40 protein-coding genes and 1 riboswitch are annotated in these 48005 nt (G+C 55.8%); of the genes, 27 read left to right on the top strand and 13 right to left on the bottom strand.

The annotated features are described in order from the left end of the window. A partial coding sequence (locus AB1724_19180) for a C4-dicarboxylate ABC transporter substrate-binding protein (protein MEW6079939.1) occupies nt 1-562 on the bottom strand: 562 nt, incomplete at its 3' end. Between the two features lie 352 nt (nt 563-914). Between AB1724_19180 and AB1724_19185 the strand changes: the two genes are divergently transcribed. From AB1724_19185 to AB1724_19255, 15 genes are all read left to right on the top strand, one after another. Then, a complete protein-coding gene (locus tag AB1724_19185; protein MEW6079940.1) occupies nt 915-2924 on the top strand; it encodes a U32 family peptidase in 2010 nt (669 codons plus the stop codon). Nucleotides 2925-3103: 179 nt separating this feature from the next. Then, nucleotides 3104-3388 (top strand): integration host factor subunit alpha, encoded by a 285-nt coding sequence (locus AB1724_19190; protein ID MEW6079941.1) that lies wholly within the window; start codon nt 3104-3106, stop codon nt 3386-3388. A gap of 91 nt (nt 3389-3479) precedes the next feature. Beyond that, complete coding sequence (gene gspG, locus AB1724_19195) at nt 3480-3944, top strand: type II secretion system major pseudopilin GspG (GenBank protein ID MEW6079942.1); 465 nt, start codon at nt 3480-3482, stop codon at nt 3942-3944. A gap of 87 nt (nt 3945-4031) precedes the next feature. After that, a complete protein-coding gene (locus AB1724_19200; protein MEW6079943.1) occupies nt 4032-4658 on the top strand; it encodes a prepilin-type N-terminal cleavage/methylation domain-containing protein in 627 nt (208 codons plus the stop codon). After that, on the top strand, nt 4655-5056 hold the full coding sequence (gspI, locus tag AB1724_19205; protein ID MEW6079944.1) for a type II secretion system minor pseudopilin GspI: 402 nt from the start codon (nt 4655-4657) through the stop codon (nt 5054-5056). Before AB1724_19200 ends, gspI begins: the two co-directional genes overlap by 4 nt. Then, nucleotides 5037-5771, top strand: coding sequence for a prepilin-type N-terminal cleavage/methylation domain-containing protein (locus AB1724_19210; GenBank protein MEW6079945.1), 735 nt, complete (start codon nt 5037-5039; stop codon nt 5769-5771). Before gspI ends, AB1724_19210 begins: the two co-directional genes overlap by 20 nt. Continuing rightward, a complete protein-coding gene (locus AB1724_19215) occupies nt 5761-6843 on the top strand; it encodes a hypothetical protein (protein MEW6079946.1) in 1083 nt (360 codons plus the stop codon). The genes AB1724_19210 and AB1724_19215 overlap by 11 nt, the downstream gene beginning before the upstream one ends. 83 nt (nt 6844-6926) lie before the next feature. Next, nucleotides 6927-8375 carry a pilus assembly protein PilM gene (gene pilM, locus AB1724_19220; protein MEW6079947.1) on the top strand — a complete coding sequence of 483 codons (1449 nt, stop codon included), beginning with the start codon at nt 6927-6929 and terminating at the stop codon, nt 8373-8375. A 26-nt stretch (nt 8376-8401) separates the two neighbouring features. Further along, nucleotides 8402-8968 carry a type II secretion system protein GspM gene (gspM, locus tag AB1724_19225; protein MEW6079948.1) on the top strand — a complete coding sequence of 189 codons (567 nt, stop codon included), beginning with the start codon at nt 8402-8404 and terminating at the stop codon, nt 8966-8968. 23 nt (nt 8969-8991) lie between these two features. Further along, complete coding sequence (gene gspN / locus AB1724_19230) at nt 8992-9876, top strand: type II secretion system protein GspN (protein ID MEW6079949.1); 885 nt, start codon at nt 8992-8994, stop codon at nt 9874-9876. 58 nt (nt 9877-9934) lie between these two features. Beyond that, a complete protein-coding gene (gene gspC, locus AB1724_19235) occupies nt 9935-10816 on the top strand; it encodes a type II secretion system protein GspC (GenBank protein ID MEW6079950.1) in 882 nt (293 codons plus the stop codon). A 65-nt stretch (nt 10817-10881) separates the two neighbouring features. After that, the gene (gene gspD, locus AB1724_19240) at nt 10882-13293 is read left to right on the top strand and encodes a type II secretion system secretin GspD (protein ID MEW6079951.1); all 2412 of its coding nucleotides are present in this window, start codon (nt 10882-10884) and stop codon (nt 13291-13293) included. Nucleotides 13294-13304: 11 nt separating this feature from the next. Then, on the top strand, nt 13305-15011 hold the full coding sequence (gene gspE, locus AB1724_19245) for a type II secretion system ATPase GspE (protein MEW6079952.1): 1707 nt from the start codon (nt 13305-13307) through the stop codon (nt 15009-15011). A 62-nt stretch (nt 15012-15073) separates the two neighbouring features. Beyond that, on the top strand, nt 15074-15484 hold the full coding sequence (gene yidD, locus AB1724_19250) for a membrane protein insertion efficiency factor YidD (protein MEW6079953.1): 411 nt from the start codon (nt 15074-15076) through the stop codon (nt 15482-15484). Beyond that, nucleotides 15462-16445, top strand: coding sequence for a tetratricopeptide repeat protein (locus AB1724_19255; GenBank protein MEW6079954.1), 984 nt, complete (start codon nt 15462-15464; stop codon nt 16443-16445). Before yidD ends, AB1724_19255 begins: the two co-directional genes overlap by 23 nt. Nucleotides 16446-16459: 14 nt before the next feature. Here AB1724_19255 and AB1724_19260 read toward each other — a convergent pair whose 3' ends face one another. Together AB1724_19260 and AB1724_19265 are read right to left on the bottom strand one after the other, a co-directional pair. Beyond that, a complete protein-coding gene (locus AB1724_19260) occupies nt 16460-17689 on the bottom strand; it encodes a type II secretion system F family protein (GenBank protein ID MEW6079955.1) in 1230 nt (409 codons plus the stop codon). 53 nt (nt 17690-17742) lie between these two features. Next, nucleotides 17743-20154: a DUF4388 domain-containing protein gene (locus AB1724_19265; GenBank protein ID MEW6079956.1), complete on the bottom strand. Its 2412-nt coding sequence runs from the start codon at nt 20152-20154 to the stop codon at nt 17743-17745. Nucleotides 20155-20430: 276 nt separating this feature from the next. Here AB1724_19265 and AB1724_19270 point away from each other — a divergent pair, with 276 nt between their 5' ends. After that, nucleotides 20431-21423: a DUF2804 domain-containing protein gene (locus AB1724_19270; protein ID MEW6079957.1), complete on the top strand. Its 993-nt coding sequence runs from the start codon at nt 20431-20433 to the stop codon at nt 21421-21423. 79 nt (nt 21424-21502) lie between these two features. Further along, the gene (dfsP, locus tag AB1724_19275; GenBank protein ID MEW6079958.1) at nt 21503-22120 is read left to right on the top strand and encodes a DUF166 family (seleno)protein DfsP; all 618 of its coding nucleotides are present in this window, start codon (nt 21503-21505) and stop codon (nt 22118-22120) included. 11 nt (nt 22121-22131) lie between these two features. Here the strand turns inward: dfsP and AB1724_19280 are convergent, their stop codons facing one another. Next, the gene (locus AB1724_19280; GenBank protein ID MEW6079959.1) at nt 22132-22485 is read right to left on the bottom strand and encodes a PilZ domain-containing protein; all 354 of its coding nucleotides are present in this window, start codon (nt 22483-22485) and stop codon (nt 22132-22134) included. Between the two features lie 233 nt (nt 22486-22718). On the opposite strand from AB1724_19280, the gene AB1724_19285 reads away from it, so the two are divergent. After that, entirely contained in the window at nt 22719-23288 is a 570-nt protein-coding gene (locus AB1724_19285; GenBank protein ID MEW6079960.1) for a carboxymuconolactone decarboxylase family protein, read from the top strand. A 55-nt stretch (nt 23289-23343) separates the two neighbouring features. Beyond that, nucleotides 23344-23793, top strand: a complete 450-nt coding sequence (gene rpiB, locus AB1724_19290) for a ribose 5-phosphate isomerase B (GenBank protein ID MEW6079961.1) — start codon at nt 23344-23346, stop codon at nt 23791-23793. Between the two features lie 6 nt (nt 23794-23799). On the opposite strand, the gene AB1724_19295 is transcribed toward rpiB, so the two are convergent. The 3 genes from AB1724_19295 to AB1724_19305 all read right to left on the bottom strand — a co-directional run bounded on the left by AB1724_19295 (nt 23800) and on the right by AB1724_19305 (nt 25996). Beyond that, nucleotides 23800-24468 carry a chemotaxis protein CheC gene (locus AB1724_19295; protein MEW6079962.1) on the bottom strand — a complete coding sequence of 223 codons (669 nt, stop codon included), beginning with the start codon at nt 24466-24468 and terminating at the stop codon, nt 23800-23802. Continuing rightward, a complete protein-coding gene (locus tag AB1724_19300) occupies nt 24461-24844 on the bottom strand; it encodes a response regulator (GenBank protein MEW6079963.1) in 384 nt (127 codons plus the stop codon). The genes AB1724_19295 and AB1724_19300 overlap by 8 nt, the downstream gene beginning before the upstream one ends. Before the next feature lie 189 nt (nt 24845-25033). Further along, entirely contained in the window at nt 25034-25996 is a 963-nt protein-coding gene (locus tag AB1724_19305) for a M23 family metallopeptidase (protein MEW6079964.1), read from the bottom strand. A 344-nt stretch (nt 25997-26340) separates the two neighbouring features. Between AB1724_19305 and AB1724_19310 the strand changes: the two genes are divergently transcribed. Beyond that, on the top strand, nt 26341-28656 hold the full coding sequence (locus AB1724_19310) for a hypothetical protein (GenBank protein MEW6079965.1): 2316 nt from the start codon (nt 26341-26343) through the stop codon (nt 28654-28656). 25 nt (nt 28657-28681) lie between these two features. Here the strand turns inward: AB1724_19310 and AB1724_19315 are convergent, their stop codons facing one another. Both AB1724_19315 and AB1724_19320 read right to left on the bottom strand, forming a co-directional pair. Further along, nucleotides 28682-29965, bottom strand: coding sequence for a DUF401 family protein (locus AB1724_19315; GenBank protein MEW6079966.1), 1284 nt, complete (start codon nt 29963-29965; stop codon nt 28682-28684). Nucleotides 29966-30004: 39 nt separating this feature from the next. After that, entirely contained in the window at nt 30005-31456 is a 1452-nt protein-coding gene (locus tag AB1724_19320; protein ID MEW6079967.1) for a dynamin family protein, read from the bottom strand. Nucleotides 31457-31665: 209 nt separating this feature from the next. Here AB1724_19320 and AB1724_19325 point away from each other — a divergent pair, with 209 nt between their 5' ends. From AB1724_19325 to AB1724_19345, 5 genes are all read left to right on the top strand, one after another. Then, nucleotides 31666-32763 (top strand): AI-2E family transporter, encoded by a 1098-nt coding sequence (locus AB1724_19325; protein MEW6079968.1) that lies wholly within the window; start codon nt 31666-31668, stop codon nt 32761-32763. Nucleotides 32764-32941: 178 nt separating this feature from the next. Then, a complete protein-coding gene (locus tag AB1724_19330; protein ID MEW6079969.1) occupies nt 32942-33583 on the top strand; it encodes a paraquat-inducible protein A in 642 nt (213 codons plus the stop codon). Continuing rightward, nucleotides 33580-34221 (top strand): paraquat-inducible protein A, encoded by a 642-nt coding sequence (locus AB1724_19335; GenBank protein ID MEW6079970.1) that lies wholly within the window; start codon nt 33580-33582, stop codon nt 34219-34221. Before AB1724_19330 ends, AB1724_19335 begins: the two co-directional genes overlap by 4 nt. Further along, entirely contained in the window at nt 34214-35836 is a 1623-nt protein-coding gene (locus tag AB1724_19340; GenBank protein ID MEW6079971.1) for an MlaD family protein, read from the top strand. The genes AB1724_19335 and AB1724_19340 overlap by 8 nt, the downstream gene beginning before the upstream one ends. After that, nucleotides 35833-36435, top strand: coding sequence for a PqiC family protein (locus AB1724_19345; protein ID MEW6079972.1), 603 nt, complete (start codon nt 35833-35835; stop codon nt 36433-36435). Before AB1724_19340 ends, AB1724_19345 begins: the two co-directional genes overlap by 4 nt. 148 nt (nt 36436-36583) lie before the next feature. Here AB1724_19345 and AB1724_19350 read toward each other — a convergent pair whose 3' ends face one another. The 3 genes from AB1724_19350 to AB1724_19360 are packed head-to-tail and all read right to left on the bottom strand — an operon-like array spanning nt 36584 to nt 39455. Continuing rightward, nucleotides 36584-37201 (bottom strand): hemolysin III family protein, encoded by a 618-nt coding sequence (locus tag AB1724_19350; GenBank protein ID MEW6079973.1) that lies wholly within the window; start codon nt 37199-37201, stop codon nt 36584-36586. 14 nt (nt 37202-37215) lie between these two features. After that, nucleotides 37216-38058, bottom strand: a complete 843-nt coding sequence (ccsB, locus tag AB1724_19355; protein MEW6079974.1) for a c-type cytochrome biogenesis protein CcsB — start codon at nt 38056-38058, stop codon at nt 37216-37218. Between the two features lie 17 nt (nt 38059-38075). Further along, on the bottom strand, nt 38076-39455 hold the full coding sequence (locus AB1724_19360; protein ID MEW6079975.1) for a cytochrome c biogenesis protein ResB: 1380 nt from the start codon (nt 39453-39455) through the stop codon (nt 38076-38078). Nucleotides 39456-39575: 120 nt separating this feature from the next. On the opposite strand from AB1724_19360, the gene rsmI reads away from it, so the two are divergent. Next, nucleotides 39576-40415, top strand: a complete 840-nt coding sequence (gene rsmI / locus AB1724_19365; GenBank protein ID MEW6079976.1) for a 16S rRNA (cytidine(1402)-2'-O)-methyltransferase — start codon at nt 39576-39578, stop codon at nt 40413-40415. Nucleotides 40416-40417: 2 nt separating this feature from the next. Here rsmI and AB1724_19370 read toward each other — a convergent pair whose 3' ends face one another. Next, nucleotides 40418-40972, bottom strand: coding sequence for a YbhB/YbcL family Raf kinase inhibitor-like protein (locus AB1724_19370; GenBank protein MEW6079977.1), 555 nt, complete (start codon nt 40970-40972; stop codon nt 40418-40420). Between the two features lie 126 nt (nt 40973-41098). Then, nucleotides 41099-41178: riboswitch (cyclic di-GMP riboswitch) on the top strand. A 292-nt stretch (nt 41179-41470) separates the two neighbouring features. Here AB1724_19370 and AB1724_19375 point away from each other — a divergent pair. Continuing rightward, nucleotides 41471-48005 (top strand): PASTA domain-containing protein (locus AB1724_19375; GenBank protein ID MEW6079978.1); only part of this gene is annotated, 6535 nt, incomplete at its 3' end.

The raw sequence follows: 48005 nt of genomic DNA on the forward strand, positions 1-48005 counted from the left end.
CCACGGGAACGCCGCCGAGGGCTTCCACCACCTTGGCGCTTAATCCCGTGGAACGGATTTTGAGCCCTTTCATTTCTTCTAAAGCGGCGACTTTTTTCTTGGTGTGCAGCAGGCCCGGGCCATGGGCGTGGAGATAAAGGACCTTGACGTCCTTGAGCTCATCGGGCTGGGTTTTCCGGTAAAACGCGTCCACGGCTTTCGTGGCCACCATGCCGCTGGCATAACCCAGGGGAAGATCCGCGGCCTCCATTATCGGGAACCGGCCCCGGGTGTAGGCGAAACAGGACATGCCCAGATCCGATATGCCGTTGACCACGCCGTCATAGCAGGCTTCGGCCTTGGTCAGGGTGCCGCCGGGGAAAACATTGATCTTGACGGCGCCGTCGGTGCGCTTTTCGATTTCCCGGGCCCAGGCTTCCCCGGCCTTGCACTGCTCGTGGGTGGGCGGGAAGAAAATGCTGTAGGAAAGCGCGATGACTTTTTTCTCCGCCGCGACGGCCGAACCGCTGAACGCCATCGCCGCCAGCATCAGCAACATAATACGCCAGGTCCATTTTTCCATGATTCCATACTCCTTAATTTTTTCTAAGATCGTTACGATGAACAACCGATAAACAAAGGGAAAGAACCGTTTTTCAAACTTGGATCAATAGCAAGGTTCACCCCGGGTGTCAATGGTTTTAGGGCCGCCGCGCGGGGGAACAAGGTTTAAGGTTCAAGGTACAGGGTTCAAGGTGTAAGGTGGAATAAGTTGAGGGGGACTTTTGTGTTATGCTTTACTGCTTTGAAAAACATGAAAAATCCTTGTACCCGTACCCCGTACCCTGTACCCTGTTCCTTGAACCTTGAACCTTAAATTTTAAACCGTATACCCTACACCTTGAACCTTAAACCTTTTTTTAGAATACAACGCCTTGGCACCTGACCAGAAAACCTCTACTCCTCAAAAGATTCCGACCGCCAAACCGTCAATCCTGGCCCCGGCCGGGAACCGGGCTTCCTTTTTCGCGGCTCTGGCCGCCGGGGCCGATGCCGTTTACTGCGGGCTGAAGCAGTTTTCCGCCCGCATGACCGCGGAAAATTTCACGCCGGAGGAACTGGCTCGCCTGGTGGCCATGGCCCATGACCGGGGCACGGCCGTTTATGTGGCCATGAATGCTCTGGTCAAGCCCGATGAGCTGGATCAGGCCGGGTCTCTGGCCGCGACCCTGGCCGGATATGTGCGGCCCGATGCCGTTATCATCCAGGACCTGGCTTTTGTGGAACTCCTGCGCCGGGCCGGTTTCGGCGGACAGATCCATTTATCCACCCTGGCGGCGGTGACCTTCGCGTCAGGCCTGAAGACGGCGGCGGCGCTGCCCGGGGTCAGCCGGGTGGTCCTGCCCCGGGAACTGACCATCGATGAAATCAGGCAGATGGCCGCCGCCTGCCCTTCGGGCCTGGACCTGGAGATCTTTATCCACGGGGCCCTCTGCTATGGCGTGTCGGGAAGATGTTACTGGAGCAGTTATCTGGGAGGGAAAAGCGGGCTTCGGGGGCAATGCGTTCAGCCCTGCCGCAGGATGTATTCCCAGGGCAACAAATCCGGACGGTTTTTCTCCTGCCTGGATTTGTCCCTGGACGTGCTGGTCAAACCGCTTCTCGGCATTCCGGAAATCGCCGCCTGGAAAATCGAGGGCCGGAAAAAGGGCCCCCATTACGTTTATTATACCGTCACCGCATACAAGATTCTGCGGGACGAGGGCACCGACCCGGTCATGAAGAAGAACGCCCTGCAGTACCTGGAGCAGGCCCTTGGCCGGCCGCCCACGCACTATTATTTTCTGCCCCAGCGCCGTTTTTCGCCGACCAGCCAGGGGGAGGAGACCGCCTCCGGCTGTTTTATCGGCAATGTCATGGCCGGCGGGCAAAACAGCCATGTATCGCCGCGGTTCGATCTGCTGGGCGGCGACCTGCTGCGGATCGGTTATGAGGACCGGCCCGGTCACTATATATATAAGGTAGGAAGATCGGTTCCCCGGCATGGCCGGCTTCATCTGAAAATCCCTCCGGCCAAGATGCCCGCCAAAGGCACGCCGGTGTTTCTGATCGACCGCATGGAGCCGTCGCTTTCCCAACGCATCCGCGAAATGGAAAACGGTTTCGGGCAACAGCCGGAACCGTCCTCTCGCCCCGTCAAGTCCAAGCCGTTTGCGCCTTTCCGGAAAAAAGCCGTTATGTCACCCCGGGAGTTGGACGTGTACCGATTCTGGCCCCGGTCCCGGAGACCCCGGACCGATATCGGCCTCTGGCTTTCCGAGGAGAACCTGCGGCAGGCGGCCGGGAAAAAGGATCTGGCTTCCTGCTGGTTATGGCTGCCGCCGGTGATATGGCAGGAGGACGCCGATAAGATCCAGGGATGGGTGGATCAGGCCCTTCGCGGCCGGGCCCGCCGGTTTGTGGTCAATGCTCCCTGGCAGCTTTCTCTTTTCAAGCATCCGGAGCCCCTGGAGATCTGGGTGGGACCGTTCTGTAACCTGACCAACCCCCTTTCCCTGGCCATGGTCGCCGGGATGGGGTGCGCCGGCGCCATTGTCAGCCCGGAACTGGCCGGCGCCGATTTCTTTCTGCTGGGCAACCGGAGCCCCCTGCCTCTGGGCATTGTCGTGGCCGGGGCCTGGCCCCTATGCCTGGCGCGGACCGCCCCCGCTGATCTTGAAGAGGCGAAACCATTTTTAAGCCCGCGCAAGGAACCCGCCCGGATCGTTAACAATGGCGGCTGTTTCTGGATCTATCCCGACTGGCTTCTGGATATTCAAAAGCAGCGCGACCGGCTGGAAAAGAACGGATATTCTCTGTTTGTCCGGCTGGTTGAACCCCTTCCCGAGGGCCTGTCGGTAAAGAAACGCCCGGGAGATTGGAACTGGGAGACGGGCCTGACGTAAATGGCAGAGAAATCGAATCAAATTTCTTGACAAAGGAAATATTTAAGCTTATCTATATCAAACAGTTGGAGAGCCTGGATCTTTCCGGACAGTTGGTCGCGTCAGTCAGGAGCGCAATAAGACAACATTTCAGCACAAGTGACCGTAAGACACGTAATGCTTGCCAAAAGGAGTATGGTATGACTTTGACGAAGAGCGAGATTATTGATTCTGTTCAGGAAGAAACCGGTCTTCCGAGGAAACGATGCGACGAACTGGTTGAAGATCTTCTGGAGTTGATCAAAGGCACCCTGGAAAGCGGTGAAGACTTGATGATCAGCGGATTCGGGAAGTTCTGCGTAAAGCAAAAGAACCAGAGAAAAGGACGGAATCCGGCCACGGGCGAAGACCTGATGTTAAACAGCCGGAGGGTCATTACTTTCAAATGCTCCCAGAGCCTGCGGGAAAGAATCAACAGCCATTAGTCGTCACGGAAGATGATCTCGGGAACGATAAACAATCCGGAATCGTTCCCGTTTTTTTTTAATCCCAACGGGTTGAGGCGCCTTTTTTAACATGTTTGCAGACAACGGAAAACGCTTTTTCCCCGGTAACCCGCGTGCCGGGTTTACCCTTATCGAGTTGATGGTCGTTCTGGTCATCCTGGGTATCCTGGCGGTATCGGTGGCACCGAGAATCCTGAACCGTCCGGGTGAAGCCAGGCAGCTCAAAGCCAAGATGACCATTGAAACCCTGCAGACGGCGCTTGATCTTTATAAGATCGACATGGGCAGTTATCCCACTACCTCCCAGGGACTGGACGCCCTTGTCACCAAACCCGAGACGGGACCGGGGGTTGACCGGTGGCGGGAGGGCGGTTATCTGCAAAAAGGCAAGGTTCCCAAAGACCCCTGGGGAAACGATTATATTTACCTCAGTCCCGGCGTTCACCATGATTGTGATATTGTCTCCTACGGCGGCGACGGCGTAGCCGGAGGCGAAGGGGAGAACGCGGATGTCAAAAGCTGGGAACTGGAATAGCCATTGTGCCCTGCCGGGCAATGAATCATGGTGGCCGCTGCTTTCCCTTAAAATCCCGCGTACATATTTTAATGCGTAATTTTGCCATTGGTTCATCCATCCAACACGGTCGGACAGACGATATCGATACCTTCCCCCCGCCCGGCCGGGAGTAATTCACGTGGATTCACGCTTATTGAAATTTCGGTAGTTGTCTCCCTGATCGCGTTTATGCTGGTTTTTTCCTTTCCGCGGCTGTCCGGTTTTTTCACGTTCAACAATAAAAACAAAATGATCCGCTGGCTGATGGCGCAACGAACCGTGATGAGGACAAGAGCGGTAACGGATCAGGTTCCCTATGTCCTGCGGGTGGATGTGGACGGCAATCGCTTCATCCCCATAGCGCTGGCGCCGCCGCCGGTCGAGCAACCGTCTTTAGCGGACGCCGAGGCGATTCCGGACACGGTCAAGCCATCCGACCGACGGAAACCGCTGGCCCCGTTTTCCTGCGGCGGCTCTCTTGACATTACCGGCGTTCTTTTTCCGGAGGGGGAAGCGATCACCGACCAGAGTGTCGATATCCTCTTTTCAGAAAAAGGGTATTGTGAACGCGCGATTATCCACGCGCGGAACGGAGATGACCGTTTTTCCCTGTATCTGGAACCCTTTCTGCCCGGTGTCACCGTGTATGACGGATACATCCGTTTCGGTCAGCCCTGGGAGCAGGAGATATGAACCACGGCCGGGACAAAAGCCGCCTCCGGGCGAACGGGTTTACGCTGATGGAGATCATGGTGGCCGTGGCGGTGGTGGCCACGGTTTTTGTCGCCGCCTACAAGCTTTTCTCCCAGGCCATCGCGGCGGAAAGCGTTGCCCGGTTTTATACAGTCGCGCCCCTGCTGGCGCAGCAGAAAATGGCCGAAATCAGCGGCGGGATCATCCCGGCTGAAACCGGCGGATCGGGATCTTTTGAAAATTTTCCGGGCTACAGCTGGCAGGTCAGCACCCTGGATGTTTCCTCTGAAACCCTCAAAAACGCGGTGACCGATTTGAAACAGGTCAACGTCACCATATCCGCCGCCGATGATGGCCGTAAATTTTCCATGAGGAGCTATGTTTTTCTGCGCAAGTGACATTCAGCCCGGCGGAAGGCGATGGCCCCGACCTGGTGCTGGTCCTACTTCCGGATTTACCCTCATCGAGATCATGGTGGCGCTCTCGATTTTTGCCGTGCTGGTTTCCGTTCTGATGGGATCATTGTCGTTTCTGCTGACCCGGACGGATGCGATGCAGGAAGACACCGTCCTGTTCGAGGAGGCGCGGATATGCCTGGACCGGATGGCCACGGATTTAACGTGCGTTTTTGTGCCAGTGGCGCCGGCTTATAAAATCCCGGACATTGATGATGATCCGGACCCGGACCGGTTTTTATGCGAGGAGTCCCGGCTGGAATTTACCGCTTTTTCTCATCTGCCCATGGGCGGCGGAATCCCGGCCAGAACCGGGCGCATTGCCTATTCCCTGAGAAAAACCGGTGAGGACGATCAGGTCCTCATGCGCCGGGACGAGGCGTTACAGGGAGGTGACCGGCCGGATCGTTTTTCCCAAAGGGATGAGGAAAAAATGGAACCGGTTTTATGCCGACACGTCAAGTCTTTCCGCGTCGCCTGTTTTGACGAAGAAGGCCGGGAATATGACGCCTGGGATTCCGACTCCGGCGACTTCTCGTATGCCACGCCGGTCGCCGTCCGCATCAGCCTTGAACTGGAAGGAATTAATGGAATCCTTCCCTTTGAAACCATGGTCGTGCTGCCCGTTCACAGAAAGAAGATCGCCCATGCGCTGTAAAAGGATCGCCACCGGTTCCGGCAACGACGGCATGGCCCTGATTATTACCCTGATGATCGTGGCCCTGCTGACGGCGGCTGTCGTGGAAATGAATCGGAATATACGGGAAACCGTGGCTTCAGCGGCGCTTTTCCGTGACCGCGTGACCATGTCGCATATGATCCAGTCCGGATTCAGTATCGGTGAGGCGGTTCTGATCGACGACCGGAACAATACCGAAACCGACTCGCTCCAGGAACAGTGGGCCGACGCCACGGCCCTGGCGGAAATCGTCGGAGAGTTTCCCTTTGAAGAGGGCCGGGTGCGACTTCAGATCACCGATTTGAGGAGCCGGCTGCAGGTGAACGCCCTGGTGGATTTTCCCGGAGGCCGGGAGTTTAACGAGAATCAGCGGATGCTGTGGCTCCGCTTTTTTGAACTGATCAGCATCAGCCAGGCCCAGGACAGTAACATCGAACCCATACCCATTGTCAACGCCGTCAAGGACTGGCTCGATTCCGGCGATGATGACGCCACCACCGGCCTGGACGGCGCCGAATCGGATTATTATCTGGATCAGACGCCCCCTTACGCGTGTCGCAACGGTCCCGTCATGGATATCAGCGAGCTGGCCCTGGTCAAAGGGATTCCTCCCGAGGTTTTCAGCACCCCCCATGCCGGGTACAGTCTGGTCGACTGCGTGACCGTTTTCGGCCGGACGGAAGCGGCCGGCCGCGACGGGTTTACCTTTGACGGCCGGATTAACATCAACACCGCGCCTTTTTTCGTGCTGTCCGCGCTGCTGCCTCTGGAGGACGCGCACCTGGGAGCGGAACTGGCCGAGTACCGAACGGAAATGTCCGATGAAAAATACGTTCATGACTTGAGCCGTCCGGACTGGTATAAAAATGTTCCCGGGTGCGAGGAGGTTACCATGAACGCCAATCTTGTCACCAACCGGAGCGATTTTTTCGAAATAGCGGTGACGGCTTCTCTGCATGACCTTCAAATGACGAGAACCGCCGCGGTCCGCCGGCTGAAGGATCCGGAGTCTGGTAAAATCGTCTGTCAGGTATTGAGTTATTCCGAATGATAATATATACCTGTCTTATTAGGTAGCCGGGTTAAGGCTCATGAACGGCAACAACGGGATATTTTAGGCGACGGCGCTGCAATATGGATGTAAAAATCATCGGGGTAGACTTCTCCGTCCAGGCCATATCCATGGCGGTGGTGACCTTCGGCCGCGGAGAACAACGGGTCGCGGCCTGTGAACGGGTGCCCCTTGACGGCAACGGTGAATGGCCCGGTCTGGCCGAAGCCCTGGCCCGGATTCAGGAGACGGTGGATTTCCGGGACGCGCTGTGCGTCGTTTCTTTTCCTGATGACGACATTTTTTATCGTATCATCAGCATGCCGTTTTCGGACCGGAAAAAAATCGCCAAGGTGATCGCCTATGAACTGGAACCGCTGCTGCCGTTCGCGCTTGAAGACGCGATCATCGATTTCCAGCCGGCGGCCGCTTCACGGCTGTCCGATAGCGGCACCGACTTTTTTGTCGCGGCAGCATTCAAGCCCCGGTTGCGGGAGTTCATCGGGAAACTCAACGCCCTGGGGCTCGAACCGGAAATCATCACCTCCCGGGCCTTTGCGGCCGTTTCCGTTCTATCGGCGTATAAAGACAACGGGATTTTCGCCGATGGAGACCCCCGGCGGTTGACGGTCGGGGGTTTTGCCGGAGGGGGGGTCAGATTCGTTCATACGATGATGACGGGAAACGCGGATCAGATCCGGCCAAAAGCGGTGGCCGACACCCTCAATCATATCCTTATCGCTGACGAAGAACGACAGGCGTCTGACTTTCATCCGGGCACGGTTTTCCTGACGGACATTCTGTACCGGATTCCAGGGATGAAGGAGACGGTTGCCCCCGCCCCGGGTATCAGCGTCGGTCCCCTGGATATGGCCGGCCTGGCCGGACTGGCCCCGGCCGGAAGTGCCGCCGCTGTCAACGGGGAAGCCGGTGGCTGTGAGATCGCTCTCTGCCTGGCCCTGCTCAAGCGGGTCAGCCGGCCGGTCATCAATTTTCGCAAAGACGAACTGGCGGTTACCGGGAAGTGGCGTCAATACAGTAATGTCATGGTCCGTACCGGGCTGATCGCGGCGCTGGTGATGGCGATCGGTTTATTCGGTTTTTACTATGATCTGAAAACGGGGCGCGACCGGATCGCGGCGGTAGATGCCCGGATGGCGGCGATTTTCAGGGAAAGCTTTCCCGACGTCCCCCTGGTGGACGAACCGCTGGTTCAGATGCGGATGGAGTTCGACCGGCTCAAGGGCAAAAGCGGCCTGCCGGCGGAAATGAGCCGGAAGGCCTACTGTATCGATATTTTGAACGACATCAGCCGGTTTGTTCCTCCCGACAATGACGTGATCATAGAAAAGCTGTCGATCGGTCCGGACGATGTGATCCTTTCCGGAAGCACGGATTCGTTTAATGCCGTGGACGCGTTAAAAAGCGAGTTCGGCAAGAGCGTTTTTTTAAGTAAAATCGACATCAGTTCCGCCACCATGAGCAAGGTGGACAAGCGTGTCAGCTTCAAGCTGCGTCTGGAGTTGCAGTAAAGGCAGACGGGGCGGGTGAGAAAAACATGAAAAATCTTAAGGACTGGTGGCAGCGTTTTTCCGCAATGATGGCCGGGTTGAACCGGCGGGAACGGATCCTGGTCAATTGCGGGGCCGTTTTTGTCGTGGTCTTCCTGCTGGTCCGGTTTGTGATCGTCCCCCTGTCCGGCCAGCAGGCCCGCCTGGAGAAAAAACTGGCCGAGAAAAAAGAAATGCTTCAACAGATGTTGACTGTCCAGAAAGAGGTCGTTTCCGTCAGCCGCAGGGTCAATGATTCCCTGTCCGGGACGCAGGGACGTGAGGAAAATTTCACGCTGTTTTCGTTTCTTGACCAGCTGGCCGGAGAAGCCGGCGTAAAAGAGAATATTACTTATATGAAGCCGTCCACCGAGGAAACCGGACAGGGGGAAAGCCGGTTATCGCTGGTGGAACTGAAAATGGAAGCCGTCAGCCTGGAGAATCTGGTGTCCTATATGTATAAAATCGAGACGTCCCGCAGCATGGTATTCGTGAAGCGGGTTTCCATTTCGCGGCAGGAGAAGGATATCGGCGGCGTTGACGCGGTCATGCAGGTGGTCACGATAGCGGGATGAAAATGGAAGGCCCGGAAACACTGATGATGTGGCGAGATAAAGACATGCCCTTATTCGGCCGGCGCAAAAAAATCGCTTACGGGTTTTATCTGACGGCGGTCGCGCTGCTGTTGCTTTTCTGGCGTTTCCCCGGGGATTCCGCGCGGGATTTCGCCCAGAGAGCGGTCAAGCGTCTTCATCCCCAGCTGGGTGCCGGCATCGGCCGGGTCGGCCTGGTGTTTCCTCCGGGGGTAAACTTCAGGGACGTGGCCTGGTCTTATAACAAGGAGCCGATAACCCGCACGGATTATATCCGGTTGCGGCCGGGGTTGTGGTCGCTTTTCGGATCGTCTTCGGTCTGTTACATTAAAGCCGGGGCTTATGGCGGTGTCATCAGCGGCAAGTGCCGGATCACGAAAGACAGGGAGGCCGAGGCCGACCTCCAGGCCGGGAACCTGACGCTTGAGAATGTCGACTGGTTAAGGCGACTGACGACGCACCGTTTTTCCGGCCGGATGAACGGGACCCTGAAAGCGAAATTCGAAAAGGATGACGTCCAGGCGGAATCGCACCTCGTGTTTTCCGATATCACCGTGACGCTGGCCGCGCCGGTGCTGGACTTTCAGTCCCTGCGATTGAGTGTTGTGGATGCGGATGTGTCGGCCACAAGGCGGCGGATGGAGATCAAGGCCTGTACCGTCAAGGGACCGGAGATAGAGGGTGAGTTCTCCGGCGACATTCTGGTCCGTCAACCCTATCAGATGAGCGTGCTGAATCTGAAGGGGTTTTTAAGACCGCAGGCGTCGTTTTTAAAACAGGCCGGCAAGACCCTGCCCATCGATCTTTTAATGAAAAAGGAACAGGGCGGAAAGGGGATCCCGGTCAAACTGACCGGGACGATTCAGTCTCCCCAGTTCGGGTTTCAATAAACGTAAACCGCAGTGGCCGGGGGGGATACCCGTTGCGGCCGGATGGTGTGTTGAAATAATGGTCAAAAAAATCGCGCCGGTTGTTAATTTTTTGCTGCTGACCCTGGCCGTCTACCTGGGGGTGGGCCTTTTTTACAAGGTTGTCCTCAACCGGATGGAAGCGATCCTGCCCGCGGAAGGTTCATCCGCCAGGGAGGATCGCCCCCGGGAAACAGCGGTCAATCGCCAGCCGGGGGAATATTCCGTTATCGCGCAACGCAATATTTTCAAGGCCCGGGAAAAAACCGGAGGAACGGCCGGCACCCTGGACCTTGATAACATGAAAAGAACCGACCTGGATTTGAGGCTGCTGGGCACCATATCCGGTTCGGACAGGGATTCGTTCGCGGTCATCGAACAGGTCAAGGACCGCAGCCAGAAGCTTTACCGGGTGGGCGATGCCATTGACCAGGCCCGGATCAAAATGATTGTGAGAAAGAAGGTTGTCCTGACGATTGACGGTCGGGATGAAGTGCTGGAAATACCCGAGGAACGGACGGCCGCGACATCGGAAACCGGAAAGTCGACGGAAGGCAAACTCGGGGACAGAGATAATCTTCGTGCCAGCGAGAGGGGGGACGTGACCAGTGTTACCCTCAACCGGGCCGATGTGGAGAAGTCGTTTAATAACGTCAATGAACTGATGAGAAGCGTTCGCGTCCGCCCTCATTTTTCCGACGGCAAGCCGGACGGCCTGCGCCTGGATAATGTAACATCGGGGTCGATTTTCAAGGATATGGGGCTTCAGGACAAGGATATCATCGTCGGCGTCAACAGCCGGCGAATTAATACGGTGGATGACTGCATGGAAGTCTATCGGAACTTGAGCTCCGCTTCCGAACTGATGCTGGAAATCAAGCGGGGGGAACGAAGTCGCTTCATCAAATACACCATCCGGTGATGGACAGACGTGCAGCCGGAATGCGGTCCGGTAAAACCGGGCATACAAGGCGGGAGGTTATCTTGTTGACAGATAGAATAAAACGAATGGGGAAGATGGCCGGATGCGTTCTGGCCCTGCTGATCTGTCTGCTGCTTCCGGCAGCCGGTGAACAGCCGGTGGAAGCCGACCGGTCGGTGGAAACAGTGCCGCCTTCTCCGGCCGGGAACGAGGCCGATCGACTGGTGTCCGTTGACTTTAACGATGTGGATCTGGCCGTTTTCATTAAATTCATCAGTGAACTTACCGGCAGGAATTTTGTGGTGGACGAGCAGGTCAAGGGAAAAATCACGATCATCTCGCCGGCCAAGATATCCGTGGAAGAGGCTTACCAGGTCTTTGAGTCGGTCCTGGAGGTCCACGGGTACACCACCGTCCAGTCCGGTTCGATTATCAAGGTCGTCAAGGATATGGACGCGCGCAGCAAAAGCGTCGAAACCGGCCTGGCCGGCATCGAGCCGGAAAGCGCGGAAGACAAGGTGGTGACCCAGATCATACCGCTGAAGTTCGGGGACCCCAACGAGGTCAAACAGCTTTTCGTGCCCCTGGTTTCCAAAGCCGGTATCATTCTGGCTTATCCATCCACCAACATGCTTATCGTCACGGATTATCATTCCAATATTAAACGCCTGATGAACATCCTCCACGTCATCGACGTGACCGGTATCGGGCGGCAGGTTTCGGTGACCCCCCTGGAGTATTCCGATGCCACCAAGCTGGTGACCATTCTGGAAAGCATGTTTCAGAGCAAACAGGCTAAAGCAAAAGGCGCGGATGAAGGCGTCCGGATGGTGGCCGATGACCGCTCCAATTCCATCGTGCTCCTGGCCAGTGAAACGGAAACCCGGCAGATCAAGCAGCTGATTACCATTCTGGACAAGAAAGTTCCTTCCGGCAAGGAAAGCATTCACGTGGTTTTCCTGAAAAACGCCGATGCCGAGGAGATGACGGAGGTTCTGCTGAATCTACCCAAGGGCGGCGAGGGGGAGAAGAAAGAAGCCGGTCCCAAGAAGACGCCGGTGATATCAAAAGAAGTGAGTATTACCGCCGATCCGGCCACCAACAGCCTGATCATTATGGCGGAACGGGATGATTTCCTGGTGCTCAAGGAGATTATTGAAAAACTGGATATCCCCCGGTCCATGGTTTATATCGAGTGCCTGATCGTCGAAGTCAATGTCAACAAGGACTTTATCCTGGGCGTGGAGTGGATGGCCGGGGGCGAGACCCATTACAATGACCGGGACGGCGCCTACGTCGGGGGATTCGGCGGCGCCGGCACCGCCTATTCGAATATCTACGGAATGGTCAACGATGCCGGCGTGGCCACCTTGCCGGCCGGTCTTTCTCTGGGCGCTTTCAGCGAAGCGATTAACATCGGCGGCGTCATGTTCCCCAGCGTGGCCGCCATTGCCCAGGCGTATAAGCGGGATAAGGATGTTCATATTTTGTCCACCCCGCAGATCATGACCACTGACAATACGGAAGCATCCATCACCGTCGGGAAAAACATCCCTTATCTGACCAAGACCGGCACCACGGACGCTTCGGAAACTTACAATAATTACGAGTATAATGATATCGGCATCAAGCTGAAGATAAAACCGCAGATCAATGAAAACCGGCTGATCCGGATGGACATTTCCCAGGAAGTAACCCGGCTGGACCAGGTGTCGGCGGTCACTTACTCCGATAAGCCTTCAACCCTGAAGCGCACCATCGAAACCAACGTGATTGTTCATGACAATCATACCATTGTTATCGGCGGACTGATTGACGATACCATGACAAGGTCGGAATACCGGGTGCCCTGCCTCGGGGACATCCCCATTTTTGGCTACCTGTTCCAGAGTCTCAACGACGCCACAGACCGCACCAACCTGTTCGTTTTCTTGACGCCTCATGTTATTAAGGACCGCAGTGAGGCGGACAGGATCATGCAGGATAAAGAGACGGAAATGGAAGCGGTTACCGGTGGTGAGTTCAACCTTTTCCCCTCCCCGGATAAATCCCCCGCGGGCGGGGAGAAAAGTATCGGTGACGGGGCGGGCGCTTCCGACGCAACCGGCGACACGAGCGGAATGCTACCGCCGGAAAGCGGCCGCGGAGAAGAATCAGATGATCACGCGGTAAACGACGGTAGCGCCTCCGCCGGGGCACCGTCTGATGCCGGAACCGTTACGGAAGAGAATAGCGGAGCCGGAGATGCCCCGGAAGAGGCCGCGGCCGAGGAAACGGATGAAGAAGGGAACGTTATCAAAAATATATTTCTGGATCGTCGATCCACTGCATCCCCGACGGCTTTCGAGTCCGGAGCCGAAACCGGCCGGGGGCGAATGGAAGAATCGGGCGGCGGAGACGCGGTAGTCTCTAACGGCGAAGAACCGGCGGGACAAGGGCAATCTCAGGAAAGCCCTCCCCCGGCAGAAACGCCTTAAGCGGAAAACTGATGAGCCATCGTTTATTACGGATAATACAGGACCGGCTGGATTTGCCGCCTCAACAGCTGGAAAAGGTGAACCGGCTGTTTGAGGGAGAACGGGCGGATTTTGCCGGGCAGTTGATCAAGCGGAAACTTCTCACGGAGCACCAGCTTCTGGCCGCCAGAAGCCTGCTTTACGGCATTCCGTTTCTGGAACATCTGCCGGCCGCGGAAAATCATAACGATGTTGTCGAGAAGGTGCCGGCCCAGTTTTTAAAACGCCATATGCTGGTTCCTGTCGAAAGGGCGCTGGATGATTTATCGCAGGGGCGGGGATGCCGTATCGCCATCAATGACCCTTCCAGTCTGGAACCCATTGCCGATTTCGTCCGCATCCTTGGCGTGGAGGAATATACGCTGGTGCTGTCGACCCGGGACGCCATCCGTCTGGCCATCAGCAGCTTATATGACAAGGGCGGGGAAGCGGCCGAAGACCTGGTCCGTGACATGGAGAGCGCCGGCGATATTTTCGACGAAATCGACCGGACGGCTGACCTGCTGGACGACGCCAGTTCGGCGCCGATCATCCGGCTGGTCAACCATATCGTTTCCGAGGCGGTCAAGGCTCAGGCCAGCGATATCCATCTGGAAGCCTACCAGGACAGTTTCAAGATCCGTTACCGCGTGGACGGGATTTTGTATGATTTTCTGACGCCGCCCAAAAGAATTCAGCCGGCCCTGGTCTCCCGCATCAAGGTCATGGCCAATATGAACATCGCGGAAAAGCGGCTGCCCCAGGACGGCCGCCTGCAGGTGAGGACGGGTAATCAGGAAATCGATATCCGGGTGTCGTCCATTCCCATTACCGCCGGAGAGCGGCTGGTGCTGCGACTGCTGAACAAGTCGGGCACCCTGCTTCATCTTCAGGAAATCGGGCTGCCGGAAAAGGAATACAATCTGCTGTATCGTCTGATCCGGTATGCCAACGGAATTATTCTGGTCACCGGTCCCACCGGCAGCGGCAAGACAACCACTCTCTATGCGGCCCTTTCTTCCATCAATACGCCGGATATCAATATCATCACCATTGAAGATCCGGTGGAGTACCAGATCAGCGGCATCAACCAGATCCAGGTGAACCAGAAAATCGGTCTGACCTTTGCCCGCGGACTGCGCTCCATCGTCCGGCAGGATCCGGACGTCATTCTGGTCGGAGAAATCCGGGACAAGGAAACCTCGGAGATCGCCGTCCAGTCGGCGCTGACCGGACACCTGGTGTTTTCCACCCTGCACACCAATGATTCGGCCAGCGCCATCACCCGCCTGGTGGATATCGGCGTGGAGCCATTTCTGATCTCCTCCTCCGTGATCGCCGTACTGGCCCAGCGGCTGGTGCGGGTGCTGTGCCCGAACTGCAAAGAATCGTATATCCCGGACGAGCAAACCATCCGGAGTATCGGCGGAGAGCCCCGGGCGTTTGTTGGTGTTCCTGTTTACCGGAAAAAAGGGTGCGCCCAGTGCCTGAATACCGGCTACAGCGGGAGGGTGCCCATTTTCGAGATCATGGTGCTGGATGACCTGATCAAAACCCTGATACTGACCACGCATGATTCCGGCCGCATTGAGGCGGAGGCCGTGCGGCAGGGCATGAAGACCCTGCGGGACAGCGGCATCGACAAGGTGGTGGAAGGGGTGACCAGTATCGAAGAGGTCTTGCGCGTCACCCAGCGGTGATGCCCGGTACAGGACCTGTCAATGAAGTCTTCTCGATGCAGCGGGGCAAGAGGCCATCAATTATGAATAAGACAGGCGGCAGGTGGTACTTGTGGCTGGTGCTGGTGGTGGTGATTTCCCTGCCGTTGTCGCCTTTACCCTTGGCGGCAGGAGAGGAAAGAATTATGTTGCCGCCAGCGCCATCCGATGCGGCCACCCCGGCCGATGGCGGGTTTGTTCCCGCGGCGATTGGCTTTTTCCGCCGGCACGTTTCTCCCATTGACGGCGACCGGTGCTCCATGTATCCCTCCTGTTCGCAATACAGCCAGGATGTTGTCTGCAAGCACGGGCTGATGATGGGATGGATCATGGCCTGCGACCGGCTGCTGCGCTGCGGCAGGGACGAGGTGTCAGCGGCCCCGCGGATAATGACCGATAACGGATGGCGGTGTTATGATCCGGTGGAAAACAATGATTTCTGGCGGGGCCGGTAAAACCGGTTGCGGCGCCCGGATGATGAGCCCGGCAATGGTCCTGATGGGCATTCTGTTCTGCGCTGCCATTCTGCCGCCGAACGGCTCATCACAGGAGCTGACCATTTCGGCGCAGCAGCAGCTCGATCTGGCCGACAGCCTTTTCGACCAGGCTGAATACGAATCCGCCATAACCGAATACCGCCGGTTTCTCTTTTTTTTCCCGGATCATTTTCAGACCGATGATGCCGCCTTCCGGCTCGCCCTGGCTTTTTTCCGGTCCCGGGAATTTGAGAAGGCCCTGCCGCTTTTCCAAGCCATATATAAAAAAGAGCCCGGCAACCGGTATGCCGTTGAAGCGCGCTTCATGGCCAGCAGCTGCCATCAGACACTGGGCCGGATGGAACTGGCTGAAGCTGTGTTGCGGGAACTGGCGGAATCGACCGATAACGCTGACATCCGCGATCGGGTCTGGTACCATATCGGCTGGCTATGCCTCGAGTCCGGGGCATTGCTGAATCCCGCGGCTGTCAACCGGGCCGGGGAGTTTTTTGCCCGGATCAGCGATCGCCATCAGGCCCTTTACCGGGTGGGTGAATTGACCGGGCGGCTGAAGGAGCAGGTTCCGTTGGCCGGGCGGAAGCGTCCGGGCCTGGCGGGAGCGCTGGCCGTATTCCCCGGCGGCGGGTATGTGTACTGCGGCCGGTATCATGACGCCCTGATGAGTTGTCTGTTTATCGGCGGCATGGCGTATGCCGCCGGCGAGGCCTTTCATAATGACCTGGAAGGACTGGGCGCTTTGATCGGCCTGGTGGGCAGCGGCTTTTACGCGGGCAGTATTTACGGATCGGTAACGGCGGCGCATAAGTGGAACCGGGCCCTTTCCCGGGAGTTCCTACTCAATCTGCGGGACATTCAGGTTGATATGACGCCCGCAGGTCGGGAAGGCGGCGCCATGGTCCGTGTGCGGGTTCCGTTCTGAAGCCTTTGTCCAGGCTATCCGACCATCTGGTTCATTTCAAAAATCGGCAGAATGATGGCCAGAACGATAAACATGATGATCACGCCCATAAACACCACCAGCAGCGGCTGAAGGATGGAGGTCAGGCCGACCAGCGTGGATTCGACCTCATTCTCAAAAACATCCGCTGTTTTCAACAGCATTTTCTCCAGATCTCCGCTCTGCTCCCCGACCTTGATCATCTGCACGGACAGGGGCGGAAAGACGCCGGCTTCTTCCAGGCTGATGCCGAGGCCCATTCCTTTTTCCACCTGCTGACCGGCGCTCTGGACCGCCTCGGCGATGATCGTGTTGCCGACGATATTCTTGACAATGTCCAGGGCCGTCAGCATGGGAATGCCGTTTTCCAGAAGCGATCCGAGCGTGCGGGAGAACCGGGCTACGGCGATTTTCGTGGCCAGAATGCTGATGCCGGGCAGGCGCAGAACGGTTTTGTCGATGAGATAGCCCCCCCGGGCCGTCTTTCTTAAGCGATTAAAACCGGCATAAATGGCAATCAGAACGACCAGCAGGATCCACCAGTAAGACGCCAGCTGGGTGCTGATGAACTGGATGATGCGCGTCGGCAGCGGCAGGGCATGCTTCATGTCGGAAAAAATGGAGATGAATTCCGGGACGATTGATACCAGTAAGAACGTCAGAATACCAAAGCCCAGCACGGTCATGACGGCGGGATACGCCAGGATGGAGATAATCCGGTTTTTCTGGACCTGCCGGTTTTCGTTGATTTCGGCCAGGCGTTCCAGAACGATTTCCAGCGTTCCGGATGCCTCTCCCGCCCGGACCATATTGACGAACAGGGACGGGAAGATATCCGGAAACTCCGTCAGCGCTTCAGCGAAACTGTTGCCTTCTTCGATGGAATCCTTGATCCGTGACAGAACTCGTTTGAGGGGGAGTGCGGTTGTCTGGGGAATCAGCGCGTAAATGGCGGAAACCAGAGGGAACCCGGCGCCGACCAGTGTGGCCAGCTGGCGGGTTGTCGATGTCAGGTCCCGGGCGCGAACCCCGGAAAAAAAATCGAAGTTCAAAAATTGTTTTTGTTTCCGGGGAGACCGGCGGGTATCGTAGGCTTCGGTGATAGCCGTGGGAAAAAGGCTGGTGGCCCGCAGCTTCTCTCGCGCTTCATAGAGGTTGTCCGCGTCGATAATACCGTTTACGTTCTTACCGCCGGCATTGATCGCTGTGTATTCGAAAACAGGCATTGCTCAACTTGAATTTCAAGAGGATTGGCGGGAAGGTGTCTCCGGGGGGCGTATCATGGCCGTACCGCCCGGACGGCGCCGCATTTTTTCAGATCGGTTTCGTGCTTTTCCCAGATGCCCGTGTCTTTCTGGATAACCGTATTGACCTTTTCCTGCCAGGCCGCCGAGAACACCTCCGACGTCCAGTATGACTTGGCGCTACTGGTTACGGGAAAACGGGGATTGCCGTTGTATAAAACGAGAAGTTCGCTGGGGTCGGGGAGACGCCAGTCACGATACCCACCGGTGGCGAGCCCGCGAACGTAGCCTTCCGCGTTTTTATAATCGATACAGTGACTGGTCAGAACCGAGGAATCGAACATGCACCACGTCAGGCCGGTCTGATTGTCGGTGATGGTGTCCTCCGTGACGATTGAAAACCTGCCGCCCGACTGTTTAAGAAGATTGCGTATCCGGATTCTTTCCTGTCCGATGAAAGCCTCCCGTTGCCGGCGTATCTGTTCGTTTTCGGCCTGCTGATTGATCTGCTGCTGCTTTTTGTTTTTCTCCTTTATCAGCCAGGCATGGAGGGCTTTTGCTTCGGCGGCATGTTTTTCGGGGCACACCTGCAGGTAGCTCTCCATGCGTTGCACCCGGTCAAAAATATCGTTCCGGTCGTTCTTGGCATATTCGACCAGCTGCTGCCAGCTTTTTTCCAGGTTTTTCTTTTGGCCGATTCTGTCCAGCTGGGCTTCCACGGTATCCCTGACCGGCGAGTCTGGATATGCCTTAAGGTAATCCGTCAGCAGTGCTTCCGCCGTCTGGGAAAAAGGATCCGCTTTTTCCAGTTCCCCGGCGATTTTGAGATAGGCGGCCTGGGCGGTCATGGCGCGCTGCAGGGCGGCGATGTCCTCCCTGCGCGCATGGCCCTGCGTGCAATTATCCAAAAAATACTGGCAGAGCTGGATGCATCGCTGCCAGTTTTTTTCCTGATCGCAGACCGTTTTTTCGGCATGGATATGTTCATAGAAGGCTTCTCCCAGGTTGTTCATCATGGCTTGCACACTGGCCGCGTTGGTGCTGTCCGGGTGGTTGGTCAGATAGGACTGATACGCCAGAAGCCTTTCACTGTAATGATTCCCCGGTATGCTTTTCAGCCGGGCGTATTCGGCGTCATCCACCATGGCCGGAATTTCGCTGATGCGGCGGTTGACCTCTTCTTTGAACCGGCTGTCCGGAAACTGCTTGAGAAACTGCCGATACTGGTTTTCGGCCGCTTTGATAAACTTTTCATCAAGTGGCAGCTGGCTGACGGCCTGCGCGACTTTCTCAAGCTCCTCAACCTCCTTTTGCCCGGAGAGCGTCTGTTTGAGCGTCTGTGCCTGAAGCGCATACGGCGCATCCGGCCCGGATTGCAGGTAGGCGTCCAGGATGGCGATAGATTCCTCCGCCGACGGGGCGGCTTTGGCCGCGGCCATGGCTTTGTTGAGTTTTCTTTTGGCCAGACCCGGGCTGGCGGCATATTGCCACAGGCCGGCCACCATGACGATAATGGCCACGGCGGCACCGGCTTTGAGAGCCTGTGAAAGCAGCCGTTTGCGTTTTAGTATTTTACTGGCGTCCGTAAATTTGCCTTCGGCCAGAAGTTCTTCTTCCGTTTCAGGAACGGCTTCCGCTTCAGGGACCTGCGGTTCAATTGCCGCCGTGGCAACCGGTTCGGTTTTCGGCGTTTCCGCCGCGAGTTGAACATCGGGCGCCTTTTTTATCTTTTTTCTGGGCGCGTCAGCGGCAGGGTGGGCCGGTTTTTTCGCTTTGCTTTTCTTTTCGTCCTTTCGTCTGGCGCTTTCCATCAGCAGGGATATCAGCGGCGACTCGATCTCTTTTTTCCGGTTGACCGGGGAGTCATCGATCTCGATCGTCGGGTTTTTCCAGGAAAGGATGTCAAAGACCGCCTCCTCGCCCGTCAGTTCACCGGATTCGGCGGCGATCAGAGCGCCTTTGACCAGGAACAAAGAACCTGTTTTCTGGTCGGCGTTGATTTTCAGCGTGCAGGAGGTTTTCTCCATTTCCGACATCTGCAGAAAGGAGGTCAGGCTGATGCCGTGAATTTCACCCCCGACGTTGCGTTTAATTTTCTCTCCGACCAGCTCGGCCAGTTTGTTAAAATCAACCGGTTTTAGAAAATACCGGGCCGTTCCGATGGATTTGACGGCTGATTCAATTTCTCCCGTTTCAAAGGCGGTCATGAGGATCAGCGGAAGTTTTGGGTGGTTTCTGGAGATGATGCCGAGCGTTTTCAGATCCTGGGGCGAGGGGTTTTCCAGATCGACGACAATGACATCCGACGCCAGTTTTTTGATAATGGCGTCTATTTCCCCGATTTTTTTTGAAGTGAGGATTTCAAAATCAGGGGTCTGTTCCATCAACAGGGAGGAAAGAATATTCAGGTTTACGGCATCAATGTTCACTGCCAGGATTTTTTTCATGCAACCCTCTTTTATCGGTTTCGATCGGGACGACCGCCCAAGGATTTAATTTTAAAAAGTTATTATACAATAATATTGAGAATAATCAAGGTTAAATTCAAGCCCGGATATTTGCCTGGTTATGCCAACCCCCCTTGGGAAAAAATATCGCCCGCGCCGGAAAGTGTCCGCCAACCGCTGTTTACCCCGGTCCGGCGGCTTGCTTTTTCCCTTGCCATGAGGATAAGGCCGTTGTAGATGTAAAGAAGATATAAGCGGATAAGGAGCAGGTCAATAATGGAAAAACTGGTGGACCCGTATGGCCGGATCGACTTCGGGCTGATTGATGAGCCCGTCGATTTGATTAACCATATGGATTTTCCCCTGGCAACGCCGTCAGGCAGACGCCGTCCGGTTTTTTTACGGAAAATGCTGTTCAAGCAGTTCTCTTTTGCCGGTATAAATTGCCCGGAACTGATGATCGGGGTGGCGGTCGTTGACTTGAAGTACGCCGCCAACGCTTTTTTTTATGTATTTGATAAAGCCGACGGCTCTCTTAAGGAAAGAAAATCAACCACCCTGCCTTTTGCGGCCTCCATTTCCCCCCGCCCGGACAAGGGCCAGGAGGCAATTTTTCAATCCTCCGGTCTGCGTATCCGTATCGCGTGTGATCGCGTCCAGGTAAAATGCCGGGAGGCCGAACTGGATGCCGTTTTGAACCGTGACCAGACCAGCCCCCTGCGGATCTGTACCCGCACGGGATACAACGGCTGGACCTATACTCAGAAGACGGCCCCGATTTCTGTTTCAGGGGCGCTCGCCATCAACGGCAAGACCTTTCATCTGTCTGCCGCGGACAGTACGGCCATTACGGACTGGTCGGCGGGTTATTTCAGGAGACAGACCTTCTGGAACTGGGCGGCCGCAACCGCAATTCTTCCGGGAGGACGGCGGTTCGGAATGAATTTCTCCTGCGGGGTGAATGAAACCGAAGCCACGGAAAATGTTTTCTGGATAGACGGCAGGCGAATCAAGGTCGATAATGTCAAATTCCGCCGGAACCCCCGGAGCTGGGATGATCCGTGGCGCATAACATCCGCCGACGGCAGGGTTTCGCTGTCCTTTGCCCCTGCTTCATTCCGGCAAGAACATCTCAATGCGTGGCTTGTGGCCTCACGGTTTACCCAATTCCTGGGTTTTTTTTCAGGTCGGCTGACCGATCCGGAAACCGGCGACATCCGGTTGGAAAAATGCCCCGGCTGGGCGGAGGATCATTATGCCAGGTGGTGAAACGATGACGGAAAGTCAGGACATAGGCCGAACGGCGTGCCTCGCGGCCGGTTGCGGCAAAGGCGAGGGCCAGCGGATCATGGTGTTTCAGCAGCGGGGAAGGGGAGAGAGCAAGATCGCCGGGATTCGTGAATATGGCCGGGGACGGTTTCTCCTGGATGTGGTTTCCATCCGCGATGATCTGCCGACGGTCATCGAGGACAGCCGCAGCCTTTTCCCCAGGGAAATCTGCGCCGACCTGGTTCTGGATTATCTGATTCATCCGGACCTGTCTCAGGACCTGGCCGGTATCTGTCGGGAGCTGGGTATTCCCGTCGTCGCTTCCGGAAAGAAATCGGCCGGCAAAGGCGTCCACACACCGCCGATCTGCTGCGCGCTCCCCCGGCAGGTCAAGCTGGGAGAGTACGGCCGTTGTTTCGGCGCGCCGGTTTTTGAAGTGACCATCGAAGACGGTGTTATTCAGGAAGTCATCGTCAAGCGCGGAGCGCCCTGCGGCGCTACCTGGAAAGCGGCGGAGCGGATCAGGGGCCTTTCTCCGGACGAAGCCCTCGTCCGGATGGGGCTGGAAACCCAGTTTTTCTGCACGGCCAATCCCGCCGGGTGGGATCCGCTCATCGGCAAGAGCCCGGTTCATCTTGCCGCCGACGTCCATTCCCAGGCGCTGGAAAAGGCCTTAGGAAAAACGCCGGAGGCGTAAGGCGGCCCCCCTTAATCCCCGGCTTTCATCCGGTCCTTCATGAAGAGCGCGATGTATTTATCAAGAAGGATCAACCCCCTGTCGTCAACGGACAGAAATTCCACTCCGGTCTTGTGACAATGCTCGTCTTCGCATCGCGTATGCACAACCCGGCCGCTGATATAGACAAATTCCTTCTCCAGGGTCATGACCAGAGCCAGACTCTGGCCCATTTCAATCGCGAAAGGCGTCTCCAGCAGGACGCCGCCTCTGGAAATATTCAGCGTTCTGCCTTTTCCTTCACCGGCCATGATATTGTCGTTGTACATCCGTACTTCGGATGGATTGATCATGTCAATCCGGACATGTTTTCTTTTTTCAATCATTATTATCCGCCCCGTCCGTTATTGTTTAAAATGATGATATCATGAGCGTCGTTCGTAAACAAGCCTTCACATCATCCCCGGCATGACGGGACAACCGGCGATTGAATTTGGCCGCCGGGATAAAAACCTTTGACAGTCGCAGGGCTTATTGCCTATAAACTTTGAAGTCGGGCATATTCGAGGCGGAAATTTTTCCAGGTCAGGGGCGTGCAGCCCCCCAGGCGAGGTGCGTCATGAGGTTATCGGAACCGAGGGTCCATCCGGCGGAATTTGAAGGGCTGGATGAAGAGACCCGAACCCTGCTGGGCTTTTCAAAAGCAAAGGACGGAAAACGGCCGGACAACGTGTTTACCACCTTTGCCCGGAATCCCGCCCTGTTCAGACATTTTATTGTTTTCGGCAGTTATATTCTCACCGGATCGACACTGCCGGCCCGGGATCGGGAAATCGTCATCTTGAGAATCGGGTGGCTCTGCCGGTCCGAATACGAGTGGGGTCAGCATGCCCGGATCGGCCGGCGGTGCGGCCTGACGGAAGAGGATATCATCAGGATTACCCGGGGGGATCAGGCGGAAGGTTGGACGGAGCTGGAGTCGGCGCTGATCCGGGCGGTGGACGAATTGCATGGGGACGCCTTTATCAGCGATCAGACCTGGAGCCGCCTGTCCGCTTACTACGATACGAAACAACTGATCGACCTGGTGTTTACCGTGGGCCAGTATAATATGGTTTCGATGGCGTTGAATACATTCGGCGTTCAGCTGGATGAACGCCTGTCCGGTTTCCCGGAAGCGGAAGATTGAAAATCAGTCCCGGCGGTAAAAATAAAAAGCCGTTTATAAAAAACAGGAGGACGTAATGAATATTTGGATTGCGAGTGATCATGCCGGCTTTCCCATGAAACAGGATATCATCGATTACCTGGGGCGAAAATACCCGGAATGGACCGTTGACGATATGGGGCCGGAAGATGAAAGCCCGGTCGATTATCCCGTTTACGCCCACCGGGTAGGGGCCGGGGTGTCCTGCGGCGACTGCCGGCGGGGAATCCTGATCTGCGGGACCGGACTGGGAATGTCCATGATGGCCAACCGTTTTCTGGGGGTGCGCGCCGCTCTCTGTACCACCGTGGAAATGGCGGAACTCAGCCGGCAGCACAATGACGCCAATATCCTCTGCCTGTCCGGCCGGAAAGTCTCGCTGCAGGACAACATGGCCATTATCGACACGTGGCTGGGAACTGAATTCACGGACGAACCGCGGCACCTCAGAAGAATTGATTTAATGGATATCCTTCAGAGCAGATGAGCCGGATCAGTCCTCGTAGGCGCTGATAAACGCGTGTAACGCCTTTTTCAGCCAGTCAATGGATTGATCATTGGTCATGATCAGCAACAGACCATTGATGTCCTGCTCATCAAACTGGAAAAGCGTTTTCATCACGATGGCCCGTTGTTCATTGTTAAAATGTTTCAGCAGGAAGGAATAATCGGTTTTTTCCAGACTCAATAATTCCGGCGGAGTGTATGACACCATGGTGTTGAGCAGGTCGGAGATTTTACCGACGCAGGCGCCGATTAGAATATTGCTGATTTCCAGCAGCAGACCACTTTTAATATTGTCGTCAAGGGCGCGACAATCGTCGTCATCCTGATCTGACCGGGACTGGCTGAAATACTGGCTTAAAACCCGTTCGGAACCGCTGGGCAGAAACAGCAACCCGGAACCGTTGAAATCCCCCCAGAATTTCTGACCGGCGACACTGTTGGTCTGATTTTGAGGAATGGACTCGCCCAGGTAGTCCGTCAATTTGTCAATGTCGATCAGCCGCACGTCCGGAACGCTTAAAACCGTGTGAATATCGATTAACTCGGCAAGATCCGCGGTGGCATTTCCAAAGGCGATATTCATTACTTCCTGGAGGATGTCTTTTTCCTCACCGGAGAAAAGGGGGACAGCGCTGTTGCCGGAACGATTATCCATTATTTTCCTTTATCGCTAACTCTGCTTTATTCAGTGCGTCTTCAATAATGTTCGCCTTGGCCGGCTTTTTTAAAAGAGTAAAGGCGCCTCTTTCCATCACGCTCGATATGGATTTCGGCTGGACATCAGCGGTCGTGACGATCACCATGGCCTTGCTGTCAAAACTCCGGATTTCCTCGAGCGCCTGGTAACCGTCGACCCCGGGCATCGTCAGGTCCATAAAGACGACATCCGGTTTCAACATCTGAAATTTTTTTATGCCGTCCTGCCCGTCCGTGGCTTCGAAAATTTCGTATCCCTTGTTTTTGGGAATAGAATTTTTCAGCATTTTGCGGGCAACCGGAGAATCGTCGACAATCAGAATTTTTCGAATCATATGCAGTCTTCCTTTTGCGTCACACCGGTGCTCATACAAATTCCGGTCTGTTTATCATGCGGTCAGCCTTTTCATGTAGCAGGCTACTATCGCAATTTTATTCTTTTTTACGTGATCCGGGAAAACCTGTCAAGTTGAAATTGTGCTTAAGTGCCGGCCTGAAGGAAGAAGCGATGACCAAACGGAAAGTTAAGGCAGGAAGGCAGTATGGGCGATCAGTTTTTCCGGATGAACCGGCAGCCCATCGACCATAATTTCGTAATAAAACCGTGATGATTTTTCCGAAAGGCTCTTTTCCGCAAGGCCGATGACTTCTCCTTTCAGGACAAGAGATCCCGTCTCCCTGGCGGCACTCGTCAGACCGGTGTACCGGGCGATGATCCCATGGCCGTGATCAATAACGATGGTATTTCCGTTACTGTTGTTGTCATCGACAAAGGAAACAATACCATTGGCGGGAGCCAGGATTTCATCTCCCTGGACGGTCTCCAGCATGATGCCGCGATGGAGCCCGCCTCCGGCAGCGACCGGTTGCCGGGGTGAGCGCGGTGTTTTGGATACGGCGCCATTCAGGGGCAGGGAGGAGGGAATACAGGCAATGGGGTTGATATGAAAATCAGACGGACTCAAAAGAAAAGCCGATTCGGAAGTGGCCGGGGGATCGGAGAGAAGGACGTCCAAAGCGACTGGTTCCACTGTGGACTCCGGTCCGCCGCCTTTGGCCGGGGGGCCGGCCGGCTGTTCTTCACCTGCCGCGGAAGATGTATCATCAATCCGGGATCCCCCAACCCCGAAAAGATTTTCATTGTCGATAGCCTGTTCGATCCGTCCTATCCGGCATATTTCCATCTTCAGTGAACGCAAATGTTCGATTTTTTCCGTCAGGCCGGCTATTTTTTCATTCAGCAGGTCAATCTGGCGACCCTGCAAGGCAGCGCGTTGCCGCTGGTCCCGACTGGCCTCTTCCATTAGTGCGGCAGCCGTTATCGTCTGGCGCAGGTCATTACAACGGACAGCGGCAAAGCCGGTCAGGCAGACCATGGCCAGGATAGACATCACCGCCAGCAACAAAACACCCCGGGAAGCGGCGAACTGTCTGGTGGAGTAGTCCGCTTCGTTGAATAAGAGAAAACTGATTTGTTTTTTTATCAAGGGTTTCAAAACTGACTGTCTCAACCCGATTTACGTCATCCGGATAAAAAGGCCCCCAGCTTTCCAGACCGCTGGATGACGGATTGTTGATCTGTCTTTTTGTATTTTTTTGAACATATGGTATGAATTTGTGCATGTCAACCCTTTAACGCAAAAAAGTGATAGGGCAGGTAATAAACGAAACCGTTCGCAAGCTGTTGACATGATTATTCCTCGATCGTTTTTTTTTGTGGCATTGATGGTTATATATCCGCTATATATATAGATATGAGAAATATCGTCGAGAATCATTCCCCGATATTTCCGGGTTTGCTCATCGACAAAAATCAATAGGCAGCGGTTTAATGGCGGCTCTGGGAACATACATTAGGCGGATTCTGGATGAGAACGGCCCGCTTCAATTTTATCAGGTTCAGTTCAGCCTGGATAAGCTCCTGCCCGGCGTTGATAATGTCCGCTATGACGTCAATATCAGTCTTTCTTTTCGCAATATTACCACTCAACTGGTCGATAGTCTGATCACGGCCGAGGTAAAGGCCCTCGGCGGCCGCCTGATTGGGCAGAAGGCGCTGAAGATCGACACGGACTGGAGCGAATTCCAGAAATTTTTTGCGGAAGTCATGTTGAGCGCGGTTAACCGGGCGAAACAGTCGCACGAGCTGCAGATCGTTTCCCTGGCTCAGGCGGCGATTACCCAGATGTGCCGGGAAATAATCCAGACGCAGTTCGGAAACCTGGTCCAGCACTATCGACAGCAAATACGGAAACACGAGGTCAGCCATTCTCATGATCTTAATTACCTGTTCCTGGCCAAGGAAGAATTGGGACTGTTGCAGCAGAACCGGCTTCGGATCAGCAGCCGCGTGGCCAGAGAACTGATGAAAAATATTCTGGAATCCTGGGAGCGGGATATCCATAAAAGTTATATCGCCAATTTCGGCGACAGCTTTTCCGTTCCCAGGGAGTTTTTTTTCAACCCCGTGCTGTTCGTCAACGGCGCCATAAATGATTTTTTCATGCTCAGGGAATATGTTCTGCTGGGCCATCGCACGGGGGACCCGCTTCGCTATGACGCGCTGCTGGCCATGCTAAAGCAGTTTCTGGCGAGGACGCTTCCACGGGAGCAGAATGCCGCGGCGCCGCCGTCGACGGGTCGGCCCGACCAGCCGTCAGATCAGACGCCAACCATCATCGGCGAACAGGAAATCAGCGCTGAAATGGATCGGGAACTGGACGCCATCCTGTGCTGTGTGACCAATATCGACTTGCTGTTCGATTATTCCGGGACCATGGAGCGCTGGGAAAAAAAGAATAGGGGAAAACCCTCTGAAGAGGACGGGGATCGGATAAGGAAAATATCAATGGCCCAGAAACAGCGGCTTATCGATTTTTATGAAAGCTGCCGCCGGGCCGGACTGCTGGATCCGATCATGGCTTTTTACGGCATGCAGCCCATCCTTTCCGGTTACTGCCCCCCCCTGCTTCCTCATGATGTTCTCAATTTTTTCGTCAGCAAGGGGGAGCGGAAAAAAATTCTGGAAAAGCTGAAGCGGTTAAAAAGCCGGTCCGGTTACAATGTGTCGATCAAACCGCTTTTGCGGGCGGCCCGGTGGTACCGGGTCGTCAGGAAGTCAAAACGGCTGGATTACCTGTTGTCGTTTCTGCGGGGCTTTGCCACTTTCCATCGGGATTTTTGTAATTTTTCGCTGATTTCTGAAAACCTGCAGTGGGTCAACCTCCTTAATGACGACAAACGGATCAATCTTTCCCGCGTTAATCGCACCCTGTATGAATTTCTCCGCCCGGAAGAGCAGGCCCCTGAAAGCCGGCCCATCCGAAACCATGTGATTATTAAAGCCGACGTTAGGGGCTCGACGGAGATTACCAGTCAGCTGACTGAAAAGAAACTGAACCCGGCCTCTTATTTCAGCCTGAATTTTTTTGACCCCATCAATGAAATTCTTCCGGACTATAACGCCACCAAGGTGTTTATCGAAGGTGACGCGCTGATCCTTTCCATTGTCGAAAAGGAGAACACGCCCGAAGGATGGTACGCCGTGGCCAGAGCCTGCGGGCTGGCGATTCGCATCCTGCGGATCGTGAAACAATATAATGAAAAGAGCCGGCAGCACCAGCTGCCGGTGCTGGAACAGGGAATCGGCATCTGTTTTCTGGACTCGCCGCCCACTTTTCTTTTTGACGGCGACAACCGGATCATGATCTCCTGGGCCATCAACCGGGCTGACCGTCTCTCCAGCTGCCATAAAGGACTTCGCAAATATCTGGAGAAGAAGACCGACATCTTCAACCTGTTTGTCTTCATGTCGTCTCTGGCGGGAGGCGCCGCTGAAGACGCCAAATATCTCCGGTATAATGTCAACGGCATCGAACTGGACGGCTTCGCCTTCAAAAAATTGTCCCGGGAAATCGACTTGAAACAACTGGTCCTGAGCATACCGGAAGTGAGCAAGGGAAAGATCAGCGTCTATACCGGTATTTTCCCCACCCAGTCCGGTCAGTATCAGCGGATTATCGTCCGGGAGGCGATGATCCCCAAAATCCATCCCGAGACGTTCCGTCTGGAAGGAATGTCTTCGGAAAAATACTATGAAGTCTGCACCAGCCAGTTGATTTACGATCACATCAAAAACCTGGTCTGACGTCCGGCCTCGATCTCCGATTGATTTATCCCAGAATTTTTATCAGGAGCGTGAAGTAACCGAAGGCGCACCCCACCAGGCACAGGCAGGGGAGCCACAGCAATCGGTATACGGAATGGAGGGTCGCCTCGAAAAAATGGTTGGACACCAGCAGACACAGATGGACCGGTGACAGGAGTACGCCCGCAAAGCCGCAGGTGAGCGCCAGCATTACACAGGGCATCATCATCTCTGTCTGCCCCCGGGCGGCGGTCAGGGTGATCAGGATGGGGAAGGAACTGCCGACAAAAGCGACGGTGATACCGGTCAGCAGACCGACCAGAAACGGCAGGATGGCCCAGACCAGTACCAGCGGAATTTGCAGGCTGATCAGTTCGGCGCAGACAGCCGCGACCGCGCCGCTGTCCTCGAGTATTTTCTTGAAAAGCAGGATGGCGGCCATCATATAAACCATCTGATAGACATTCGGATGCGTCATGATCCGCCACACTTCTCCCGGCGGCATGCGGTTGCTTCGCCAGACCAGCCAGTTTCCGGCGCACAGGGATACGATCAGGCCCGCTTCTTTTGCCGCGGCAACGTCCTGGTCCAGGCGGGAAAAGATCCAGCCCAGGAACATACCGGCCGCGACGACCAGCAGAATGGGGCTTATTTCCTTCAGAAACGGGCCGATTTTTTTCCCGTCGGCAGCCCCGGGAGCGGCTGGCGGAAGCCGGTCTTTTTCAACCGGCACCCAGCCGATAAAAACAACGACCAGGGTGAACGGGAGCATCATGGCGACGAACCGGGCCAGATGAATTTCGGCCAGCATGGTCGCCAGAATAACGCCGGGATACATAGGCCACCAGTATTCCCAGATATGGCGGAACCAGTAATTGATGTAGCTCAAATGACCGGGCGGCAGATCGGACCGGCCGCCGATGTCCTTGACCATGGGGGCGGAAAAGATCGATCCGCCGGGCATGGGCAGGAGCCCGATAATCGCCGGGAACACCGCCAGGTTCAGCTTCGGGTTTTTGATCAGACCCCGGAAGGCGAACAGCAAGCGTTTCAACTGACCGGATTGCTCCAGGCTGTTGCTTAACGTCAGAATGAGGGCTACGACCAGGCAGAGCGCCACCGTCCGGGAATCGGTGAAGCAGTCGAAGAAGGCCGCGGCCGTGCCGGTAAAAGACAGCTGGAAGAGGACGGCCAGAAGAACGGCGCCGGCCATGAAGGCGTTGGCCAGGGAGATGTTCCGGCGGATGGCGAAAATGACGACCGCGAAGGTTATCGCTGTTTTTCCCAGAGCGGGGATTTCCGGTATCATGGTCATCACGGATGGGTGGAGACGCCGGACGGAAGTGGCTCAAACATCGTCGCCGCTTTGCTGGTAAGAAGATTGCCGATAGGAGAGCGCGGAACCGGGCGACCGGTCTCTTTTGGCCGCATTGATTTCGTTCAGCGCTTCGCGGATGCCTTTGGTCTCATGGCCGGCGATGTCATTAATGGCGGCGTATTCCTGTTTGACCGTCCAGAGTGAAAACACCCCGCCGGTTTTTTTCAGATAATCCAGAACCGTCACCTTGACAAACTGCCAGGTCTCTTTCCTCTTCTGGTTTTCCAGGGAGGTGAGTTCATCCGCGTTTTTCATCTGCTGCCGGTGAAAACGTGACATATAGTACTTCCGGATGAAGGAGATCCACAGGGTAAAGAAGGCGACGCCGGTTATCCCGCCGGCCAGATAGAGCATATCGGGCGTGGCCGGCAGACCGCTGGTCGTCAAGAGCAGGGCGGCGGCGCCGGCAGCCGGCAGGCTGATCATCAGGCCGGTCATCAGAAAGCGGAAGAAGGCCCCCCGTCGTTTTTGCCGGTAGGAAAGCAGCGCTTCCAGAAGGTGGGCCAGTCGGTTGCTGTGGGTCTCCAGAAAAGTGGCCAGGTTGTCCAGGTGGTACTGGGGCGCCTGCATCAGGGCCGTTTTCAATTCTTCCCGCTGGTTGTTGAGATGATGCAGGTACTCCGAGGCCCCGGTCTGGAGGGTTTTGGCCTGTTCGGCGGCCCGTTGCGAGTAGGTCAGCCGGATGGGGGGAATGTCCTTGCGGCCGGTGATCTGGGACAGGTTCCAGCACAGGGTGCCGTAAACCCGCAGCAAATCCACCAGGGAGGAGCATTCGTCGATCCGGTTGAGGACATACAACACCCGGTTTTCAAACGTATACACCGGCAGCGTGTCGCGGAGACTGATGTGCGCTTCCCGGACCGTTCCGGCCTTGTGCGGATCGAACAGAACCAGCACCAGGTCGGCCATGTGGGCGATATCTCCGACGACCTGCAGATAATCGTATCCCCGGTCGCGCTTGGTGATGCTGTCCAGCATGCCGGGTGTGTCGATGATCGCGAAACTTTTCAGAAACGAGGCATTAATTTTTTTCAGGCAGAAATGCGAGGCGAACTGCTGGCCGTGTTTCTTCAGGGATTCAAAAGGAAATTCCGGATCGGACAGAAGGTAGTTGCCGTCTCGCTGTTCGGTGACGCGGATGTCCTTATCCGCCGGGATGGAGTCATCATAAGTGAGAACGGTAAAGGAATCGTCCGTAGGCGCCTGTCCGGTGGCCTGGATTTCGGCGCCGATGAAGTCGTTGATGAGCGTGGATTTCCCCGATGAGTAATTGCCGATGATCAGGATAAGCGGGCGCCATTTGATATTGCTTTCCAGCGGAGTGTCGCTGTAACCGTAACGGATGGCGGCGGGCGTCAGGTGATTGGCCAGCAGGTCAAGCAGATCCGTCTGGAGCGCATGGATGTCGTCTTCTTTGTTCATTGCGTCAACGTCGCCTTAATCATAATAGTTCGGGGATTGTTCCGTGATCTGTTATCTGGTATCAAAAGGTCGTTATTGTGTCAATAAATATAATGTGATATGCACACTCATCAATACTCCGTCCCGATCTCCGGGAGAAAATCGATGTGCCCGGCACCGTACCCCGGAACAGCCGGACCGTGCCGTTATTATTAAAGAGGAGGGTTTTTATGACGGATGCGCCTAACCCGATCAGGCAGTTCAACATCGGTCACTATTTTCTGGTTTTTCTTATCGTGGTGGCGCTGTTTTTCTGCTGGCAGATCATGAAACCGTATATCGACCCGGTGATCATCGCCCTGATTCTGGCGGCCTTGACCAGTCCGGTCAACACCTGGCTGCTGAAACGATTCCGGGGGAAAGAGAATCTGGCGGCGCTGGCCTCCTGCTTTCTGTTGATTATAGTGATCGTCGTGCCGGCGGTGATTCTTCTGTCTCTGGTCATCCGGCAGGGTATCCATTCCGTCAGCGCTATTCAACACTGGATCGCGGCGGGCAATCTGAACCGGGTCATGGACAGCCCGCTGATTACCCGGGTGATGGCCCTGGCCAACCAGTATCTGCCGGGCAATATTCTGGAAAACATCGATCTGGGATCCGCGGCCATGCAGGTGTCTTCGTCGGCGGGTAAATGGCTGGTCAGCAAGGGCGGTTATTTCATCGGCAATATTTCTCTGGCGGCCGGTAAATTTTTCATCATGGTGTTTGTCTTTTTTTTCGCGGTCAAGGATCGAAAGCGGATTATCGATTATGTCCTTCACCTGATCCCGCTGTCGACCGAACATGAAAAGATACTGGCCAATAAAATCAAGGACGTGGCCCGTTCGGCCTTATTGGGCAGCCTGGTGACCGCCCTGGCCCAGGGGGCCGCCGGCGGAACGGCCTTCGCGATCTGCGGGCTGCCCGGATTTTTCTGGGGAGCGGTCATGGCCTTTGCCTCGCTGATTCCGGTCGTGGGAACAGCCCTGGTCTGGGTACCGGCGGCCGGATTTCTGCTGGTTTCCGGACACTGGGGGTATGCTCTGTTCATGACCCTATGGTGCGTTCTTGTCGTCGGCATGATCGACAATCTCGTCCGCCCCCTGTTCATGAGCGGCGGTGCCGGCATGAGTACCGTGCTGATTTTTTTCTCCATCCTGGGGGGGATCAGCTATTTCGGCCTGACCGGGATCCTTTACGGACCGCTGGTGTTCGGTATCACCATGGTCCTGCTTTATATTTACGATCTTGAGTTCAAAGTGTTCCTGGCCCGCCAGGATGAGTCGTAGGCCGGGCCTTGTTTTTTTCTTATCGACGCTAACATTTAATTAACTTGTCAATATCGCCGGGAAAATGATAATAACAACACGGGAAATACGGGGTAACCGCGGCTAACGCAGTCTGAAAACCGGTTTCCTGCCAGTCACGACGGTATCCTGCAGCAACGTCAATAACGCCGGCGGCGGCATGAAAAGCATAACAGCACACAGGAACAATCATCAGATCAACCAGGGGCAGTTTCTGGCCTGTCATGAATGCGATCTGGTCAATCACGTCGGTCCCGTTCCCGAGGGCCGCTCCGCCGTGTGCCGTCGCTGCGGCAGCGTCCTGTTCAGCCGCAAGCCTGACAGCCTGAACCGCAGCCTGGCCCTGACAGTGACGGGACTGACACTGTTTGTTATCGCCAATGTCTACCCCCTGCTGGCGATAAAGAAAGAAGGCATCTATCAGGCCACCACGCTGCTGGGTGGTGTCCGCGCCCTGTATGAAGGAGGTTATGGCGCGGTCGCTTTACTGGTGCTTTTTACCACCGTTCTGTTTCCTCTTTGTGAACTGCTGGTCAAACTCCATATCCTTTTTCCGTTAACACTGAACCGTCGACCCTGGAAAATGATCCCCCTGATGCATTTCCTGGAAGTCATCAGGCCCTGGGGGATGATGGAGGTATATATGCTGGGCATCCTGGTGTCCGTGGTCAAGCTGGTGAAAATGGTGACGGTGATTCCGGGAACCTCGTTGTACGCTTTTTTCGCGCTGATTTTTGTCGTGGCTGCCGGCGCCGGAACATTTGACAGCCGGGATCTGTGGAAACGGGCGGGGGAGGGATGATGGAACAGCCGAAAACCGCCAAAAACCTGTCCATGGCCGGATGCCATCGATGCGGCCTGCTGGTCCGTCTGCCCCGCACCGCCGCGGAAGGAGTCGCCGGCTGCCCCCGGTGCGGAGCGACGATCCATCAGCGTCGGCCCGGCAGCATCCAGCGGACGTGGGCCCTGGTCATCACGGCCCTGATTCTTTATATCCCGGCCAATGTGCTGCCGATCTCCATCACCGGCGCCATGGGCAGTTCCCACGGGGACACCATTCTCAGCGGGGTGATCTATTTTATTCAGTCCGGATCATGGCACATCGCCCTGGTGATTTTTATCGCCAGCGTGCTGGTCCCGATGATGAAAATTCTGATTCTGGTCTTTTTACTGGTTTCGGTCCAGTGGAAGTGGCAGTGGCGCCCCCTGGACCGGACCCGTCTTTACCGGTTGATCGAGATGATCGGCCGCTGGTCCATGGTGGATATCTTTGTGATCGCCATCATGGCGGCGCTGATCAAACTGGAAGGGCTGGCCGATTTCAAGGCCGGCCCGGCGACCATTTATTTCGCGGCGGTGGTGGTGATCACCATCCTGGCCTCGATGAGTTTTGATCCAAGACTGATCTGGGATAATATGGAGGATGAGTCCCATGAATGAAAATTTCAGTGGTGCCGGCCTTCCGGTCGATGCGCCGGAAGCGGAGATCCGCAAAAAGAGTCCGTTTTCCATTGTCTGGGTTGTTCCCCTTATTGCTATGTTGATCGGCGGCTGGCTGGTCTTTAAAGGGCTGACGGAAAAAGGGCCGACCGTAACGATTGCTTTCAAAAGCGCCGAGGGCCTGGAGGCCGGCAAGACCAAAATCCGCTACAAGGATGTCGAGGTGGGCCTGGTCGAATCCATCGTGCTGGATGAAGACCTGTCCAGAGTGCTGGTCACGGCTGAACTGAACAAGGAGCTGAAACCGTATTTGACCCGGAAGACCCGGTTCTGGGTCGTCCGAGCCCGGGTCAGCGCCAGTGAAATTTCCGGGCTGGGAACGCTTCTGGGCGGGGCTTACATCGCCATCGATCCGGTCAAAGAAGGCGAACCGGACCGGACGTTTAAGGGCCTGGAAGCGCCGCCGGTGGTGACCATGGATCTTCCCGGCCGGCACTATGTGCTGCGGGCGGACAGGCTGGGGTCGCTGAGCGCCGGCTCCCCGATATATTACCGGCAGATCGAAGTCGGGCAGGTGGAAAGTTACGAAATGGATAAGGAGGGCCGGTACGTCGAGATCCGGATTTTCGTTAATGACCCCTATCATCAGTTTATTCGTCAGAATACCCGTTTCTGGAACGCCGGCGGTTTTGACCTGTCCGTGGATGCCAACGGGTTGACGGTTGACTCCCAGTCTCTGGCCACCATCCTGATGGGCGGCATCGCTTTTGACAGCCCGATGGCCCTGGACAGCGATGAACTGGCTGAGAACAATCACATTTTCTCCCTGTTTGACTCCCGCCAGACGGCCATGTCCCAGCAGTATCAGGCGAAACGGTACTGGATGGTGGAGTTTGGCGGATCCGTCCGGGGGCTGACCGTGGGCGCGCCGGTGGAGTTCCGGGGCCTGCAGGTCGGACGGGTTCTGGACATTGTCTGCCGGGTGGGGAAAGAAACCGGTTCGGATATTGTTATCGCCGTGCTGGTCGAGGCGGAACCGGAACGGTTGCTGGGAAAAGAGTTGATAGACAATGAAACCGAATATCGTAAATTTATCGATTCCCTGGTGGCCAAAGGTTTCCGGGCGCAACTGAAAACCGGCAATATCCTGACCGGTAAACTGTTTGTCGACCTTGAATTTCATCCCGATGCCCCCCCCGACGCCATGCGCTGGGACGGGGAATATCCCCGCCTGCCCTCTATACCCAAGTCGCTGGATGAATTGTTGGCCGTGTTGAAACAGTTGCTGGCGGGCATTGAGAAAGTGCCTTTTACGGAAATCGGGCAGGATCTCCGGGCGGTGGTGAAAAACCTGAGTGAGACCATTGAGGTTCTGGAAGAACTGACCCGGCGGGTGAACACGGAGGTCGCGCCGGAAGCCGCCGCCATGCTGCGGCAGACCACGAAAACACTGGTTGAGATCCAGACATCCTTCGGTGAGGACTCCACCTTCAATCAGAACGCGCGACAAACGCTGGAAGAACTGACCAATACGGCCCAGGCCCTGCGGATGCTGGCGGATTATCTGGAAAGACACCCGGAAGCCCTGATTTACGGGAAAGGAGAAACGAAATGAAGATACGATCGGAACTGACGTTTTTGACCGTGCTGTTAATAGCGATCGTCGGCATGATCGGTTGTGTAAGAACCCGGCCGGTTACCTACTACACCCTGTCCCCGCAGCCGGCCGGTCAGCTGTCGCCCGCGGGGAAAGATTTCACGGGTATCCGTATCGGCATCGGTCCCGTCCGGTTTTCCAAACTGATCGACCGGCCCCAGATCGTCAGCCGGACAACGCCCAACAAAGTGGCCCTGGCCGAGTTCCATCGCTGGGGAGGAGATCTGAGCGAGGACTTTCTGCTCGTCATGACGAACAACATCCGTCAGCTTTGCGGCTCGGGCCTTTTTCTACGGCACCCCTGGCCCCAGGAGTTCGCGCCCCGCTATCGCGTTGAATTTGACGTGCATCAGTTTGACGGCGCCCTGGGCGGGACGGTGGCTCTGAACGTGACCTGGATGGTCCGGACGTCCGGCAGCGATGACCTGGTCGTCAACAGTTCCGTCATCGAGGAAAAGACCAGTGGTGACGATTACCAGAGCCTGGTGGAGGCGGAGAACAGGGCGCTGGAAAAACTGAGCCGGCTGGTCGTTGAGGCGTTGCCGTCCGGGCGGTAGGGGCACGGCGCGCCGTGCCCCTGCAACATGGGATATACGTAGGGGCGACCGGCGGGTCGTCTATCGGCATGCCCTGGAAGGTTAAGTCCTTCCACTACGGCTTCCTCGTCCGCTGAGGCGTCTCCGGTTTTTCAGATTCCGAGAGGGCTCAAAGCACATAAACCAGAACCGTGAAATAGTGGCAGAGGCTGCCGGCCAGCACGAACAGGTGCCAGACGCCATGTGAATGACGCATTCTGTCTTCAAGCGCGAAAAAAATCACCCCCAGGGTATAAAACAGGCCGCCTGCCAGGAGCAGGACAAACCCCGGCCGGGGCAAGGCCAGCAGGAGCGGTTTGAAAGCCGCCAATGCCAGCCAGCCCATGACGAGGTAAATGATCACGGGCAGGATGCGCGCTCCCTTTTGAGGAAATAAATCCAGAACGATGCCCAGAACGGCAAGCCCCCAGACGACGCCGAAGAGCGACCAGCCCCAGACGCCGCGAAGGGTGATCAGGGTAAGCGGGGTATAGGTGCCCGCGATCAGCAGATAGATTGAAAGATGGTCAAGCTTGCGGAAAACGGTTTTCGCCTTTCCCCTCAGGCTGTGATACAGGGCTGAAAAAGTATACAGAATCAGCAGGGTGGCTCCGTATACGCTGAAGCTGACAATTTTCCACGGGTCGCCCAGGCGCGACGCCGCCACCACCAGCAGGACCACCCCGGCAAGCGCTACGGCCGCTCCGATCAGATGACTGATGCTGTTAAACCGCTCCCCTTTATACACGGTTGCTCCGTCTCCTACTGGTAGCTGTGCAGCCCGGGAAGCAGGTTGACGCCGAAATAGGTGAAGATGACGGCCGCGAAACCGGCAACGGATATCCAGGCGATGGTTTTGCCCTGCCAGCCCCGGATCAGCCGGGCGTGAAGGAGGGTGGCGTAAATGAACCAGGTGATCAGGGACCAGGTCTCCTTGGGGTCCCAGCCCCAGTAGCGGCCCCAGGCGGTGTTGGCCCAGACCGCGCCGGTGATGATGCCGATGGAGAGGAAGAAGAAGCCGAAGATGACGGTCTGGTAAATCAGGTCATCCAACACGTCGGCGGGCGGGATCAGGGAACCGGCCGCCGGTTCATCGCCCCGGGGTTCCCGGTTTTTTGCCAGAACGATATAGAGCAGGCTGATCCCGAAGGCCACGGCAAAGGCGGCGTATCCGAGAAAACAGCTGATAACATGGGCGGTCAGCCAGTTGCTCTGCAGGGCGGGAATCAGCGGTTTGATCTGCTGGTCCATGTCCGGCGAGAGGGAAGCGTAGGCCAGGGCGATGAATGCCGGCAGGACAGCGACGGCGCCGAAGGCCCGGGTGCGGAATTTCCTTTCCATGATCAAATAGACCAGGCCGATGGCAAAGGCGAAGAACACCAGCGACTCGTAAAGATTGGACAGGGGCGCGTGGCCGATCCCCAGGCGGTGGGATTCGACCCAGCGCATGATGATGCCAGCCAGATTGACCAGTGCCGCTGCCCCGGTAACCGCTGTTCCGGCCTTGCCGGCCGGGGGAAATTTGAAGGCAAAGCCCGCCACGTAACAGGCTACCGCCAGAGCGTAGGCAAAAGTCGCTATCGATAATAACAGTCCGCTATCCATCCTGATTGCTCCAATATCTAAACGGTGGCCTTTAATCGTGCCAGTTTTTTGGTCATCGCCTGGGCCTTTTGCCGGGCCGCCGGCTGGTTTTTGTTGGCTTTGAAAAAGACCGTCACCTCGGTTTTATCCCCCGTGGCGGTCAGCCGGACGCACCATTTCCGGTGAGACAGAAAGAAGGTGACGTAAATGCCGGCGATAATCAGCAGGAACCCGGCATAAACTAACGGGACGCCCGGGTCCTTGTTCACCTGCAGGCCGGTAAAATAAACCCGCTCAAGCCCGGTCACCGCGATAATGACGTCGCCTTGCCGCATCTTGTCAAAGGCGGCAAAACGCAGGGGCAGGGCCACCATTTCCCGGTGCTCGCCCTGTTCCAGGGTGCCGATCAGGGTTTCGCCGATGTTGTGCCCGCCCTGGAAAAGGTAGTTGCTTAAAAAGCGTTCGGCGGTGAATACGCCCAGTCCCTCGGGAATGGTTACGGGCTCCCCGATATTGATCGTGCGCTGATATTCCATGCCGGATTTGCGGCTGGTAAACGTCACGGCGATATCCCTGGCGGAGGCGGTGCCGTAGCTGGACTGAAAAATGTTGACTCCCCGGAACCGGAGCGGCTGGTTGACCCGGATGTACTTTTTTATGATTTCCCGTTCATTTTCCAGGATGGCCAGGTCGGACCGGTACTCTTTCGGTTCACCGGTTTCATAGAAAGAGACGTCAAAGGCGTCGCAGCGCAGGGTGAAACCCAGGTCATGCTTTTTATCGGAACCGCTCAGGAAGATATGATTTGTGGATTCGCCTTCGGGCAGGTTGATATAGCCGTCAAAACCGAACAGCGAGCCGATCAGCGCCCCGGCCAGCAGCAGCAGAACGCTCAAATGCACGACGTAGACCCCCAGCCGGGAAAACCGGCCGTTTTCGGCGAACAGGAAGACGCCTTCGTCGGTCTCCTGCTCGTCGATCCGGGAAAATTTCCGGTTGAAAAAGTCCCGGCAAGGGCCGCGCAGCGCGGAAACCGGGGCGTCGATGATGACCGCTTCGGCGGCGCTTGACCGGCCGAAAGCCGATGGGGACCAGGTTGGTTTTTTTTCGAAGACGATTTTCAGGACGCCCTTGATGCGGTCCAGGGAACAGGCGATAATGTTGGCGGCCAGCAGCAGGATCAGGGTCTGGAACCAGAGGGAGTGGTACATGTCCGGAAGGTCGAGTCGGGCCATGACCGGATACAGCCGCTCGCCGAAATATTCCCGGTAGTAATCCGGCGGCTGGTTTTGAGGAATCAGGGTGCCGATGACGGCGGCAGCGGCGATGGTCAGGAGGACCGCCACGGTCAGCCGCACGGATGTCAGCTGTTTCCACAAAAGGCCCGACAGGGTTTTACGCGATCGTTTTCTGCTCATTATTTGCCTGCTCCAGGTCAAAACGGACACAAGGGTCAACACAGTTCGTTTGTAAATATCAAACCGCTCTGATAAATATCAATAGAAAAGAAACATAAACAATAGGGAGCATGTCGTCAGATGGCCCTGTCCGGCCTTTATATCGTTGCCTGCCCCATCGGCAATTATGAGGATATCACCCTGCGGGCGCTGAAGATCCTGCGGGAGGCGGATGTCATCGCCTCGGAGGACACCCGGGAGACGGGCCGGTTGCTGCTCTTTCACGGCATCGAGGCCGGCGGTCGCCTGGTCTCCTGCCATGAACACAACGAGCGCCGGCGGCTGGAGGAATTGACCGGCCGGCTGTCGCGGGGCGAGTCGGTGGCGCTGGTGTCGGACGCCGGCACGCCCACGGTTTCCGATCCCGGGTACAACCTGGTCAGGCATGCCGTTGAAAAGGGGATTGCCGTGGTGCCGGTGCCGGGCGTTTCCGCCGTGACCTGCGCCCTGGCGGCGGGCGGCTTGCCCACGGACGCGTTTTTCTTTGAGGGGTTTCTGCCGAAGAAAAAAGGCAAGCGGGAAAGTCGCCTGACGGTGCTGGCGGAGCTGGCCGCCACCCTGATCTTTTTCGAATCTCCCCAGCGGATAGTCGACACCCTGCGGGAGCTGATCGCCGTACTGGGCGACCGGGACGCCGTTCTCTGCCGGGAGATGACCAAGCCCTACGAGGAATTCCTGCGCGGCCGTTTGTCCGCGATCCTGCAAAACCTGGAGCGGCGAGACGCCGTCAAGGGGGAGATGACCCTGCTGGTGGCGGGCAATGCCGGAGGAAAAGAGGAGTTGGACAGCGAGCGGCTCCGGCGGGAACTGGAACACGCTTCCTGCGGCGCGTCGGAACTGGCCGCTGCTCTGTCCGCGAAATACGGTATCCCCCGCCGGCAAATCTATGAACGGATCCTGCGGCTCAAGGAAGAAGAATAGAATTACCGCCCGTAATAAGACATCAGAGCGGCTCTGGACAGGGCATGTTTTTCCAGGGCTGATTCCACTTTCCTGGGCGAAGCGTTCTCATTCAGATCCAGTTTTTCGACAGCCAGGGCATAAACGGTGAAGATATACCGGTGCGGTATTTCGCCTATGGGAGGGCAGGCGCCGCCGAAACCCGGCTTCCCGAAGTCGGTCACGCTCTGGACGCATCCTTCCGGAACCAGGTTTTTCTCCATATTGCCCGCGTCCGCCGACAGCTCTTGAATGCCGGCCGGAATATTGAATATAAGCCAGTGCCACCAGCCCCGGCCCTTTCGGGCGTCGGGATCAAAAACGGTAATGGCGAAACTTTTCGTCTCCGTCGGCGCGCCGGCCCAGGACAGCGACGGGGAAATGTTTTTGCCGGTGCAGCCAAACCCGGAATAGACCTGGTCTTCGGTAAGCTGCTTCTTCATTTCTTTACTGCTCAGAACAAAATCCTGGGCAGAACCGTTGCCGGCAAGAAGGATCAAGATGCCGGCCGCCGCTGTCAGCAGTATGATGTTTTTCATCTTTTCTCCCTGCGGTTGAATCATTGCAATTTTTTTTAATATATCATCTCTCGTTTTTTTCTGGCAATTCATATTTTGTATTGACATTCAATAATACCCGGTGCATTTGTAAGCATTAAATCATGCTCATGCTAAAACCAAACCTCGGGTGACCGGGGGACGGAAAGCAACGGGTCTTTTGAAAGAAAGACAGCCGGGCCGCCATGAGGGGGCATAAATATTAAGCCGGATTGTCTTTTCCCGATAAGATGATCCGGCTTTTTTTGTTCGGGGAAGGGGCAGGCAGAATTTGAGAAGCATTATTATCATTCCTTTTTCGCGGTAGTTTTCTCAGCCAAATGCCTGTGTACCGGTTCTAAACCGGTCTGCAAATCTCGATAAAAAGACGTTTTAAGTAACTTTACGTTTTCAGGGAGGAAGATTTTTGCTTCCCATGACGGGGATAAATTAGCCGGTGTATGCCCTGGCATACGATGGCGATTTATTCGGGGGGACACCTTGAGAAAAATCTTCGTTTGCCTGCTGCTGTTCGCTGCCTGCCTTTGTTCCCAAAACCTGTTTGCAACGGAAGTTACCGCTTTCGGCCCGCAGGTTTGTAAACGCACGACCGGCTCCCCCAATATTTATAATGATACGTTTTCAGCCCCTGAAATCCAAGGGCGGCTAATCATTCGTAACGGCACCGATGATGGCCAGCACCGGGTAACCAGCGCTGTTATTACCGTTAACGGCGTCGAAGTGTTCGCCCCGGAAAATTTCAAGCAAGATATCTATTTGTTAGAGTGCCCGGTTGAACTTGCCGCCACCAACACCATCAAGGTTGAGCTTTCCAGCAAACCGGACACCTTCCTTGAAATCGAAGTGGTTCATGAAGTTGTTTACACTACCGCTTTTGGTCCGCAGATTTACAAACGCACGACCGGCGCTACCAATGTTTATAATGATACTTTTTCAGCCCCTAATATAGTTGGACGGCTGGTTATCCACAACGGCACGGAGGCCGACCAGAACCGGGTAACCAGCGGCGTTATTACTTTTAACGGCGTGAAAATATGCACCACAGATGATTTTAAACAGGGAAAGTATCTGATGGAGTACCCGGTAGATCTGGAGGCTTCTAATGATCTCCGGGTAGAGCTTTCCAGCAAGCCGGGCACTTTTCTTGAAATTGAAGTGCTTCATGAAGCCATTTTCCCCAGCGCCGCTTTACAGGCCGAACCGGTTGTTATCCTTCAGGGACAAGCCTCAACCCTGACCTGGACTTCGAACAATGCCGTAAGTTGCTATCTGGCCTGTTCACCGGGAACGGATATCGGGGACGTGGTTTTAAACGGCACTCTGCAAGTTACTCCCGAAACCACCACGACCTATACCCTGACAGCCACCGGTATAGGAGGCATCGAGACAGCCTCCGTCACGGTTGAGGTTATTCCCCTGCCGACTTCAACGGTAACCGCTTCGCCCTCGTCCATCATCGCCGGAGAATCGTTTACCCTCACCTGGACCACAACCAACACAGACTCCGTCATTGGTCGACAGGTCTTGGCCGACGGTTCCACCTCTGAAATGGACCTTCCTTTATCCGGTACCAATATTCTTAAACCAAAGCAAACGACTACATACACGATCATCTCCACTGGTCCGGGCGGAACAACTTCAGCCAGCGCCACGGTAACGGTTACTAACCCGCAACCGGCTGTCAACCTTATTGCTGAACCAAATATTATTTTCCAGGGTGGCGCGGCCGTCCTTTCCTGGACCTCGACCTATGCCAACGCCTGTGAAATCACGCCTGATATAGGGGTTGTCGCCCCCAACGGTTCCATAGAGGTAACGCCTTTTCAAACCACCGCCTATACGATTACCGCGACCGGAACCGGGGGAACAGCTTCGGCAAACGTGACCGTGACTGTTGATACCCTGCTGCCTTATGTCTCTTTTTCCGTGGAACCTGAAACCATTCTTCCCGGCCACTCAGCCACTCTCAAGTGGGAATCTTATCTGGCCGACTCCTGCCTGATATCTCCGGATATCGGGCCGGTGGATATGGCCGGGAACATAACCGTAAGCCCGGCCCAGACAACGACCTACACGATAACAGTCACGGGACCCGGGGGAACGGTAACGGCAACCGCTACCATAAACGTGGCGGATACGGATTTAACTCCTGTTGCGATGGACCTGTCCGGCTGTGCGGTCGACGGGCAAACGCTTTCCATCACCGGCGTCATAGCGGTGGATATCCAAAACAGGGGCAACAAAGCCGTTGAAGGCGCTTATGCCGTTACTTTATTTGAAGACATCAACAGTAATGGGCTTCTTGATCCGGCCAGTGACAATGTGATCGGTACGGAGACGATTGAGAATGAACCTTCGGGGAACGGCTCCCTTATCGTATCCGTTCCGGTTAACGGAAAAATGTTGTTTAAAGGGAATCGGATATTTGTATTTGTGGACAGCGGGAATGCCGTTCTGGAAACAATTGAAAACAATAATATCATCAATACCATGACCAACTGTGATATTCCCTTGCCGGTTGGCAGCATTAACCCAGTGCTTAAATGGTCATGGGATGGAAGCGGCGCGGTTGCCTCATCTTATAACCAAGTTACCAGCACACCAGTTATTATTAACCTGAACGATGACAATGGCGACGGGATCGTCGGCGCGAAGGATATCCCGGATATCCTTTTTCTGTCGCATCCAGCCGGATCGCCCGGAACAAATATTTTGAGGGCGGTCAGCGGCGACGGCTCCGGAAGTCTGTTTGATATTACCAATTACAGCTTTTGTTTAGGCGAGATTGCTTGTGGGGATATTGACGGCGACGGCCTGCCGGAAATACTGGTCTGTGATAATGCCAACCATGTTCTGGCGTTTGAAAACAACGGCGAACTGAAATGGACCAGCGAACCGATTGCGTTTAATTGGAATTATAACGCTACACTTAATGTAAAAGCATTTATTGACGGGAGAAGCCGCCTTTTTATTCAAGGAAGGACTGTCTGGTGGCGCAACTATAACTTCTGCGAGCCGGGTCGTCATGGTGGTAATAATTATCCGACCATATTGAACTCCGTGGAATGGTATCCTCAATGGCCTCCTTCAAGCGGGTATTGTATTAATTGTACGTCTTCATCATATGTGGACCTTAACCCGCCTTTAGCGCAAATAGACTCGCCCGTTTCCCTGGACCGGATAAGTGTCCGGCATGGGGGGCTGGCTTCGATCTATGAACAACCCACAAATGCAAATGGCTATAGGGCAGTCATCGAGTTTAATGATATTACCCCGGCGGGCTCGACCTGGTATGAAGTGGCGATGCACTACAAAGCGGACTTGCAGCCAAAGCCCGGCATAACATTAGCCGATATTGACGAAGACGGATCACCTGAAATTATCGTCGGCCGAAGTGTCGTTAATTGCGATGGAACCTTGAAATGGAGCGGACAAGGAGGGAAAAACTATGGTTACATCGCTTCGGTGGCGAATATCGATCTTGATAGCCAACCGGAAGTCGTCGTCGGCAACACCGCATATAGATCCAATGGGAATCTGTACTGGGAAAACCCCGGGATAGAAGACGGATATACCGCCGTTGCCAATTTCGATGAAGACGCGTTCCCCGAGATAGTGGCTGTAGCCAGAGGCTTTGTATATTTGCTGCGACATACGGGCGAAGTCATATGGAGTACCGCCATCCCTGGAAGCGGACACGGCGGCGCGCCGGTTATTGCCGACTTTGACAATGACGGAAAACCGGAAATCGGAGTCGCCGGCGCGGCAAATTTTATTCTGCTGGCGCCTGACGGTTCCATCAAATGGACGCAGCCCATAAACGCCAAGAACTACAGAACCAGCGCCTCAGCGTTTGATCTTGATGGTGACGGGAATGTGGAGATCGTCCATCAGGACAATAATTACATGAAGATTTTCAGGGGGGCCGACGGCGCCGTTCTTTTTCAAACCGCAGTTCCTTCTACGACGGAACAGACGTTGCCGGTCATCGCCGATGTCGATAACGACCATCACGCCGAAATCGTTGTGACATGCGATAACGCCGCTCCTGCCTCGGGAAACGGGATCCTGGTCTTCGGCAGCGCCGATAATTCCTGGCGCGCTACTCGCAAAATCTGGAATCAGCACGGTTACCACGTCACCAACATAGAGGAAAACGGCGCCATTCCCCGTATCGAGGCCAACAGTTGGGAAGAAACCAACAGTTACCGTCAGAACAAAACAGTCGCGGTATCCGGCTGTACGGATATTTCCGCCTGTTATATGCGCCTGGACACCGCCGGATTGCCGGACGCGGTTGATCTGACGGCCCGCATCAACAATGGTGGTTCTCTGAATATCCCATCTGGCATCGATGTTTCCTTTTATAACGGCGATCCCGCCGACGGAGGCGTTTACCTGGGGAAGACGCGGACAAAAACCTATCTTCAGCCGGGACAATATGAAGACATCACGTTCCACTGGTCCAATCCGGTCCAGGGACTGGCAACGATTTATGTCCGCGCGGATGATGACGGCTCCGGGACGGGCAAATTGTATGAATCCGACGAAGCCAACAATCAGGCCTCTACTTCCTTCAATGTCGGCAATCAGGCGCCTGTCGCCGACGCCGGAACGGACCAGCTTATAATTGAAGGTGAAACGGTTAACCTGGACGGCAGCCCCTCCAGCGACCCTGAAAGAAAATCGCTGACCTATTCATGGGAGATAACCGTCCGACCTGAGGGCAGTCTCGCGACCCTGATCGATGCCGGAACGCCGGCCCCCTCGTTTGTTCCCGACATGGCTGGAACCTACATGATCCAGTTGATCGTAAATGACGGGCAGCTCGACAGCGGGGTTGATGTCGTTCAGGTCACGGTCAGTCCGCCGATTATGGTCCCCGACATCATTGGCTTAACTCGCAAAGACGCCATCACGGAGATTACCGCCATCGGCCTTTTCCCCGGCCAGGAAACCGAAGCATTCAGCGATACAGTGGCGGCCGGAAGCATAATCAGCCAGGCCCCGGCGCCCGGTACGGTGGTGGCCGCCGCTTCAAAAGTGGACATGTGCCTTTCTCTGGGCATTAAAACAGTCACCGTTCCGGATGTGCGCGGCCTGACCTATGATGCTGCCACCGCCGCGTTAAATGCCGTGACCCTGACGCCCGGAACAATTAAGGAAGTATATGTCAGCGACCAGCCGGCGGGAACCGTCCTTGAACAGACTCCGGCGGCCGGAACAATCGTCAATCACGATTCGTCCGTCGATTTAACGGTCTCCCTCGGTCCCTGGACCGGGATCGATAACGAGCCGCCTGCTGTCCGCGTCACCGCGACGCCGAATAAAGTTATCATCGGCAACCCGGTAGTCATTAAGGTCACGGCCACGGACAACGCCGGTGTTGCCGACCAGGAACTGACGATCAATGGCGTCCCGACCCCTCTGGTAAACGGCCAGGCCACCTACCTGCCGCAACAAGCGGGCTTTTTTATAGCTACCGCAACGGCCCTTGATATTTCCGGCCTGACCGGCACGGCCTCGGTAACGATCGCGGCCGCAAACCCATACGATGTTTACACCCCCGTGGCCGTTCTTGATGAAACCGACTGCCCGGACGTGACCGACCGGTATTCGATTACCGGCCGGATATCCGACCCGGATGGCGTCATGTACACCCTGGCCTGCCGCCTTCAGGGAACCGAAAAATGGGAAATCCTCGCCCAGCAAACCGGTAAAACCTTTTCCGGCGAACTGGGTGTGTTCGATCCCACCACCAAACCCAACGGCGTTTATGAAATCATTCTCAACGCCAAAGACCCGGCCGGCAACGTCGCCGTTGCTTCCGGCTGCCTGGTGGCGGACGGCAACCTCAAACTCGGGGCCGTGACCCTGCCCAACACCGACCTGTCCATTCCCGCGCCGGGCCTGCCCGTCGCCCTGGAGCGGACCTACGACTCCCGCGTTACCGGCGGCGACTTCGGCCCGGGCTGGAGCCTGCCCGCATCGACCATCAGGCCCATGACCACCCGGGAACTTTATAAGGGCTGGGCCGAGGAGGCCGCCGGCTCGTTCCTGACCACCTACTACCTTATAGAAAAGTACCGCCATGTGGTGGTCATCCGGTTCTCGGACGAGGAGGTGTTGAAGTTCAGGCTGGACGTCACCCCCAAATCCAGCCTGATGAACCCCTACAGCGGCATCAACCTGCAAGCCGCCTATGTTCCCCTGGAGGGCACGCAAGGCGTCCTGGAGGCGTTGAACGTCTCCAGCATCCATTTGATGATGATCAACAACCAGCTCCTGCAGTTCGGAACCGACCCTTACGACCCCGTCCGGTTCAAGCTGACCCGGCCCGACGGCACGGTCTACATCGTCAACAAAACAACCGGCCTGGAGAGCATGACCGATGTCTACGGCCATATCGTCACCTACGGCGCCAGCGGCATCACCGGCTCTTCCGGGGTCAGCCTGTCCTTTGAACGGGACGCAAGCAACCGCATAGAAACCGTGACCGACTCGTTCGGCCGGACCGTCACCTACACCTACGGCCCGGACGGCATGCTGGAGAAGGTCGTCCGGACCGGGTCCGAACCCCTGGCCGCGCGGTCCCTGGCAACCTACGGCTATGACCAGGGCATCCTGGGCCGGCCGGTGTTAAAGGAGATCCTGGCCCCGGACGGAACCAAACTGGGCTCGTTTGAATACGACGCCAAGGCACGGGTAACCGCTTTAATCGACGCTGACGGCAACCGGATCATCTACGGGTTCGACCTGCCCAACCATACCCAGCAGATCACCGACCGCCTGGGCCACACCACCCTTTATGAGTATGACGGCAAAGGCAACGTCACCCAAAAGACCGACCCTTCGGGCAATGTCACCGCCTGGACCTATGACGGCCAGGGCAACAAGCTGTCCGAGACCGACCCCCTGGGACTGACCAAGTCTTACACCTATGACGCCAACGACAACCTGCTGACCGAGACCGACCCCCTGGGTCATGTCACATCCTACACTTACAACGCCCGCA

It is taken from the genome of Thermodesulfobacteriota bacterium, from assembly GCA_040753795.1.
In the GTDB taxonomy this organism is placed as follows: domain Bacteria; phylum Desulfobacterota; class Desulfobacteria; order Desulfobacterales; family Desulfosudaceae; genus JBFMDX01.

What these genes read in the sequence shown, in the direction of transcription:
- AB1724_19310 (MEW6079965.1), top strand. Translation starts at nt 26,341, where the DNA reads ATGGCGGCTCTGGGAACATACATTAGGCGGATTCTGGATGAGAACGGC.
- AB1724_19340 (MEW6079971.1), top strand. Translation starts at nt 34,214, where the DNA reads ATGAATGAAAATTTCAGTGGTGCCGGCCTTCCGGTCGATGCGCCGGAA.
- gspE (MEW6079952.1), top strand. Translation starts at nt 13,305, where the DNA reads ATGAGCCATCGTTTATTACGGATAATACAGGACCGGCTGGATTTGCCG.
- yidD (MEW6079953.1), top strand. Translation starts at nt 15,074, where the DNA reads ATGAATAAGACAGGCGGCAGGTGGTACTTGTGGCTGGTGCTGGTGGTG.
- rsmI (MEW6079976.1), top strand. Translation starts at nt 39,576, where the DNA reads ATGGCCCTGTCCGGCCTTTATATCGTTGCCTGCCCCATCGGCAATTAT.
- AB1724_19360 (MEW6079975.1), bottom strand. Translation starts at nt 39,455, where the DNA reads ATGAGCAGAAAACGATCGCGTAAAACCCTGTCGGGCCTTTTGTGGAAA.
- ccsB (MEW6079974.1), bottom strand. Translation starts at nt 38,058, where the DNA reads ATGGATAGCGGACTGTTATTATCGATAGCGACTTTTGCCTACGCTCTG.
- AB1724_19295 (MEW6079962.1), bottom strand. Translation starts at nt 24,468, where the DNA reads ATGGATAATCGTTCCGGCAACAGCGCTGTCCCCCTTTTCTCCGGTGAG.
- AB1724_19300 (MEW6079963.1), bottom strand. Translation starts at nt 24,844, where the DNA reads ATGATTCGAAAAATTCTGATTGTCGACGATTCTCCGGTTGCCCGCAAA.
- dfsP (MEW6079958.1), top strand. Translation starts at nt 21,503, where the DNA reads ATGGTGTTTCAGCAGCGGGGAAGGGGAGAGAGCAAGATCGCCGGGATT.
- AB1724_19325 (MEW6079968.1), top strand. Translation starts at nt 31,666, where the DNA reads ATGACGGATGCGCCTAACCCGATCAGGCAGTTCAACATCGGTCACTAT.
- AB1724_19315 (MEW6079966.1), bottom strand. Translation starts at nt 29,965, where the DNA reads ATGATACCGGAAATCCCCGCTCTGGGAAAAACAGCGATAACCTTCGCG.
- pilM (MEW6079947.1), top strand. Translation starts at nt 6,927, where the DNA reads ATGGATGTAAAAATCATCGGGGTAGACTTCTCCGTCCAGGCCATATCC.
- AB1724_19260 (MEW6079955.1), bottom strand. Translation starts at nt 17,689, where the DNA reads ATGCCTGTTTTCGAATACACAGCGATCAATGCCGGCGGTAAGAACGTA.
- AB1724_19335 (MEW6079970.1), top strand. Translation starts at nt 33,580, where the DNA reads ATGATGGAACAGCCGAAAACCGCCAAAAACCTGTCCATGGCCGGATGC.
- AB1724_19345 (MEW6079972.1), top strand. Translation starts at nt 35,833, where the DNA reads ATGAAGATACGATCGGAACTGACGTTTTTGACCGTGCTGTTAATAGCG.
- gspI (MEW6079944.1), top strand. Translation starts at nt 4,655, where the DNA reads ATGAACCACGGCCGGGACAAAAGCCGCCTCCGGGCGAACGGGTTTACG.
- AB1724_19265 (MEW6079956.1), bottom strand. Translation starts at nt 20,154, where the DNA reads ATGAAAAAAATCCTGGCAGTGAACATTGATGCCGTAAACCTGAATATT.
- rpiB (MEW6079961.1), top strand. Translation starts at nt 23,344, where the DNA reads ATGAATATTTGGATTGCGAGTGATCATGCCGGCTTTCCCATGAAACAG.
- AB1724_19215 (MEW6079946.1), top strand. Translation starts at nt 5,761, where the DNA reads ATGCGCTGTAAAAGGATCGCCACCGGTTCCGGCAACGACGGCATGGCC.
- gspC (MEW6079950.1), top strand. Translation starts at nt 9,935, where the DNA reads ATGGTCAAAAAAATCGCGCCGGTTGTTAATTTTTTGCTGCTGACCCTG.
- AB1724_19255 (MEW6079954.1), top strand. Translation starts at nt 15,462, where the DNA reads ATGATTTCTGGCGGGGCCGGTAAAACCGGTTGCGGCGCCCGGATGATG.
- AB1724_19370 (MEW6079977.1), bottom strand. Translation starts at nt 40,972, where the DNA reads ATGAAAAACATCATACTGCTGACAGCGGCGGCCGGCATCTTGATCCTT.
- AB1724_19210 (MEW6079945.1), top strand. Translation starts at nt 5,037, where the DNA reads ATGTTTTTCTGCGCAAGTGACATTCAGCCCGGCGGAAGGCGATGGCCC.
- gspM (MEW6079948.1), top strand. Translation starts at nt 8,402, where the DNA reads ATGAAAAATCTTAAGGACTGGTGGCAGCGTTTTTCCGCAATGATGGCC.
- AB1724_19285 (MEW6079960.1), top strand. Translation starts at nt 22,719, where the DNA reads ATGAGGTTATCGGAACCGAGGGTCCATCCGGCGGAATTTGAAGGGCTG.
- gspG (MEW6079942.1), top strand. Translation starts at nt 3,480, where the DNA reads ATGTTTGCAGACAACGGAAAACGCTTTTTCCCCGGTAACCCGCGTGCC.
- AB1724_19330 (MEW6079969.1), top strand. Translation starts at nt 32,942, where the DNA reads ATGAAAAGCATAACAGCACACAGGAACAATCATCAGATCAACCAGGGG.
- AB1724_19320 (MEW6079967.1), bottom strand. Translation starts at nt 31,456, where the DNA reads ATGAACAAAGAAGACGACATCCATGCGCTCCAGACGGATCTGCTTGAC.
- gspN (MEW6079949.1), top strand. Translation starts at nt 8,992, where the DNA reads ATGATGTGGCGAGATAAAGACATGCCCTTATTCGGCCGGCGCAAAAAA.
- AB1724_19270 (MEW6079957.1), top strand. Translation starts at nt 20,431, where the DNA reads ATGGAAAAACTGGTGGACCCGTATGGCCGGATCGACTTCGGGCTGATT.
- AB1724_19190 (MEW6079941.1), top strand. Translation starts at nt 3,104, where the DNA reads ATGACTTTGACGAAGAGCGAGATTATTGATTCTGTTCAGGAAGAAACC.
- AB1724_19280 (MEW6079959.1), bottom strand. Translation starts at nt 22,485, where the DNA reads ATGATTGAAAAAAGAAAACATGTCCGGATTGACATGATCAATCCATCC.